Origin of the sequence: Rheinheimera muenzenbergensis, from assembly GCF_036984005.1 — a bacterium.
GTDB lineage: Bacteria > Pseudomonadota > Gammaproteobacteria > Enterobacterales > Alteromonadaceae > Alishewanella > Alishewanella muenzenbergensis.
Window position 1 is genome coordinate 56,767 of sequence record NZ_JALAAR010000015.1, and the last position, 54,138, is coordinate 110,904.

50 protein-coding genes (1 of these 50 only partly in view) are annotated in these 54,138 nt (G+C 50.8%); 28 read left to right on the plus strand and 22 right to left on the minus strand.

The features are described 5' to 3' along the window. Together metL and metB are read right to left on the minus strand one after the other, a co-directional pair. On the minus strand, positions 1-2,312 hold the 5' portion of the coding sequence (metL, locus tag MN202_RS15955) for a bifunctional aspartate kinase/homoserine dehydrogenase II (protein ID WP_335737134.1). The gene continues 64 nt to the left of window position 1, outside the view; 2,312 of the gene's 2,376 nt are visible here — the first part of the coding sequence; its start codon is at positions 2,310-2,312; its stop codon lies off the left edge, out of view. A gap of 6 nt (positions 2,313-2,318) precedes the next feature. Then, on the minus strand, positions 2,319-3,584 hold the full coding sequence (gene metB / locus MN202_RS15960; RefSeq protein WP_335737135.1) for a cystathionine gamma-synthase: 1,266 nt from the start codon (positions 3,582-3,584) through the stop codon (positions 2,319-2,321). A gap of 181 nt (positions 3,585-3,765) precedes the next feature. Here metB and metJ point away from each other — a divergent pair, with 181 nt between their 5' ends. Then, on the plus strand, positions 3,766-4,101 hold the full coding sequence (gene metJ, locus MN202_RS15965) for a met regulon transcriptional regulator MetJ (RefSeq protein ID WP_027670223.1): 336 nt from the start codon (positions 3,766-3,768) through the stop codon (positions 4,099-4,101). 72 nt (positions 4,102-4,173) lie between these two features. Here the strand turns inward: metJ and rpoH are convergent, their stop codons facing one another. The 4 genes from rpoH to ftsY form a co-directional block, all read right to left on the minus strand. Continuing rightward, positions 4,174-5,028: an RNA polymerase sigma factor RpoH gene (rpoH, locus tag MN202_RS15970; RefSeq protein WP_335737136.1), complete on the minus strand. Its 855-nt coding sequence runs from the start codon at positions 5,026-5,028 to the stop codon at positions 4,174-4,176. Between the two features lie 125 nt (positions 5,029-5,153). Beyond that, the gene (gene ftsX / locus MN202_RS15975; RefSeq protein ID WP_335737137.1) at positions 5,154-6,137 is read right to left on the minus strand and encodes a permease-like cell division protein FtsX; all 984 of its coding nucleotides are present in this window, start codon (positions 6,135-6,137) and stop codon (positions 5,154-5,156) included. Continuing rightward, positions 6,134-6,820, minus strand: coding sequence for a cell division ATP-binding protein FtsE (ftsE, locus tag MN202_RS15980; protein WP_335737138.1), 687 nt, complete (start codon positions 6,818-6,820; stop codon positions 6,134-6,136). Before ftsE ends, ftsX begins: the two co-directional genes overlap by 4 nt. 2 nt (positions 6,821-6,822) lie before the next feature. After that, positions 6,823-8,040, minus strand: a complete 1,218-nt coding sequence (gene ftsY / locus MN202_RS15985) for a signal recognition particle-docking protein FtsY (protein WP_335737139.1) — start codon at positions 8,038-8,040, stop codon at positions 6,823-6,825. Between the two features lie 82 nt (positions 8,041-8,122). On the opposite strand from ftsY, the gene rsmD reads away from it, so the two are divergent. Then, complete coding sequence (gene rsmD, locus MN202_RS15990) at positions 8,123-8,743, plus strand: 16S rRNA (guanine(966)-N(2))-methyltransferase RsmD (protein ID WP_335737140.1); 621 nt, start codon at positions 8,123-8,125, stop codon at positions 8,741-8,743. A 16-nt stretch (positions 8,744-8,759) separates the two neighbouring features. On the opposite strand, the gene MN202_RS15995 is transcribed toward rsmD, so the two are convergent. Both MN202_RS15995 and MN202_RS16000 read right to left on the minus strand, forming a co-directional pair. Continuing rightward, on the minus strand, positions 8,760-9,374 hold the full coding sequence (locus MN202_RS15995) for a YjaG family protein (RefSeq protein WP_335737141.1): 615 nt from the start codon (positions 9,372-9,374) through the stop codon (positions 8,760-8,762). An 11-nt stretch (positions 9,375-9,385) separates the two neighbouring features. After that, the gene (locus tag MN202_RS16000; protein ID WP_335737142.1) at positions 9,386-10,693 is read right to left on the minus strand and encodes a coiled-coil domain-containing protein; all 1,308 of its coding nucleotides are present in this window, start codon (positions 10,691-10,693) and stop codon (positions 9,386-9,388) included. A gap of 212 nt (positions 10,694-10,905) precedes the next feature. On the opposite strand from MN202_RS16000, the gene MN202_RS16005 reads away from it, so the two are divergent. Genes MN202_RS16005 through MN202_RS16015 form a run of 3 tightly spaced genes read left to right on the plus strand, consistent with a single transcriptional unit; the run spans position 10,906 to position 13,443 of the window. Continuing rightward, entirely contained in the window at positions 10,906-11,295 is a 390-nt protein-coding gene (locus MN202_RS16005; protein WP_335737143.1) for a DUF2721 domain-containing protein, read from the plus strand. Positions 11,296-11,316: 21 nt separating this feature from the next. Continuing rightward, entirely contained in the window at positions 11,317-12,834 is a 1,518-nt protein-coding gene (locus tag MN202_RS16010) for a DUF3369 domain-containing protein (protein WP_335737144.1), read from the plus strand. Positions 12,835-12,849: 15 nt separating this feature from the next. Continuing rightward, on the plus strand, positions 12,850-13,443 hold the full coding sequence (locus MN202_RS16015) for a DUF4136 domain-containing protein (protein WP_335737145.1): 594 nt from the start codon (positions 12,850-12,852) through the stop codon (positions 13,441-13,443). 16 nt (positions 13,444-13,459) lie between these two features. Here MN202_RS16015 and MN202_RS16020 read toward each other — a convergent pair whose 3' ends face one another. Next, positions 13,460-14,041 carry a DUF3833 domain-containing protein gene (locus tag MN202_RS16020; RefSeq protein ID WP_335737146.1) on the minus strand — a complete coding sequence of 194 codons (582 nt, stop codon included), beginning with the start codon at positions 14,039-14,041 and terminating at the stop codon, positions 13,460-13,462. Between the two features lie 138 nt (positions 14,042-14,179). On the opposite strand from MN202_RS16020, the gene MN202_RS16025 reads away from it, so the two are divergent. The 7 genes from MN202_RS16025 to MN202_RS16055 all read left to right on the plus strand — a co-directional run bounded on the left by MN202_RS16025 (position 14,180) and on the right by MN202_RS16055 (position 21,825). Next, positions 14,180-14,740 carry an RNA polymerase sigma factor gene (locus tag MN202_RS16025; protein ID WP_335737147.1) on the plus strand — a complete coding sequence of 187 codons (561 nt, stop codon included), beginning with the start codon at positions 14,180-14,182 and terminating at the stop codon, positions 14,738-14,740. Beyond that, complete coding sequence (locus MN202_RS16030) at positions 14,715-15,362, plus strand: hypothetical protein (RefSeq protein ID WP_335737148.1); 648 nt, start codon at positions 14,715-14,717, stop codon at positions 15,360-15,362. The genes MN202_RS16025 and MN202_RS16030 overlap by 26 nt, the downstream gene beginning before the upstream one ends. After that, positions 15,359-16,246: a hypothetical protein gene (locus tag MN202_RS16035; RefSeq protein ID WP_335737149.1), complete on the plus strand. Its 888-nt coding sequence runs from the start codon at positions 15,359-15,361 to the stop codon at positions 16,244-16,246. Before MN202_RS16030 ends, MN202_RS16035 begins: the two co-directional genes overlap by 4 nt. 122 nt (positions 16,247-16,368) lie before the next feature. Beyond that, a complete protein-coding gene (locus MN202_RS16040) occupies positions 16,369-17,001 on the plus strand; it encodes a 2OG-Fe(II) oxygenase (protein WP_335737150.1) in 633 nt (210 codons plus the stop codon). Continuing rightward, a complete protein-coding gene (locus MN202_RS16045) occupies positions 16,964-17,401 on the plus strand; it encodes a hypothetical protein (protein WP_335737151.1) in 438 nt (145 codons plus the stop codon). Before MN202_RS16040 ends, MN202_RS16045 begins: the two co-directional genes overlap by 38 nt. A gap of 63 nt (positions 17,402-17,464) precedes the next feature. Beyond that, positions 17,465-18,700: an efflux RND transporter periplasmic adaptor subunit gene (locus MN202_RS16050; protein ID WP_335737152.1), complete on the plus strand. Its 1,236-nt coding sequence runs from the start codon at positions 17,465-17,467 to the stop codon at positions 18,698-18,700. Positions 18,701-18,711: 11 nt separating this feature from the next. Further along, a complete protein-coding gene (locus MN202_RS16055) occupies positions 18,712-21,825 on the plus strand; it encodes an efflux RND transporter permease subunit (RefSeq protein WP_335737153.1) in 3,114 nt (1,037 codons plus the stop codon). A gap of 5 nt (positions 21,826-21,830) precedes the next feature. Here the strand turns inward: MN202_RS16055 and MN202_RS16060 are convergent, their stop codons facing one another. The 3 genes from MN202_RS16060 to MN202_RS16070 are packed head-to-tail and all read right to left on the minus strand — an operon-like array spanning position 21,831 to position 23,725. Continuing rightward, positions 21,831-22,271 (minus strand): DUF192 domain-containing protein, encoded by a 441-nt coding sequence (locus tag MN202_RS16060; protein ID WP_335737154.1) that lies wholly within the window; start codon positions 22,269-22,271, stop codon positions 21,831-21,833. Between the two features lie 3 nt (positions 22,272-22,274). Then, the gene (ubiA, locus tag MN202_RS16065) at positions 22,275-23,147 is read right to left on the minus strand and encodes a 4-hydroxybenzoate octaprenyltransferase (protein WP_335737155.1); all 873 of its coding nucleotides are present in this window, start codon (positions 23,145-23,147) and stop codon (positions 22,275-22,277) included. After that, complete coding sequence (locus MN202_RS16070) at positions 23,144-23,725, minus strand: chorismate--pyruvate lyase family protein (RefSeq protein WP_335737156.1); 582 nt, start codon at positions 23,723-23,725, stop codon at positions 23,144-23,146. Before MN202_RS16070 ends, ubiA begins: the two co-directional genes overlap by 4 nt. A gap of 141 nt (positions 23,726-23,866) precedes the next feature. Here MN202_RS16070 and MN202_RS16075 point away from each other — a divergent pair, with 141 nt between their 5' ends. Beyond that, a complete protein-coding gene (locus tag MN202_RS16075; RefSeq protein WP_335737157.1) occupies positions 23,867-24,262 on the plus strand; it encodes a flagellar basal body-associated FliL family protein in 396 nt (131 codons plus the stop codon). 7 nt (positions 24,263-24,269) lie between these two features. Here MN202_RS16075 and glpG read toward each other — a convergent pair whose 3' ends face one another. Together glpG and glpE are read right to left on the minus strand one after the other, a co-directional pair. Continuing rightward, positions 24,270-25,085 (minus strand): rhomboid family intramembrane serine protease GlpG, encoded by an 816-nt coding sequence (glpG, locus tag MN202_RS16080; protein ID WP_335737158.1) that lies wholly within the window; start codon positions 25,083-25,085, stop codon positions 24,270-24,272. Beyond that, on the minus strand, positions 25,078-25,404 hold the full coding sequence (gene glpE / locus MN202_RS16085) for a thiosulfate sulfurtransferase GlpE (RefSeq protein WP_335737159.1): 327 nt from the start codon (positions 25,402-25,404) through the stop codon (positions 25,078-25,080). The genes glpG and glpE overlap by 8 nt, the downstream gene beginning before the upstream one ends. A gap of 173 nt (positions 25,405-25,577) precedes the next feature. On the opposite strand from glpE, the gene MN202_RS16090 reads away from it, so the two are divergent. The 10 genes from MN202_RS16090 to MN202_RS16135 all read left to right on the plus strand — a co-directional run bounded on the left by MN202_RS16090 (position 25,578) and on the right by MN202_RS16135 (position 36,740). Continuing rightward, complete coding sequence (locus tag MN202_RS16090) at positions 25,578-26,168, plus strand: LemA family protein (RefSeq protein ID WP_335737160.1); 591 nt, start codon at positions 25,578-25,580, stop codon at positions 26,166-26,168. Between the two features lie 18 nt (positions 26,169-26,186). Continuing rightward, entirely contained in the window at positions 26,187-28,040 is a 1,854-nt protein-coding gene (locus MN202_RS16095; protein ID WP_335737161.1) for a M48 family metallopeptidase, read from the plus strand. A 128-nt stretch (positions 28,041-28,168) separates the two neighbouring features. Next, on the plus strand, positions 28,169-28,633 hold the full coding sequence (locus MN202_RS16100; protein WP_335737162.1) for a hypothetical protein: 465 nt from the start codon (positions 28,169-28,171) through the stop codon (positions 28,631-28,633). Positions 28,634-28,727: 94 nt separating this feature from the next. Then, complete coding sequence (locus MN202_RS16105; RefSeq protein ID WP_335737163.1) at positions 28,728-29,600, plus strand: HDOD domain-containing protein; 873 nt, start codon at positions 28,728-28,730, stop codon at positions 29,598-29,600. 2 nt (positions 29,601-29,602) lie between these two features. After that, positions 29,603-29,758, plus strand: coding sequence for a DUF2256 domain-containing protein (locus MN202_RS16110; RefSeq protein WP_335737164.1), 156 nt, complete (start codon positions 29,603-29,605; stop codon positions 29,756-29,758). After that, positions 29,758-30,705 (plus strand): tRNA-dihydrouridine synthase, encoded by a 948-nt coding sequence (locus tag MN202_RS16115; RefSeq protein ID WP_335737165.1) that lies wholly within the window; start codon positions 29,758-29,760, stop codon positions 30,703-30,705. Before MN202_RS16110 ends, MN202_RS16115 begins: the two co-directional genes overlap by 1 nt. A 105-nt stretch (positions 30,706-30,810) precedes the next feature. Then, the gene (locus MN202_RS16120) at positions 30,811-31,941 is read left to right on the plus strand and encodes an NAD(P) transhydrogenase subunit alpha (RefSeq protein WP_335737166.1); all 1,131 of its coding nucleotides are present in this window, start codon (positions 30,811-30,813) and stop codon (positions 31,939-31,941) included. Positions 31,942-31,973: 32 nt separating this feature from the next. Further along, the gene (locus MN202_RS16125) at positions 31,974-32,288 is read left to right on the plus strand and encodes an NAD(P) transhydrogenase subunit alpha part 2 (protein WP_335737167.1); all 315 of its coding nucleotides are present in this window, start codon (positions 31,974-31,976) and stop codon (positions 32,286-32,288) included. A gap of 3 nt (positions 32,289-32,291) precedes the next feature. Beyond that, a complete protein-coding gene (locus MN202_RS16130; RefSeq protein ID WP_335737168.1) occupies positions 32,292-33,710 on the plus strand; it encodes an NAD(P)(+) transhydrogenase (Re/Si-specific) subunit beta in 1,419 nt (472 codons plus the stop codon). Positions 33,711-33,806: 96 nt separating this feature from the next. Further along, positions 33,807-36,740 carry a diguanylate cyclase gene (locus MN202_RS16135; RefSeq protein ID WP_335737169.1) on the plus strand — a complete coding sequence of 978 codons (2,934 nt, stop codon included), beginning with the start codon at positions 33,807-33,809 and terminating at the stop codon, positions 36,738-36,740. Here the strand turns inward: MN202_RS16135 and MN202_RS16140 are convergent. The 4 genes from MN202_RS16140 to MN202_RS16155 all read right to left on the minus strand — a co-directional run bounded on the left by MN202_RS16140 (position 36,737) and on the right by MN202_RS16155 (position 41,458). Next, on the minus strand, positions 36,737-38,185 hold the full coding sequence (locus tag MN202_RS16140; RefSeq protein WP_335737170.1) for an aminotransferase-like domain-containing protein: 1,449 nt from the start codon (positions 38,183-38,185) through the stop codon (positions 36,737-36,739). The genes MN202_RS16135 and MN202_RS16140 overlap by 4 nt on opposite strands. Before the next feature lie 23 nt (positions 38,186-38,208). Continuing rightward, positions 38,209-38,817: a LysE family translocator gene (locus MN202_RS16145; RefSeq protein WP_335737171.1), complete on the minus strand. Its 609-nt coding sequence runs from the start codon at positions 38,815-38,817 to the stop codon at positions 38,209-38,211. A gap of 187 nt (positions 38,818-39,004) precedes the next feature. Then, positions 39,005-39,316, minus strand: coding sequence for a hypothetical protein (locus MN202_RS16150; protein WP_335737172.1), 312 nt, complete (start codon positions 39,314-39,316; stop codon positions 39,005-39,007). A gap of 123 nt (positions 39,317-39,439) precedes the next feature. Beyond that, complete coding sequence (locus tag MN202_RS16155) at positions 39,440-41,458, minus strand: tetratricopeptide repeat protein (protein WP_335737173.1); 2,019 nt, start codon at positions 41,456-41,458, stop codon at positions 39,440-39,442. 344 nt (positions 41,459-41,802) lie between these two features. Here MN202_RS16155 and MN202_RS16160 point away from each other — a divergent pair, with 344 nt between their 5' ends. Then, positions 41,803-42,048: an EF-hand domain-containing protein gene (locus tag MN202_RS16160; RefSeq protein ID WP_335737174.1), complete on the plus strand. Its 246-nt coding sequence runs from the start codon at positions 41,803-41,805 to the stop codon at positions 42,046-42,048. A gap of 24 nt (positions 42,049-42,072) precedes the next feature. Here MN202_RS16160 and MN202_RS16165 read toward each other — a convergent pair whose 3' ends face one another. Further along, positions 42,073-43,275 (minus strand): anhydro-N-acetylmuramic acid kinase, encoded by a 1,203-nt coding sequence (locus MN202_RS16165; RefSeq protein WP_335737175.1) that lies wholly within the window; start codon positions 43,273-43,275, stop codon positions 42,073-42,075. Positions 43,276-43,399: 124 nt separating this feature from the next. Here MN202_RS16165 and MN202_RS16170 point away from each other — a divergent pair, with 124 nt between their 5' ends. Together MN202_RS16170 and xdp1 are read left to right on the plus strand one after the other, a co-directional pair. Next, positions 43,400-44,260, plus strand: a complete 861-nt coding sequence (locus MN202_RS16170; protein WP_335737176.1) for a MurR/RpiR family transcriptional regulator — start codon at positions 43,400-43,402, stop codon at positions 44,258-44,260. A 264-nt stretch (positions 44,261-44,524) separates the two neighbouring features. Further along, complete coding sequence (gene xdp1 / locus MN202_RS16175; protein WP_335737177.1) at positions 44,525-45,271, plus strand: exosortase-dependent surface protein XDP1; 747 nt, start codon at positions 44,525-44,527, stop codon at positions 45,269-45,271. A 282-nt stretch (positions 45,272-45,553) separates the two neighbouring features. On the opposite strand, the gene MN202_RS16180 is transcribed toward xdp1, so the two are convergent. Then, complete coding sequence (locus tag MN202_RS16180) at positions 45,554-46,825, minus strand: ammonium transporter (protein ID WP_335737178.1); 1,272 nt, start codon at positions 46,823-46,825, stop codon at positions 45,554-45,556. Between the two features lie 12 nt (positions 46,826-46,837). After that, complete coding sequence (gene glnK / locus MN202_RS16185) at positions 46,838-47,176, minus strand: P-II family nitrogen regulator (RefSeq protein ID WP_335737179.1); 339 nt, start codon at positions 47,174-47,176, stop codon at positions 46,838-46,840. A gap of 253 nt (positions 47,177-47,429) precedes the next feature. On the opposite strand from glnK, the gene MN202_RS16190 reads away from it, so the two are divergent. Both MN202_RS16190 and MN202_RS16195 read left to right on the plus strand, forming a co-directional pair. Next, positions 47,430-50,807: a sensor histidine kinase gene (locus MN202_RS16190; protein ID WP_335737180.1), complete on the plus strand. Its 3,378-nt coding sequence runs from the start codon at positions 47,430-47,432 to the stop codon at positions 50,805-50,807. Between the two features lie 96 nt (positions 50,808-50,903). After that, positions 50,904-53,585: a DEAD/DEAH box helicase family protein gene (locus MN202_RS16195; RefSeq protein WP_335737181.1), complete on the plus strand. Its 2,682-nt coding sequence runs from the start codon at positions 50,904-50,906 to the stop codon at positions 53,583-53,585. Positions 53,586-53,588: 3 nt separating this feature from the next. Here MN202_RS16195 and MN202_RS16200 read toward each other — a convergent pair whose 3' ends face one another. Beyond that, complete coding sequence (locus MN202_RS16200) at positions 53,589-53,978, minus strand: YacL family protein (RefSeq protein ID WP_335737182.1); 390 nt, start codon at positions 53,976-53,978, stop codon at positions 53,589-53,591. Positions 53,979-54,138: the final 160 nt, after the last annotated feature.

Below are 54,138 nucleotides of genomic sequence, written 5' to 3' on the forward strand. Positions count from 1 at the left end.
GCATGCAGGCCACCGGCCGTCACCACCTTACCCGCACCAGGGCCCTTTAACACCAGCGGGTTAGTGTCATACCAGGCAGATTCGATAACAAATACATTGTCACAAGGTGCTATTGCCGCCAATGCATGCTGCGCTGATACGGCCTCAACTGCTACTTTGGCCACGGGTTTATCATCAGCCAGCGCTAAACTGGCAACGTAGCGCAGCACTTTACCCTCGGCTTGCGCCCTGGCATACAGTTCAGCCATAGCGTTATCAAGCTGTTCCCGCTGTGCCCAGAAATCCTGCCAGCTGCCCTGCTCCAGCCCTGCTGGTAATAATGGCTGCAACGCAATCTGTTCCAGTTCCAGGTTTAACGCCAACTCACGCGCCAATACCAGGAGTTTGCGCTGCACATCCTTGCCGGATAAATCATCACGCGGGTCCGGCTCGGTTAAACCGCCCAGCTGCGCCTCAAGCACAAAGTCAGAAAACGGCTTACTGCCATCATACTTACATAACAACCACGACAGGGTGCCGGAAAAAATACCACTAACCTGCTTAATGCTATCGCCGGCACTGAGTAGCTCCTGCAAAGTACGCTGCACCGGAATGCCCGCGCCACAGGTAGTGTTACTCAGCCATTGCCGCTGATGCTGCACTAGCGCCTGCCTGATCTGCTGATATTCGGTACCTGGCAGCGTTACGCCTTGTTTATTCGCGCTAATCAGATCGCAACCGGCAGCAATAAACTGCGGATAATTGCGGGAAAACTCTGCGCTGGGTGTATTATCAATTAGTACTTTACGGCCTGGCAATGCCGCCAGGTAAGCCGTTAATTCTGTCAGTTGCCATGGCTGCCCCGCAGCCAATGCCTGTTGCCAGTTGCTGATGCTGATATCTTGTTGCAGCACCGCCCGGCGCGAATTTAACACCCCAGACAGCTGGATCTGCAATTTAGGCTGGAAACGCTGCTGTTGGGCTGCCAGCATGCGTAAAAACTCACTACCGACATTTCCACTGCCTGCAACAACCAAATGTAATTGCTGTTGCGGCTGCACCAGTTGCTGATGCACCTGTTGCAGTAAGTCTGCGGCTAACGGCTCTGCAAACAACCAGATGATCTGCTGCGCCGTCTCATAGCGATGCAAGGCTGCGGTTAACAGCTGATCGGCACTCACGGCTGATGCTTTGGTATCTGCCTTTAACCAGGCCAGGGCATGGTAACGCCGGGTATCCCAGACCGCATGCACATTTTTCGCAGCTAACCAGGCCAATGCCTGCTCAGCACAAACCGTCGGCAGTAACCAATTATGATTATCGCCTTGTTGCGGCAGCGCTATAACCGGTTGTTGTAGCTCCAGCGCTAACGCCGCGGCACTGATTTGATTGTCCTGATGCAAAGTCAGCAAGGTGACATCCGCCAGTTCAGTAATAAAATTCTGCGCATTCGCCTCATGTTGTACCACTTTGCACCCCGCTTGATCCGGCTGATAACTGCTGCGTACCAGCAAAGTCGTATCGCGGCCACTTAGTGCTGACAAGGTCCGGGCATGCAATACCGGATTACCCAGTTGTGCCAGCTGACAGGCTTGCGGCCAACTTACCTGCTGATACGGCAGGGCGGCAGCCACTTTGCGTGGATCAGCACTGTAAATTGCTTTTACATCGGTCCAGATGGTCACTTCAGCAGCATTCAGCAAAGCCCCAACTAAGGTCGCCGAGTAATCACTGCCATTACGGCCCAGTGTAATGCTCCGGCCTTTTTCATCGCGGGCAATGTAACCGGTCACCACATGCACTGTATCTGGCTGTGTAAGTTCTGCCAGCAATGCCGCCGATTGTTGCCAATCTGGCTGGTGCTGCTTTAAACGCAAAAAGTCGCGCGCATCTAAGGCCACAGCATTGATGCCGCGTTGTTGCAGCACTTCACTTAACAACAAGGCGGACAGACGCTCGCCAAGCGCCAGCACATCATTGGCTTGCTGTTGTGCTAACCAATCCGGTACCGCAGCCAACCATTGCTGCAATTGCAGACAAACACCTTGTGCTGCGGCTGGCGGTAATGCCTGCTGCACCAGTTCGCTAAGTTGCAGCTGCAGTGCACTAACCGCCCTGTCTCTGGCATTGCTGTCGTTGGCACAGGCAATAATGTGCAACAAAGCATCGGTGGTATCGCCCGGGGCAGACACCACCAGCCACAACGGCGACTGATGTTGTGCTGTAATAATATCGGCCACGGCGGCAAAGCGTGCGGCATTCGCCAGGCTACTACCGCCAAATTTGTGCACCTGCGCAGCGGCGCGGTGTTGTAGCTTCGTTTGAACTAACATACTCAATTACCAAAAAGCGCTTAGTGCCGGATTCAACCGAAACTGCTGCTGTTGTTGATGATCCTGCGTTACCGCACTGTCGGCTTTGCCATGGTTGCCGGCTTGTTGGCCAGCCTGGGCCACTGCATTAAAGGCCTGTTGTAAATCGGCCAGCAAGTCGTCGGCGTTTTCAATTCCTACTGATAAGCGGATCAGCGTAGGGCCTATGCCGGCCGTCTGCTGCGCTTGCGCATCCATCGAAGCATGCGTCATGCTGCCCGGATGACAAATAAGGCTTTCAATACCGCCCAGCGACTGTGCCAGGGTAAATAGGCGCAGCGCCGAGAAAAATACCGGTAATAAGGCAGCGTCAGCCGCCAAATCAAAGCTGCACATTGCGCCAAAGCCACGTTGTTGCGCTTTAGCAATGGCATGGCCCGGGTGATCCGGCAAGCCGGGATAATACACTTTAGCAACCAGCGGCTGCTGGCTGAGAAAAGCCACCACTTTACTGGTATTGTCCTGCTGCAGGCGCAGTCTGGGTTCCAATGTGCGCAAGCCGCGTAACGTCATATAGCAATCAAAAGGCGCGCCGGTAATACCTAAACAGTTGGCCCACCACTTTAACTCATCGCCAAGCTGCTTGCTGTTGCATATCAACACACCACCGACGATGTCACTGTGGCCATTAATATATTTAGTGGTGGAATGCACCACTATGTCTGCACCCAGCGCCAGTGGTTGTTGCAGTATCGGCGATAAAAAGGTGTTATCTACCACCACCAGTGCCTGCAATTGCTTTGCCAGCTGACACACAGCGCGAACATCGGTAATTTGCAACAATGGGTTAGACGGCGTTTCCAGCCAGATCATTTTCGCTTGTGCCGCACTGACTTGCTCTGCCCAGTCAGCTTGCTGAAAATTCACCACTAACAATTTAAAGGCGTTTTTACGCTGCGCTAAGTTAGTAAATAAACGGTAGCTGCCGCCATAGCAATCATGCGGGATCACTAAGGTATCATCCGGCGTTAATAACTGCAGTGCCAGTAAACAGGCCGACATGCCGGTACTGGTCACTATGGCTTTAACGCCACCTTCCAGCTCTGCCAGGGTTTCTGCCAGTAAATCCCGGGTGGGGTTATTCGAGCGAGAATAATCGTACTGCCCGGGTTGCTGAAAAGCTTTTAATTCATAAGTTGAGGTTAAATATAGCGGTGGCGTCACTGCAGCAAAAGCAGTGTCCTGAGCTATGCCGGCACGGGCAGCGATGGTCGCGGCATGACGCTTTGACATGGGGAAACCTCATTTAGATGTTTAGACGTCTAAAAGTATAATGATAGAAATAAAGATGTCAAACCATTTAGCCGTCTATAATGATTATTTGTTGCACACTATTTGACTGAGCGGCATAACAAGATAGAATTTCGCCACTTGCGCGAGCAATACATCATTCAGACTACTACAAGGTAAGCATATGGCTAAGTGGAATGGGGAATACATTCACCCGTACGCGGAACACGGTAAAAAATCAGAACTGGTAAAAAAAATCACCGTATCTATTCCGCTGAACGTATTAAAGGTGCTGACAGACGAGCGCACCCGGCGCCAGGTTAACAATCTGCGTCATGCAACTAACAGCGAATTATTGTGTGAAGCATTTTTACATGCCTTTACCGGCCAGCCGCTGCCAGCCGATGAAGACTTGCGCAAAGATAACCCGCACCAGATCCCGACCGAAGTGCGGCAGATCCTCACCAGCATGGGTAAACCCATACCGGTGATTATTGAAGCTGACAGCGACGAAGAATAACCAGACTGTCAGCCATAAAAAAACCGCCAGTTTAGGCGGTTTTTTTATGCTTGGTGCAAAGCTGCAGCTAACTTAGCTCATCGCAGCTTGCAGCTTTTTCATAGCATTTTTTTCTAACTGCCGTACCCGCTCAGCTGAAACGCTATAGCGGTCTGCCAATTCCTGCAGCGTTAACTTGTTATGATCTAACCAGCGGGCTCGGATAATATCCTGGCTGCGGTCGTCCAGCGTACGCATTGCCGCTTGCAGCCGATCTACCGCTGCGTTGTCCCACTGATCTTCTTCTACCCGTTGGGCTAAGTCGGACGCTTTATCTTGCAGATAGTAAGCCGGTGCGGTGTATGCCGACTCGTCGTCTTCATCCGGTGCATCAAACGGCATATCGTAGTTGCTCATACGTGATTCCATCTCACGCACTTCATGTTCTGCCACACCTAATGACTCAGCAACGTTTCTCACTTCTTCCTGGTTAAACCAGCCTAAGTGCTTTTTCGCTTTACGCAGATTAAAAAACAATTTGCGCTGGGCTTTGGTGGTAGCAATTTTAACAATGCGCCAGTTCTTCAGCACATATTCATGAATTTCCGCTTTAATCCAATGTACCGCAAACGAAACCAGCCGCACACCAACATTAGGATCAAACCGTTTTACCGCTTTCATCAGGCCAATATTGCCTTCCTGAATTAAATCACTAACCGGCAAACCATAACCAGAGTAGCTACGGGCAATATGCACCACAAAGCGTAAATGCGACATAATCAGTTGCCGTGCAGCTTCTAAATCACCATGCTGGTGTAGACGCTCTGCTAAATTGCGCTCTTGCTCTGCGCTAAGCATGGCGATTGAACTGACAGCATGAGTATAAGCTTCCAGACTGCTGCTGGCCGCTACCGGTAATGACATCATTTCTGCTGCTGTATCGCTCATTTCTGTGTCCTGTCCTTAACTAAGTGCATCGATATTAGCACTCTTTGATTGAGAGTGCTAATTTTAGTTTCAGCAATTTTTATATCTGCTTATTCTAAAAATTGTGTACTAATAATTAATGGTTATTAAGGGCCGGTTGGCTCTATAGCACTGATATGCCGGCGTACCGACAGATATGAACCCGCCAGCCCCAGCAATACTGCCAGCAGCATCAAAGCAAAAAATTCTGCCACGCTTAATGACATTAAACGAAATTCACTACCATAGAGTGCAGTTACACTAAGAATGGCGCCTTGCAGCCATACCAGCATGGTTTCTACAATTAAATAGGCCAGCAAACCACCAAAGACACCATACCAGACGCCACTGTATAAAAACGGTCGCTGAATAAAGGCATCGGTAGCACCGACCAGTTTCATTACTTCAATCTCATCCTTTTTGTTCATAATCGACAAACGGATGGTGTTGCCGATAATCAGCACCACAGCCCCCAGCAGAAGCAAGGCGATAACAGCCACAGCCTGCTGTAACAGGCTAACGATGGCGTCAAGCCGGGTTAACCAGTCGATATCCAACTTGCCGTATTCAACGATACGTTCTTTGTTTAACCGGTTTAGCAGCGCGCGGGCTGCCTCTGCCTGGGTATTTTTCGGCAATACCAGCAACACATCCGGCAACGGGTTTTCGCTAAGGTAGTTCAGCGCCGGGCCAAAGCCGGATACTTCAGCAAACTCGGCCAGTGCCTGTTGTTTACTAATATGAGTTACTCTGGCAATAGCTGCATCAGCCTGCAATATCGCTTTTAAGCTGTCGATTTGGGTTTGGCTGCTGTCCTGTTTAATAAACAAACTGATCTCGGCTGCCTGGGTAAAGCTATCGCTGATTTGCTGCATGTTTTTAACCAGCAAATGCAGTGTAACCGGCAAGGTCAGGCTCACGCCCAGCACGCCTATTGTCAGTAACGACGCCGACGGCGTGCGCCACAGCTCGCCCAAACTGGCCAACGCCTGGCGCAGGTGATTAACCCAAAACATAACAAAATGGCGGGCAAAGCCGATTTTATGCGCCGCTGCACCACTGGCAGCGCGGCCAGAAAACAAGATGCTCATAACGGGTCCTCCTGATACTGCAGCAGGCCATCATTAATCATCTTGCCTTGTTTTAAGGTCAGGGTACGGTATTTCATCCTCGCGACCAGACCAAGATCGTGCGTTGCCACCAGCACTGACACGCCAACCTGATTAAAGGCTTCAAAAACCCGCATAATATCTTTGGATAAATCCGGGTCCAGGTTACCGGTGGGCTCATCAGCCAATAACAATGGTGGCTTGTTCACTACGGCCCGGGCAATGCCCACCCGTTGCTGCTCTCCGCCAGATAAGGTTTGTGGCAGACAGCGGGCTTTATCCAATAGCCCCACTTTATCCAGCGCCGCATGTACCCGCTTTACCATGTCTTTGCCACTGAAGCCTTCTATCACCAGCGGCAGAGCAACATTGTCGAACACGGTATGATTCATCAGCAAACGGTGGTTTTGGAAGATAATGCCAATATCACGACGCACAAAAGGAATATGCTTACGGCGGATCCGGCTTAGATCGACATCGTTTATCAGCACCCGACCGACACTGGGGCGTTCTATCAGGCTGATCAGTTTTAACAGCGTACTTTTACCGGCACCTGAGTGGCCGGTTAAAAATGCCATTTCGCCTTTTTCCAGCTTAAAACTTACCCGGTCCAGGGCAACAAAGCCGCCAGCATAACTTTTACTGACTTGATCAAACTCCAGCATGGTTAACTTTCCCGGTTAAACAGCGCGCGAATAAAGTCCTGACTGTTAAACACACGCAAGTCGTCAATCCCTTCACCAACACCGATATAGCGCAGCGGCACTTTAAACTGATCAGCAACAGCAAAAATAACGCCGCCTTTTGCCGTGCCGTCCAGCTTGGTTAAGCTGATTCCGGTCAGCTGAACGGCTTCGTTAAACACCTTGGCCTGGCTTAAAGCGTTCTGACCGGTACCGGCATCCAGTGTCAGCATCACTTCATGTGGTGCGTTTACGTCTATTTTCTGCAGTACCCGAACTATTTTTTTCAGCTCTTCCATCAAATGGGCTTTGTTTTGTAAGCGCCCGGCAGTATCGGCAATCAGTACATCTACCTTGCGGGCTTTAGCGGCCTGATAAGCATCAAAAATTACTGAAGCGCTATCAGCACCTGTGTGCTGGGCCACCACGGCAATCTGGTTGCGTTCGCCCCACACCTGCAATTGCTCTACCGCTGCTGCACGAAACGTATCCCCCGCTGCCAGCATGACGGTTTTTCCCTGCTGTTTAAACTGCTGGGCCATTTTACCGATAGTAGTAGTTTTGCCGACGCCGTTTACGCCAACCATTAAAATAACAAAAGGCCCTTGCGGATTAACCGGTTGCAGCGGTTGCTCAACATCTTGTAGCAATACCGCCATATCCTGCTGCAACTTATCAAATAACAAGCTGGAGTCTTTTAAAGACTTCCTGTCGGCGTGCTGCTCCAGCTGACGGATTAGTTTCTGCGTGGTTTCCACGCCAACATCGGCCAGTAACAGCTGTGTTTCCAGCTCTTCGTATAGCTCTTCATCAATTTTACGGCCACTGAATAAACTGGCCAGGCCTGAACCCAGGTTTTGACTGGTTTTTGCCAGGCCTTGCTTTAAACGGGCAAAAAAGCCGGTTTTTTGCACCACAGCTGCACTGGTCGTGACAGCAGGCGCAGATATCTGAGCAGTCTCTGGCTGCATTGAGTCAGAGCTTAGCGGCGCCCCGGCCGGACTGGCCGGCGCTATATCAGCATCGACAACAATAGGTTCTGTCGTTGACGTGGTTGCTACGGAGTCAGTGGATTCAGCAGCAACCGGCTCTGCTGTAGCCGGTTGTGCAATGTTACTTGCGGTATCGTCAGAAGCCTCAGCCTGCGGTTGTTGCGCTTTGCCAAGGCCAAGCCAGGAAAACAGTTTATTTTTTTTGCTCATAAGCCCAAGTGTATGCTGATAAAAACTAAGGTAAACTTGGCGGTTATACTAACACCTTTGTGTTAAAGGCAAAACGGATTAGATGAAACAGGCAAAAAGCAGCGCAAAACGGCCAACCGGCCGTAATAAACCGGCGGCAGTTGCCGGCGCGCCAGGTGAAGTACGCATTATTAGTGGTAGCTGGCGCGGGCGAAAATTGGCAGTATTAAATGCCGAAGGCTTGCGCCCGACCACAGATCGGGTAAAAGAAACCTTATTTAACTGGCTAATGCTGGATATTGACGGCGCGACTGTGCTGGATTGTTTTGCCGGCAGTGGCAGTCTGGGCTTTGAAGCCTTGTCGCGCCATGCTAAGCATTGCACCTTACTGGAACGCGATAAAGCCGCCGCCGGGCAACTGCTACAAAACCAGCAAAAACTCGGCTGCGGCAATGCCGACATTATTAATACCGACAGCCTGAGCTGGCTAAAACAAGCCGCCAAAAGACAATATGATGTGGTGTTTATCGATCCGCCGTTTCGTAAAGACCTGGCGTTGCCGTGCTGTCAGTTACTGGAACAGCAGCAGTGGCTGGCGACGCCGGCGCTTATTTATCTGGAAACAGAGAAGGAACTCGATGTGGCGGCTTTACCAGCCAATTGGCGTTTAGTGAAAGAAAAAGTCGCCGGCCAACTGGCCTACCGGCTGTACCAGCGCGGCTAATACCGCGCTAAGTGCTCTAGTCGCTGCCAGCCAATTCCATACCTAAATTGGTCAGGCCCTGCTCCGCTACCCAATTTTGCAATAACTGCCGCTCGTCACGGCCAAACTGCTTAATTGGCGTCACTAATTCAATCAGCTCAGCTAAACAGTCCATTTCGTATTGCATTAACGGATGCTCACGGACAATTTTTTTTAGCTCGGCTTCTGTGGTTATATCATCGTCTATGCTGTCATGTTCAATTAAGCGCGCTACGGTAGCCTGCGAGATCTTTGCCACATTAACAAACTCAGCAGCATCCTGCTGCGCAATGCCACTGAGCATCATATCCAGCGCAGTAGCACAGTCCACTGCCGGATAAACACCAAAAATATCAAAGTTAGCAACGTCCGGTGTAATAAGTTCCAGCTCATCTGATAGCTTTTCAAAGTTAATTTTGGCTTTTTTTACCGTTAACCACTCCCACACTAAGGTCAGTATATGGCGTGGTAAAGCGGCATCGCCGCTTTGCGTTACTTCGGCAAATAACTGGTAATTAGGTAACATGCGCTCAAGCAGGGCTGCCGCGATAGCCGCTTGCTGGTAAAAGCCCAGCTCGCGCATCGCTTGAAAATTATTGGCTTTTTGTTTCATTTGGTCCTGGTTTACCCGGTAACTTTAAGCTGCTTTTGCGCATACTCAAACTTCAGTTTAAATTCCATAATACGCTCTTCCAGCGTTTGCACTTGCGTCTGATGTGCTTCCTGCTGTGTCTGCAATTCCGTGCGCAAGGTACGGATCATTTCGCGGCTGCTATCAGCTTCCAGTTGTTGTTTTTGCTCGGCAGCATATTGTCTGTTTTGCGCATGCTCAAGTTGCGCTTCCAATTTCTGCAAGCGGCTCTGGCTTTGCTGATGTTGCTCTGTCAGGTTGACATAATCAGCCTGCAAACGCGTTAACTCAGACCCTAAGCCACCACTTTGCTGTTCAATCTCGCTGAGTTGCTGCTGTGCCTCACTTAATTGCTGCTGAGCCTGTTGCAGTTGCTGTTCAGCATCTTTCTGCTGTTGTGCAAAGACGTCTTGCTGCTCGGTTTGCTGTTGCTGCAACTGCTGAATTTTTTGCTGCTGTAGCTCCTGCGCCTTTTTCCGGTCTTGAATTTCTTGCTGCAAGCGGCCAATAAGTTGCAGTTTTTCTTTCTCTGCTGATTGCATCTGGGCAATCAGTTGCTGATGTTGCTCGGCCGCAGCAAGCTGCTGTTGTTGGCTGTCGATTTGCTGCTGCAGTGCATCCAGTTGCTGTTGATGCTGAGCATGCATTTCATGGTTTTGTTGCAGCTGCTTTTGTTGTTGTTCGGTGGCCAGTTTCAGCTCAGTTTTACTTTGCTGCACTGTCAGCTTCATCTCATGCACTGTCGCTTTGGCCTGTTCAGCTTCAGATTGCGCAGTGGTCAGTTGCTGCTGCAGTTGTTGTAATTGATGTTCAGATTGCTGCAATTGCTGCTGTGCTGCGCTATCGTCACTCCCCTGCTGTTGCAGCTGGGCAATTTGCTGTTGTAATTGCTCCAGTGCGGCCTGTTGGGTGGTGCGCTCTTGCTGCAGCTCAGCCACAGTCTGGCTTGCAACTGCCAGTTCATCTGTAACCTGCTTATGCTGCTGACGCAGATTTGCTAATTCCTGATTATCAGCCGTGGCCAAAGGCACGGCTAAATCAAGTTGCTGCTTGGTTTGCTGCCAGTCTTTAAACAATTTTTGATAGGCTTGCTCTTGCTCTATCAGTCTTTGCTGCCATTGTTTCTGGCTGTCAGCCACCACTGAGGAGGCAAACTGCTGCAGTTGTTGTTGTTGTGATTTCAGCAGTTGCTCGGTAAAGCCCGCCAGACTGGCGGCCAATTGTTGTTGCGCCGCATCCGTTAATCCGGCAATAGCTTGCTGCTCATTTTTTTTATTATTGTTGCTTTTTACTGCATTCATTAATCAGCTCTCGTGCTACTGTGACGGCTATGCATATTCAGCTGCACGCCACTTAGTCTACAAAACCACTCTCCGACCACGATACCTTAACAGTTATTCTTATCAAGGCATATATTGCTGTCGTTTAGTGTAATATGAGTTTTGCACGATAGCTAACGCTATTAGTGTTTTTGCTACAGTACCGTCAACTTTGTTATTACAGGAACTGAATAATGATGGACCTGACAACACCTGCCTTACTATTTCCCGCTATCTCATTGTTATTATTAGCTTATACCAACCGATTTTTAGTCTTAGCGCAACTTATCCGTGAACTTAATCAGCGCGAAGGCGGCCAGGTGCGTGACCTGGCCAAAAGGCAAATCAGCAACCTGCGAAAACGCATCGTCCTGATTAAAACTATGCAGGCTTTTGGCGTACTCAGCTTTGTTTTGTGCACCGCAGCGATGTTTTGCCTGTTTATGCTGTGGCAAACAGCAGGCCAATTACTGTTTGTTATCAGCCTGATTAGCTTATTAATCAGCCTGCTCTATTCTTTATATGAGATCCAAATCTCCTGTGATGCGATAAATATAGAACTGGAATCACTGCAGCAGGGATAGCCCGGCTAAACAGGTAGCACAATGAGCCAAAACGATTTTTTATTCAGCGAAGAAACCAGCACAGCCGAAGAGCCGGCTTTAGCTGCTTCACCCTGGCTGGTACTGGTCGTAGATGACGATGACAGTATTCATCAGATCACCACTTTGGTACTGAGCAATTTCAGCTTTGAACAACGGCCGTTACAGCTGTTGCACGCCCACAGTGCCACTGAGGCTGTGACAATTATTCAACAGCAGCCCGATATCGCTCTGGCAATCATTGATGTGGTAATGGAAACCCAGCACGCCGGGCTGGAGCTGGTAAAAACCATCCGTCAGACGCTTAATAACCGCCGAATGCGTCTGGTATTGCGTACCGGACAACCGGGCGAAGCGCCGGAAGAACATGTTATTCGTGACTACGATATTAACGACTATAAAAATAAGACCGAAGTTACCGCCATCAAGCTGAAAACCCTGCTCTATGCCGGGTTGCGGTCGTACCGCGATATTTGCATTATTGAACACCACAAAGCCGGCCTGGAAAAAATTATTGCCTGTACCACCAGCTTTTTGCAGTGCAGTTCGTTAAAGCAATTCGCTTCGCTGATCCTCGGTCAAGTGGCGTTTTTACTCGGGCTGGAGCGTGAGCAAATCTATTGTTGTGCGGCAATAAACAGTGCGGCAACAGATAGCCTGCAACTGGATGTTATTGCCAGCAATGTAGTAGATAACAACGCGTTACCGCCGGACGTACTGGCTAAAATCCTGCAGGTACAACAGGATAAAACGTCGTACTGTGGCGAAGATTGTTTTATCGGCTATTTTACCACGCACAGAGGCAATGAAAATTTTCTCTATGTCAGCAAAGGCAGCAAGTTAGAGCAAACAGATCATCAACTACTCAGTTATTTTTCGCATAATATTGCTATTGCCTACGAAAACATCCGGCTGCGCGAATTGATGCGCGACAGCCAGCGCGAATTGTCGTACATTTTGGGCGAAGCAGTAGAGAAGCGCTCGAAAGAAACCGGCAGCCATGTTAAACGGGTAGCCAATTACAGCTACCTGCTGGCAATAAAAGCGGGCTTAGCAGAGTACGATGCTGAAGTGATAAAACTGGCGTCACCACTGCATGATCTGGGCAAGATTGCCATACCGGACCATATTCTGAATAAACCAGGTAAACACGATGCTGACGAATGGGCTATTATGCAGCAGCATGCTGAGCTGGGTTACCAGATTTTACAACATTCCTCTAACGAGATCCTGCAAATGGGTGCCATTATAGCCCAGCAGCATCATGAAAAATGGAATGGTAAGGGATACCCGCAGGGGTTGAGCGCTGATACTATTCATATTGCTGGTCGCATTACCGCTCTGGCCGACGTGTTTGATGCCCTGGGTAGTGACCGTTGCTATAAAAAAGCCTGGCCCTTAGCGCAGATTATCGAACTAATACGTACAGAACGAGGTCAACATTTTGACCCGGCTTTAGCAGATATATTATTGAACAATCTGGATGCCTTTCTCGCCATTCGCGATGCCTATCCGGATTAACTACAGGAAAAGCTTATGTTGAGTTTCTCATTTAAACGTTTTGCCGTTGCGATAACCGCCGTAACAGCGTTGTTGATTGCCGGTTGTGCCTCTGGCCCTAAAGTTCGTACCGACGCCGCAGCTAATGTTAACTTCAACAGCTATAAAACCTTTGCTTTTATGCCAGAGCCGGCGACTGACAATCCGGCATATGCCACCTTAGTCACACAACACTTTAAAGATGCGATAACGGCAGAAATGACCGCTTTGGGCTACCAGTACAGCGAGACTGATGCCGATTTACTGGTAAATTTTAATTCTAATGTTGAAGATCGCACTGACGTGCGCTCTACGCCAACAGCAAGTGTGCACTACAATTATTATCACTACCGCCGTGGCTACTATCTGGGCTTTCCGCTTTACACCTCCGAAGTTGATACGATTCGCTACAAATATGGCACGGTAAATATCGACGTAGTCGATGCTGCAAAAAAGCAACTGATCTGGGAAGGTATATCTGAAGGCACATTAAAGCGAGCTGATCTGGAACAACCCAAACCCGCTATTGCCAAAGTTGTCGGCTTGATTTTTCAGCAGTATCCAACCCGCAAGATACCGCTGACACCCTAGTTAAACCGGCTTAATATTAACCGGCGCCGGGTACTTCACGCCGGATTTTGTCCTGTAACGCCGCACAGTCGGCGTTTTTATTTTGCTGCTGAATAGATAACGTCAGCTCGCCTACCGTCAGACCGTACTTGTGTAAGGTAGTGCGGTTAAGCAGGTTTTCGTTATCAATTAAGTACAGCCAGTCTTTTACTTTCACATCCAGAGTGTCGCCGTCATACGGAATACGCAGCGTGTATTCCCAGTACAGACTGTTTCCGGCTAACTGGCCTGTTGCCTGGCCCACCACATCGCCGGCACTGCCGCTGACGCTGCCATCAGCATTTTGTTGCAGTTGCCAGTGCCGCTGTTCAATGCGGCCATCGCTGAAGTAAAACAACTCGTACAAATCACCACGACTGCCCTGCCAGCTGCCACATAGTTCTGCATTAAAACGCAGGCTTTGTTTGCCACTCCAGTCGTGCATTACGCCCCAGGCCCGGCTTTCGCCCTGAAAAAACTGATCCAGCTTTAACATTGGTGTCTCGTTGCTATACTCCGACACCGATTGACTGCAACCAGACAGCACAGCCGCAATGGCTAATAAGGATATTTTTTTCATAACGCCTCCTGAATTACGCTAAGTTACGGCCAATAACTGTGAGCAGCTCAAAAAAAGGCAAAAAAATTTAGCCGGCAGCAAACTAAATTGACGCCAAGCCCGACTTAACAGACAAAACCAGCAGAGAATAACAATATCGTGTTTAAACGCAGTGACGACAGCTTAATAGCCAAAGCGTTAAATGGCGACCAACATGCCTGGCAGCAACTGGTAAACCGCCATCAAAGCGCCCTGTTTTACTTTGGCTTGCGCTTGCTTGGTTCAAAAGAAGACGCTAACGACCTGTTACAGGACGTGCTGATGGTGCTGTGCCGTAACCTCGGGCAATACCGCGGCGACAGCAGCTTTAAAAGCTGGTTATTTGGTATCGCCAATTACCGGGCCATGGACATGCTGCGCAAACGCAAGTACAGCGACAACGATGACGCTTTGGCAGAGCTGCCAGATGAAGCACCGGAGCCGGGCCAACAGTTAGCCAGCGACCGGCAACAACAACAGGTACGTAAGCAATTACTGCTGTTACCGGCCGAGCAACGGCTGGTGATGGAGCTGAAGTTTTATCAGCAGTTTACCTTTGATGAGATTGCCAGCCAGTTGGCCATTTCCAGCAACACCGTGAAATCGCGCTTTTATGCCGCTCTGGATAAATTACGCTTGCAGTTGGAGGACGACCATGTCGAACAATCAGCAAATTTTTGAACACTGGCTTGAAGGTAAAATCAGTGCTGAACACTGTGCACAGCAGCTACAACATGACCCCTTGTGGTATAGCCGGCTGCAAAATGCACTGGCAGTGCAGGCTGATGCCAGAATACCGCAGTTTGACGCCATGCCGGCAGCAGACAGCAGCGCGCTGTTTGCCAGCCAGTGGCAACGGCCGGCCGCCAAGCGCAGCTGGTGGCCACAAGTTAGTCTGGCGTTGTCCTGCGCCGCTATGCTGATCAGTCTGTCACCGGCGCAATTGCGCCTGCAGAATGGCAGCCTGACGCTAAGCTGGCACAACAGCCAGGCCGAAGTTGAAGCAGCGGTAAGTAGTGCCCTGACAGCCTATCAGCAACAGCAACAACAATGGCTGGCACAGCAACTGGACTTTCAGCAACAAAACACCAGCTCGCAGTTAGTACTGTTAAAAGATTACCTACAGGACGAGCTTAAGCGCGACCAACGCAGCGATATGCTGCAACTGGTGGAGTACCTGAACCAGCAACGCCAGTCTGACTGGCAATACTGGCAGGAAAACTATCAACCGATGCAGGCCGGTTACCGCCCTGCTAACAGCTACTATTTAACCCCAACTGACAGCGGAGTGGTAAAACCATGATTGCATTACGTCGTACCTCATTAGTTCTTGCAGCTTGCGCTGCTGTTATCGGCCACAGTTCACTGTTTGCAGCTGAAGCCAGCCCGGCACTGAAGAAAAACGCCGATATCCTGCAAACCATTTTGCACACCGCTTTTAAAGAAGGCGAGTCCAGCCGGTTATCGTCACTGCAGTACAGCTACCTGTCTGGCCAGGGCTTACTGTTTCAGGCCAATGCAGCCCGCAGTGGCCGCCAAGTGTTTCACTTTAGCGGCTCTGGTATCGCGCCAGTAGCGCCTATTCCGCCAATACCCCCGCTACCCGATGGTGATTTTGAGTTTGAATTTGACAGCGAAGAAATTGAACGCCTGACCGAAGCCGCACAAAATATTGCCGAGCAGGTGCAAGATCAGCAGCGCCAAAGCTACCGCGTTGCAGAAAAGCAACGGGCGATAGAACGTGAGCTGCGCGATGTAGAGCGGGAAACCCGTGATATTGAGTTTAATAAATCGATCAGCAAGCTGGATAAAGAACAACAGCAAGAGCTGGAGAAACTGAGGCAAAAAGCTAAAATACTGCAGGAAAAACGCGCAGAAGTGGAAAAAGAAGCATCACTAAGCCGCAAACAATTGGAAGAGCAGCGGGCTAAGCAAATGGCCGAACAACAGCAACAAACAGCCGCCATGGTAAAAGCGGTCGGCGAAAAATTCAGCCAGGTGCTGTGTGATTATGGCGCCAGCCTGCGCGACATGCCGGATAACGAATATGTCACGCTGCAGGTTAATAATCGCAGCAACGAAGGCCGTTATTACTGGGTAGTAAAAAAAGCCGATATAAATCAATGCATGACCGGTAAAATTAAGGCAAAAGATTTACTGGCTAAAACCAATAGCTACCAGTTCTAACCCGCGCCGGTAACAGAAGGCATTCCAGGCTGACGAAAACGCAAAAATCTACTTTGTCAGCCTGTGTTTTTCAGCGACAATAGCGCGGTTCCGCTGCGGAACCCTGCTCTGAGTCATACCCTATGTCAGTTATTGTAAACACCGGCGATGCGCTGAATTTCGATGCCATTATTGATGCTTTTTATCACCACGGCTGGGTTTGGCTGCCAAATTTTCTCAGCCCGCAGCTTAATGCTGCTTTGCTGCATGAAGCGCAGCACGAGGCCGAACTTACCCCTGCCGGTATTGGTCGTCACAATGATCATCAGCTAAATCAGCACATCCGCCGCGATGCCACCCAGTGGTTTGATGGCAAAAGTGCCGCCCAGCAGCAATATCTGGCATTAATGGCCCAGCTCCAGCTGGTATTTAACCGTCGCTGCTTTCTCGGTTTATTCGACTTTGAATGCCACTTTGCCCGCTATAAGCAGGGTGACTATTATCAAAAACACCGTGACGCCTTTAGCGGCCGCTCTAACCGGGTGCTGACGACGGTGAGTTACTTAAACAGCGTAACTCAGGGCGGTGAGCTGGCGTTGTATAACGAAGATGAACAGCTGATAGACAAATTTCTGCCCACGGCAGGCAGCCTGGTATTGTTTGAAAGTGAGCGCTTCCCGCATGCAGTATTGCCGGCAGTAGACAGCCGCTACAGTATCGCCGGCTGGTTTCGTAAAAATGCCAGCATTAACGGCGTGCTGGACCCGGCCAGATAAAACACCTATGATTAGCGCCATGCGCACTCTGCTCAGTTATCTGTTATTTGTTACTCTGGCATTATCCGGCCTGACCGGATCGGTGCAATCTGCGCATGCTTATACCCTGGCCGACGCGCTACACCAGCAAAGTAGCCAGCACGCCGTAGACACTGCAGCTAAAATGCCGTGTCACAGTGCAAAAGTGGACGCTACTGCAACCCCAGAGCACGATTGCTGCGACCAGCCAACGCAGCAATGCAAAGACGATTGCTGTGCCAAACAATGTGCCACCAGTAGCGCTCTGCTGGCGACAGAATTATTTCGCTATATCCGTCCGGATAGCGCCGTTGCACAGCAAAACCTGCGCCTGCCGCAATGGTTATTTGCCGAAGATCCGCCACCACCGATAAACGCCTGAAACCCACTTGTTGTTAACGTCGTGCTTAAGCACGGGGCGTAGTGATTGTTTCAGGAAAATTCGATGAATAAAATCTATATTTTGGCGCTGCTGCTATGGCAGAGCGTATTTACCCTATCCGCTCAGCAAACTGATATTGGCGAGCACAGCACCCATCAGCACGCTGAAAACAGCCTGCAACACAGCGTCTTACCGCAAGCTACTGCACTGTATGCCTGTCCGATGCACCCACATATCAAACGGGATGCAGCTGGCAACTGCCCGATTTGCGGCATGGACTTGCTATTACAACGCCAGCAAACAACTGGCAGCGTGAGTGTCGACGGCGCGATGCAACAGGCGCTGGCGATCCGCACTGAAACTGCGGCAAAGCGCACTTTATGGCGTTTTATTCAGACCTTTGCTCAGGTGACGTATGCAGAAGATGCCATTCACCACAATCATATCCGTGCCGAAGGTTGGATAGAACAGCTGTTTGTCCGCAGTTTGGGCCAACGCGTAAAAGCCGGCGACAAACTGTTTAGCTATTACGCCCCGGATTTACTGGTGGCGCAGGATGACTATCTGCAGGCGCTGTCGGTCAGTACACAAAATGGTGAACGCAGCAGCAGCTTACTTAACCGCGCCGAAACCCGGCTGCGCCTGCTGGGGCTCAGCGATAAAGACATCAATCAGCTCAAGCAAAGCCGGCAAAGCCAGTATCAGATCAGCGTTTATGCCCATCAGGACGGCGTGGTTACCATGCTGAATGTACGCGATGGCATGTATATCAAGCCTGGTGATACGTTGATCGAGATCACCAGTTTAAACCGGGTCTGGCTGCTGGCTGATGTGCCCGAAGTACAGCAAAGCTGGCTGTTTGAAGGCATGAGTGCCGAAGTGGACATACCGTCACAGCAACTCAGCGGCATTGAAACTGAGGTTGATTACATTTACCCGGCCTTAGATGCACAAAGCCGCAGCAGCAAGGTACGGCTAAGTGTAGAAAACAGCAAACAACTGCTTAAACCCAATATGCTGCTGCCGGTAAGGTTGTACGGCGGCGCCCTTAAGGACGTGCTAACCATACCGCGCGATGCGGTTTTACCAGGTGGTAACAGCAACCGGGTAATAGTGCAAACGGGCGATAGTTTTGCTGTGCGGCAGATCAGCACCGGCAGCAGTGCTCAGGGTTATGTGCAGGTGCTATCAGGCTTACACGAAGGTGAGCAGGTGGTGGTATCCGGCCAGTTTTTACTGGATGCAGAAGCCAGCCTGAGTCAGTTGCCGCCGGGCAATGCAAACAGCCATCAGCATTAGGAGCTTAAGCCATGATAAACGCCATTATTCGCTGGTCGGTGCAAAACCCGTTGCTGATACTGCTAAGCACACTGGCGCTGGCATTATTTGGTTATCAGGCCAGCCAACGGCTTAAACTGGATGCGCTGCCAGATTTATCTGATGTTCAGGTGATCATTAAAACCAGCTATCCGGGCCAGACACCGCAAACCATTGAGCAACAGATAAGCTATCCGCTGTCTACTGCCCTGCTGGCAGTACCTAAAACCAAGGCAGTACGCAGCTTTTCAATGCCAAACGACAGCTACCTGTATGTCATTTTTGCCGATGGCACCGATCCATACTGGGCGCGCTCGCGGGTGCTGGAATATCTGCAAACGGTAAGTCTGCCTGCAGGAGCGAAAGCAACACTGGGGCCGGATGCCAGCGGCGTAGGCTGGATTTTCCAGTATGCACTGACCGCAAAAAACGCCCAACTGTCTCTTGAACAACTGAGCAGTCTGCAACAGTTTTACTTAACCCCGGAGCTGCAAAGCGTAACCGGCGTTGCCGAAGTAGCCAGCATTGGCGGTATGGCACTGACCTACCAGCTACAGCTGGATCCACGGCTGATGCGCGCTTACAACGTTAATCTGGCACAGGTAATTGCCGCCATAAACAACCACAATCAGCAGCAGGGTGGCGGTATTATTGAAGTAGCCGAAACCGAATTATTGGTACAGGCCGGCGACTATATTCAGTCACTGCAAGACCTGGCTGCAGTGCCACTTGGCGTGCGCAACAGCGCTGACTATCCGTTAACGCTGGCCGATATCGGCACAGTGCAGCAAGTGCCGGCCGCCCGGCGTGGCATAGCCGAGCTAAATGGTGCAGGCGAAGTCGTGGGCGGAATTATTGTGATGCGCCATGGCGAAAATGCACTTAGCACCATAGCCGCGGTAAAGCGCAAACTGGCCGAACTGAAAAGCGGCCTGCCCGACGGCGTAGAGCTGGTTACTGTGTATGACCGTTCAGTGCTGATTGAAAACACCGTCAGTAATTTAAGCCAGAAGCTGTTAGAAGAAATGGCCGTGGTAGCGTTGGTATGTCTGGTGTTTTTACTGCATGCCCGCTCTGCGCTGGTAGCGGTAATCAGTTTACCACTGGCTTTGCTGGCCAGTATTTTACTGATGCAACTACTGGACATTAATGCCAATGTCATGAGCTTGGGTGGCATTGCCATTGCTATCGGCGCTTTGGTAGACGCGGCTATTGTGATGGTTGAGCATGGCCACAAAAAGCTTGAGCAAGCCAGAGCCGCTGGCAAACAACTGAACAAAGCGGAGTTTCGCCAAACCATAATCGATGCTTGTCTTGATGTTGGCCCGGCGCTGTTTTTCTCTTTGCTGGTGATCACCGTCAGCTTTTTACCGGTATTTATGCTGGAAGCGCAGGAAGGCCGCTTATTTGCGCCGCTGGCCTACACCAAAACCTTTGCCATGGCCGCAGCGGCTATATTGGCTATTACGTTAATTCCGGTACTGATGCTGTATTTATTACGCGGCAAGCTGCCGTCTGAGCACAGCAACCCACTAAGTCGTTTACTGATAGCGCTGTACACACCGCTGTTAATACTGTGCCTGCGTTTTCCCAAAAGCCTGGTGCTGCTAAGTGTGTTAGCACTCAGCTCCAGCCTGTTGCCCTGGCAACGGCTGTCCAGTGAATTTATGCCGGCCTTTGCCGAAGGCGATCTGTTGTATATGCCCACCACGCTGCCCGGTTTAAGCCCGGCGACGGCAGCAAAATTATTGCAGCAAACTGACCGGCTAATAAAAACTGTACCCGAAGTCGACACTGTACTGGGTAAGAGTGGCCGAGCCAATACAGCAACGGATCCGGCGCCACTGACTATGCTGGAAACCAGCATTAAACTCAAACCACCAAGTCAGTGGCGCGAAGGCGTGACGCTTAACGATATTATTGCCCAGCTCGACGCCACGGTGCAGGTTCCCGGATTAACCAATGCCTGGCTACCGCCAATTAAAACCCGCATTGATATGCTATCTACCGGCATTCGCACTGCGGTAGGGGTAAGAGTCAGCGGGCCGGATCTGACTAGCATTTCGCAGGTGACCCAACAGCTTGAAGCCGCGATTAAGCAGCTGCCAGGCAGCCGCTCGGTATTTGCCGAGCGCGCTGAAGATGGCCTCTACCTGCAAATCAGCCCGGATGTACAGCAGCTTGGCCGCTACGGTCTTACGCTGGCTGAACTGCAGCAATATGTGGCATTCGCCATTGGTGGCGCGCCGCTGGCACAAAGTATTCAGGGCCGCGAACGTTACGATATCAGTCTGCGCTTCCCGCGTGATTACCGCAGCCACCCGGATGATATCCGCAAATTGCCGCTGCAAACTACCGATGGCGCCTATCTGTTGCTGGAACAGGTAGCGCAGGTAGAAGTAGTAAAAGGCCCGGTGATGATCCGCGCCGAAAACGCCCGCTTAACCAGTTGGGTATATATCGATTTACCCGCACAAACCCAGCTTGGTGCTTACATCAGCCAGCTGCAACTATTGCTGGCAGAGCAACGTTTTCCGTCTCAGGTCAGTGTTAGCATTGGCGGACAGTATGAATATATGCAACGTGTGACCGAGCGCCTGCAGCAATTAGTCCCCTTTACCCTGCTGTTGATCGTCATTTTACTGTACTTAACTTTCCGCCAGTTCAGCGACGTGCTGCTGGTACTGCTTACCTTGCCATTCGCGCTGAGCGGCAGCCTTTGGCTGCTGTATTTACTCGACTATCAGTTATCGGTGGCGGTAGCGGTTGGTTTAATTGCACTCAGTGGCGTCGCTGCCGAGTTTGCTGTGGTGATGCTGTTGTATTTAAAGCGGGCGGTTGATGATATCAAACCAGAAAATCAGCAGCAGTTATGGCAGGCTATTATGCAAGGTGCAGTGCAGCGGGTACGGCCTAAAGCCATGACGGTACTGACGATAATTGTCAGTTTGTTGCCAATTATGCTCGGCAGTGGTGCCGGTAATGAGGTCATGCAGCGTATTGCCGCGCCAATGCTGGGTGGCATGATAGCCGCACCACTGGTATCGATGCTGCTAATGCCGGTGCTGTATTTTCTGCTGTTGCGACGGGCATTGCCGCAAGTGTAGTAAGCTTAACGGGTGGCGTCCGGTAGTAGCGCTACCTTTTGCCCTATCACCACGCCGTGTTGGGTAAACCAGCCTCGCGGCATTTCCAGTGCAGCTATCACCGGCTGCTGCGATGGCACCGGTGTTTTATCGAACGGCTGCAGCCTGATCAGTTCAGCAATGCGCCAGTCCGGGCCTATATAAGCCACATCCAGCGCCATACTGGTATTGGCCATCCATAGCGATATTGCCGTTGGCTGTGCATAAAGCAGTAACATTCCCGGCTCGGCGCTTTGCTGAAACATCAGCCCCTGCGCGCGCTTCTCCGGTGTATCAGCCAACTGCACGTCAATCAGCTTATCGCCTACCTGCAACGGTACCAGGCTAAAGCTTTCCCGCGGCTGTTCTGCCGCACAGGCCATTAACGGCAGCAGCAACGCCAGCATTACAATCAATCGATTTATCATTATTTATCCCTGCAACAGATAGCTTAAAGCGATGCCGGCAAAAACCAGCATACCTACGTAGTGGTTATGTAAAAACGCGGCGAAACAGCCCTGGCGGCTGGCCGTAGCAAGACGATACTGATAAACAAAACAGCCGGCTGCCAGTAGCAAAAACAGATAATATACCCAGTGCAGTGCCGCCATAGCCCCCACAGCCAGCAACAATGCCAAGGTTACCAGTTGCAGTACGGCAATAACCGGCAAGGCATAATCGCCAAATAAAATGGCTGTCGATTTAATTCCCACTTTAATATCATCCGGCCGGTCGACCAGCGCATAGTATGTATCATACGCCACTGTCCACAGCAGGTTCGCCAGATACAGCAACCACAATAGCGGCGGCAACTGAAGCTGAACCGCCATAAAGGCCATTGGCATACCCCAGCTAAATGCCGCACCAAGCACCACCTGGGGCAAGTGCGTATAGCGCTTCATAAAGGGGTAAACCGCTGCCAGCAGCACCGCCACTACAGATAGCAGCACAGTTTGCCAGTTTAAAAACACCAATAAACCGGCAGACAACGCCAACAGCAGCACGAACAGCTGCAGCGCTTCGCGGCCACTTACCGCACCACTGGCCAGAGGCCGTTGTTTGGTGCGCTCAACTGCACCGTCCCATTTTCGGTCGGCATAATCGTTAATAACGCAGCCGGCAGCACGCATTAACACCACCCCGGCACTGAACACCAGTAACAGATGCAGTGGTGGCACGCCTTCCGCCGCCAGCCACAGCGCCCACCAGGTAGGCCACAGCAGTAAGTAAGTACCAATTGGCTTTTCCAGCCGCATCAGTTGCAAATAATAACGCCAGTTCTTACGCTTTAACGCCGGCATCATGGTGTTGCAACATCCGCTTCGGCCAATTGCAACTCGGTTATTGCCGGCAAAAACACCTCCGCCACTAACAAAGGTAAACCGTTAAGTGAAAAAACCGAGCGCCGGGCATGGCACAAGGCGGCAACGCACTGGGGTAAAGCCAGTTGCAGCTGTGCCGTTTCAATGCTGCCGCGCTGTAAGCCCGGCTGCTGAAAAATGTAATCGCCCAAAGGCCGCTCGCCCAGATCAGCCAACGGCTTTAAGGTTTCGATTGTGTGTGCCGGCAGCCAGCTTTGCGCATAAACGCAGGGCTTATCATCGCACCATAACAGCACTTCGCGCAGCTGCGCAGTAGCGGTACCGGGTAACAATGGCTGTAAAAAAACCGGTAAGGTGCTGCGTTGCTCGTTAAGCAGCTGCACACGAAATTGCCGGCAATAGCGTTTTAACCGTGCCGTCAACGAGGCCGGCTCTAGCAGCCACGGCGCCAGTTGCGACGGCAGGGCTTGCGCTCTGGCAGGTTGCCAATGCACATCGAGAGAAATAGCGGGTGTATTCACAAAAGCACATTCTGTACTGAATAAGTCTGACGGCATCATAGCAAGACCGGGGCAGATTTTCAGCCGCAATAAGCACAGAAAACGGCTTACTGCTGACAAGCTTAACTGGTAAAATGACCGGCTTAACGCTAAGGTTAGTGTCGTTGCTGGCCTATTTTTTATCAACCACAAGTGATACTTATGATCAAAAGCCTGTTGCTTAGCCTGCTACTGTTAGCCGCCCTGCCTACCCAGGCACAAGAACAACCAAAAGAAATTGTGTATTACGGCTTCGACCCGGATATCGTAACAAACTATATTTCCGGCAACCGTCGCAGCCTGGGGTATATCCGCATTACCGTTGAGCTGATGATTGAAGACAAAAGCTTTTTAACGGCTGTAGAGCATCACGAGCCGCTGATCCTGGATATTATTTACGGCACCATCAGCAAGCAGCCGGAAGACAAGATTAAATCATTAACCGGGCGCGAAGAAATACGTCTGGCATTGCTGGATAAATTACAGCAGGCCATGAAAAAAGAAGCCGGCGCCACTATTATCCGTGACCTGCTGTTTACCAAATACCTGTACCAATAAGCCTGAGCTAGTGCCGGGCCTGTTTGCCGCGTAATAACCAGGCCCAGCCGATACCGGCAAGCAAACCGCCCAAATGCGCCCAGTTTGCCATATTGACCCACAACACATCGAAAAAGCCCAATAATAGCCATAACAACATAAAAGCCGCCAGGCCATTGCTGATGTACAGCCCCTGCGTTGCATTTAAGCGGCCAGCCAGCCAAAAATAACCAAACAAGCCATAGACTACACCCGACAACCCACCGAAATTGGCACCAACTAAAAAATACTGCGCCGCATTGGATATTAACGCTATCGACAAACTAACACTGGCTAAGGTTGCAATACCCAGTTGCCGTTCAAACTGCTGCCCCAGATACCACCACCAGGCCAGATTAAATACCAGATGCGTCAGCGAAAAATGTAATAGCACCGGCGTAAACCAGCGCCAGAGTTGTGTCGGGTCGGTCAGTTGCAACAAGGCACTGCTGCTACGCCAGTCAAGTTGTTGCCAGCCATATACCAGCAAGCACAGCGCTAACAGCAACAAGGTAAGCGGCGCCTGCTGCCAAATTTTAACCAGGCTAAAAGCCGGCAGTACCGGGCCTGCCACTGTACCGGGCTGGCTCAGATCCCAGGCCGCCGATTGATAACGTGGATGATCTGGCTGCTGCAAAAACAGTGTCAGCTGCTGTTGTACCTGCTGCTGTTGCTCGGCTGTACCGTACAGCTCGGCAAAATCGGCGCGTTGTACAACGGCATTAACTTCCAACCCCTGCGCAACGCAATACGCCGCAAACAACTGTGCCGCTGCGGCAGAATTTAACTCAGCAAATTTATGCACCGCTGTCACTCACAAAGGGCAACTGACTGCGCCAGCTTTCAAAACCACCGTCCATGCTGTATACCTGCTCAAACCCCTGCTGTGCTAAATACTGCGCCGCACCCTGGCTGGAATTGCCGTGATAACACACCACTACCACCGGCTGCTCAAACTCAAATTGCTGCATAAAACCAACCAAACTGCCATTGGTTAAATGATAAGCGCCATCGATGTGAGCGGCGGCAAAACTTTGCTCATCACGGATATCGGCAATAACCACTTTACCTTCTGCCTGCAATGCCGCAGTTTCTGTTACAGAAATATGTTTAAATTCTTTCATAACTACCTCGTTTTACTCTGCGCTTATCATACCTCAGTGCGCACCTTTTCGCAGTATTCACTGAAAAGCCAACCACTCAACCTACTTTAGTGGTAGTTTGACAATAATTACTGGACACTGATTAAACTATTGTTAACAATACCAACTAAATTGATCGTCATCTCGGAGCCCCTATGTCCAGCCTGATTATTCTGGCTATTTTTGTTGGCCTGCTGTTCTGGGTTATCAGCATTTTTAATACCCTGGTACGGCTGAAAAACCGCTTTCAAAACGCCTTTGCGCAAATTGAAGTGCAGTTAAAGCGCCGGTACGATTTAATTCCTAATTTAGTTGAAACGGCCAAAGCCTATATGGCGCACGAACGCGACACACTGGAGGCCGTTATTGCCGCCCGTAACGCTGCGCTGGCCGGATTAAAAGTAGCCGCCAACAACCCCGGCGACGAAAATGCAATAAACCAGCTGGCCGGAGCCGAAGGCGCGCTGCAGGGCGCGATGAGCCGCCTTAGCGTAGTAATGGAAGCCTACCCTGAGCTGAAAGCTAATCAAAACATGATGCAGCTGACTGAAGAGCTAACCAGCACCGAAAACCGCGTTGCCTTTGCCCGTCAGGCTTTTAATGATGCGGTTACTGAATACAATGCGTATAAGCAGAGTTTTCCGGCACTGCTATTTGCTACCAGTTTTGGCCATGCCACTGATGCAAAATTACTTGAGTTTGCCGACAGCGCCGCAATCCAGGCTGCCCCTAAAGTCAGTTTTTAATCGGGGTCAGGCCGCAACATGAGCAGTAACTTCTTCGCCCAGCAGGATTTGGCGCGGCGCAACACCCGCATTCTGGTGGTGCTGTTTTCACTGGCGGTGCTGTTACTGTTGTTGCTGACCAATATAGTTGCTTTAGTGAGTCTGGGGTTTGTCGACCCGGCCGTTATTAGTGGCATCGAGCACTGGCAAAGCCTACCCTGGCATCTGGTCGCCTGGGTAAGTTTGCTGGTCATTGCCGCTGTCGGTTTAGCGGTGCTGTACAAATGGCAGCAGCTAAAGGCCGGCGGTAAAGTGGTAGCCGTCTCGCTTGGTGGCGTCGTTATTTCTCCCGATAGCGCCGACCCGCTGCAACGTCGTTTACTTAATGTCGTAGAAGAAATGGCACTGGCTGCCGGTACACCGGTGCCGCCGGTGTATTTATTAGCCGAGCCTGGCATTAACGCCTTTGCAGCCGGTTATAGCCCGGCCGATGCCGTTATAGGTGTCACTCAGGGCTGTCTGACACAACTTAACCGTGAGCAATTGCAAGGTGTAATAGCGCATGAGTTCAGCCATATCTTAAACGGCGATATGCGGATGAACATCCGCCTTATTGCCATCTTAAACGGCATTTTGTTTCTCGGCCATATTGGTTACTACATGTTACGTGGCAGCAGAGGCAGCAGCGTGGCCCGAATTGGCTCAGGCCGTTCGTCTAACAATAAAAACAGTGGTGGCGGTATTTTGCTGCTGGCACTGGGGCTGGTAGTTATTGGTTATGTCGGCTCCTTCTTTGGTAATCTGATTAAAGCTGCCGTCAGTCGCCAGCGCGAGTTTCTTGCCGACGCCAGTGCCGTGCAGTTTACCCGCAACCCCGGCGGCATTGCTGGCGCACTAAAGGTTATTGGCAGCCAGAGCAGGCAAAGTAGCATTGCCAACCCTAATGCCGATGAAAGCAGCCATTTATTTTTTGCCGAAGCCATCAGCCGCTGGGCGGCCATTTTTGCCACTCACCCGCCACTGGCACACCGGATAAAACGGCTGGAGCCGCAGTGGAATGGCAAGTTTCCAACACCAGCCAGTGCCAAACCCGACACTGAAACGGCAAACAAAGCCGCCAGCGCCAACACAACCGGCAGCACGAATACCGAACGCCTGCAACAAGCATTGCCGCTATTGCTGCTGCACAGCAGCCGCCAGACTGAGCCGGCACAGGCATTGGTGTGTTGTTTGCTGCTACAACAGGACGACAATAGCCGCAACGAACAATTACGGCTGATTAAACAATTGGGCTCCGTCTCCTTATTGCAACAGGTTGACCAGCTATGTGACACCGTCGCCACGTTAAACGCGCTGCAGCAGGTACAATTGTTGCAACGCCTGATGCCGGCACTTAAAGCGCTACCACAACAGCGCTTTAGTGCGTTCAGCCAGTTAGTACAGGCTTTGTTACATGCCATTGCTGCACCTGGCCTTGGCCCCTGGCTGGTAAGCCAGTTTGTTGAACATAGCCTGGCAACACAGTTTGACCCGTCACAAATCAGCAAGCGTTATAGTACCAAAACGCTGGCACAACTGGCGCCGGCTGTTGCTCAGTTACTGGCGCTGGTTAGTAGCGTTGCCGGCGACAACCAACAACAACAGCAAGCCTGGCAGGCTGCTATCGCGACGCTGGATTTTGGCCTAGACGCAAAGCCAAGCGTAAGCCTGTCAGAACTTAGCCGGCAATTACCTGCCTTACTGACCCTGGCCCCGCTGCAAAAACAACAGTTATGGCAGGCGCTTGAAGCCTGCGTCCAGGCTGATCAGTTGCTACAAACCAATGAGCAAGCCTTGCTGCTGGCGTTGGCACTGCTGCTTGAAATGCCCTACCAAACTGCAACGAAAGCCTGACAACAGCGCTGCAGCCAAAGCCGTTAACGGTAACCTGAGTGTTTATCTGTTGGATTATTGCCCGGCACCCTTTAGCATCGGGCTAATTTCAGGTAGAATTAGCGCCCATTTTTAAGCAGGAAACCGTCATGACCGATAATCGCTTGTTTTTGTTGTACGATACGTCGTTTGACGAGATGGATGCCGAAGGCAGTCCGGGTTTTGGCTATGTCCTGCTATTTAACAGCGCCGACGCCGAGCAATATCAGGCCGGGGAAAATCCCAGCTGTGCTGCCGTATCTATGCTGTTTACCGATCATTCCGACGGCAGTATCAGTGGTGACCTGCTTGGCTGGGCTCATCTGGACGCCGACATTTTTCAGCAATTCCCGCTCGGGCAGTTTTTCTTGTTGATGGAGCAAGCTGCACAAGTGGCGATCAATGCTTACCGTCAGGTCGGCCAGGTGCCAGATCGGCTGGTGGCACAACATCTGGATGATGACGAGCTGATCCAATTCGATGTGCAATTTAACGATTTGCAACTCAATGAACAACAATCAGAGCAGCAGCTGGCACAAACCCTGATGTCAGGCCGGCCTTATCTGGATTCTTAACGGTACTGACTGTAGTATAATTCAGGTTCGCCACAGCCCTACTGCGCAGTTACTATAACGCAGTGTACTTAGACTAGGTTCCGGAGAAAGCGTTATGGCGCAGGCCATTGATATGTCAGCAATTGAACAGGCGTTAACCGGCTTTACCATACCACCACAGCCGGAAATCCTGCAGCATATTCAACAGCAACTGGATATGCCCGAGCCCAACATCAAGCGTATTTCCGCGCTGATTAATCTGGATATCGGCATTGCCGGCTTTACCCTCAAAGTGGTTAACTCGGCGTTCTTTGGTTTGCGGCGTAAAATTACCTCGGTAGAGCATGCCTGTAAGTTTCTCGGCGTTAACCGCGTAATTAAGTTGGTGCGCAGTGTATTGCTACGTTTTACGCTGGCCGAAGGCTGCAACGACAAATTCAGTTTAAAAATGTGGGCAAGTGCGTTGCAAACGGCCAACATTGCCATGACGTTGGCGAAGCATTTTAATTTCAGCCAGGATATTCAGGACGACTGCTACAGTCTGGGCTTGTTTCACAACGCCGGCATTGCCCTTATTCATCAGCAGGTTGATAGCTACGAGCAGACAATGCAGCAAGGCCTGCAGCAAGGCCGTGGTTACAGCGAAATTGAAGAACAGTATTTTCAAACCTGTCACGAGGTGCTGGGCTATCTGATCGCCGAATCCTGGAGCCTAACCCCTGAACTGTGCAATGTAATTGCCTATCACCATAGCCCGGCCTTAATGCTGGAGTCTGACAGTGAGCTGGAAAAACAGTTGTTTGCGCTGTTAAAACTGGCAGAGCATTTTAGCGGCGAAAGCCGGCAATTGTTTAATATCACCTTAGATCCGGAATGGGAGCAGCATAAAAGCGCCATCCTCGATGTTCTGGAGCTTGAACCGTTGCAATTGCCAGAACTGGCTGAACTGCTGCACCGGGCGCAGGTCAGTACCATCTATTCCGTCTGAGCATGGTGCACCACAAGCTGCATTTGCCCGAAAAGCGCTGCCCGCAGTGTGGCCTGACATTTAGCTGGCGCAAAAAATGGCAATTAAACTGGGACAAGGTTATTTACTGCTCTGAGCGTTGCCGCCGCAGCAAAACCCCTGATAAAACCGAAAACTAATGAACATTATTCTGGCTCCGATGGAAGGTGTGGTCGACGCCCTGATGCGCGACATGTTAACGCGGATTGGCGGTTACGATTTATGCATCACCGAATTTATCCGCGTGGTAGATCAACAGCTACCGGCCCGGGTTTTTACCCGTTTATGTCCGGAGCTACTCACCGGCGGTAAAACCTTTGCCGGCACGCCGGTGCGGGTACAATTACTGGGTCAGGAGCCCAACTGGCTGGCCGAAAATGCAGTACGTGCCGTCGAGCTTGGCTCAGCCGGTGTCGATTTAAACTTTGGCTGTCCAGCCAAAACCGTGAACAAAAGCCGCGGTGGTGCGGTATTGTTAAAAGAAACAGAGCAGCTATACCGCATAGTCAAAGCGGTACGCGATGCCGTACCACAACAGTTCCCGGTTAGCGCAAAAATTCGTCTAGGCTACGACGATACCAGCTTAACGCTGGATAATGCCGCTGCGATAGCCGCTGCAGGTGCCAATATGCTTACTGTGCATGCCCGTACTAAAACGGACGGCTACCGGCCACCGGCGTACTGGCCCTGGATTGCTAAAATCAAACAGCACGTTAGCATACCCTTAGTAGCTAATGGCGAGATCTGGAATGCCACCGACGCCGCCTTATGCCGGCAACAGTCAGAATGCACTGACATTATGCTTGGCCGCGGCGCACTGGCGCTGCCTAATTTAGCCCGCACTATCAGCCATGGCGATGCCGTTATGCCCTGGCCACGCGTGCTTGAATTGCTGATGCAGTATTCTGAATTTGAAATCTGTGGTGATAAAAGCCAGTACTACAGTAACCGGATTAAACAATGGTTTAGTTATTTAAAACTGCAATACCCACAGGCTGCGGAGTTATTTGTGCAATTACGCCTGTTGCGAAAAAGCAGCGATATTCTGCATACCCTACAGCAGGCGCGACACAGCGCCCCAGCTTAACCACACTTATAAATTGGCTAAATGTTAGCCATCATTGCTGACAATCCGGTAAAGCATTGAATAAAGACTATACTCCTCAGACAGTTAGTTTAAGGAGAATACTTTATGCCAATACAGGTCGCCGTGCTGCAGGAAAGCCGGCCACAGGAAAAACGCGTTGCCATGGTACCCGCCGTGGCCGACAAACTCAGCAAGCTCGGTTGTAACATCAGTATGCTAAGCGGTGCCGGCCTGGCCAGTAAACTGCCCGACAGCGCCTATAGCAATGTTAACTTTGTTACCAGCGCTGAGCAGCTGCTGGCAGATGCCGACATAGTGCTGGCCGTGCAGCCGCCGACAACCAGCCAAATTGCGCTGTTAAAACCCGGCGCTATCTTAATCAGCTTTGTTTACCAGCACAAAGAAGCGGACCTCACCCGCTTGTTATGTGACAAAAATATCACCAGCTTTGCGATGGAACAGGTACCGCGCATTAGCCGCGCCCAGGCGATGGATGCACTGTCGTCGCAAGCCGCACTGGCCGGTTACTACGCAGCGCTGCTCGGTGCCACACAGCTGGCCCGCATCCTGCCGATGATGACTACAGCGGTAGGCTCTATCCGCCCGGCGCGTTGTCTGGTAATGGGGCTGGGTGTCGCCGGCTTACAAGCCCTGGCTACCGCCCGGCGCCTTGGCGCCATTACCGAAGGCTATGATGTCAGGCCCGAAACCAAAGAGCAGGCCGAATCCCTGGGCGCCAAGTTTGTTGATACCGGTGTCGATGCCCGGGGCGAAGGCGGCTATGCCCGCGAACTGACACAGGATGAGAAAGACAAAATCGCCAGTGTGGTAACACAGCATATTCAACAGGCCGATATTGTCATTACCACCGCTGCGATTCCGGGGCGCCCGTCACCCAAACTGATTAGTAAAGCCCAGGTAGAGGGTATGAAACTGGGTGCCGTGATCATCGACCTGGCCGCCGAAGGCGGTGGTAACTGCGAATACAGCGTACCGGGTGAAACCATACAGCAGGGCCAAATCAGCATAGTCGCACCGCTGAATGTGCCGTCGATGCTGGCCGAACATGCTTCCGAGCTGTATGCCAAAAATCTGCTGAATTTATTGCAGCTGTTTGTCATTGACGGCGAAATTAAACTGGATTGGCAAGATGAAGTGCTGGCAAAAACGGTACTGACACATCAGGGCGAGATTAAACCCGCTGCGGTCAAGGCCGCACTGACACAACAACAATAAGCTGTAATTAATTACTGACTTTGGGGGACAATATGGATTACACCACCACCATCTTAACCGGCTTTGTCGCGCTGTATATTTTTATGCTGGCGGCCTTTACCGGCTTTGAAATCATCGGCCGGGTGCCGGCCATTCTGCACACACCGCTGATGTCCGGCTCTAACTTTATTCACGGTATCGTCGTTGTTGGCGCGCTGTGGGCGCTGTTAAATGCCAGTTCGCTACCACAGCAGATCATTGGCTTTGTTGGCGTGTTATTGGGTGCCGGTAATGCCGCAGGTGGCTATGTGGTTACCGAGCGCATGCTGCAAATGTTTAAACCGTCCAGCAAAACCACTAAGGAGTAAGGCATGAACACAGCTTTACTCATCGACAGCAGCTATTTTATAGCCGCCTTTTTGTTTATTTATGGCTTAAAACGCATGTCATCGCCGCTGACAGCCCGTTCCGGTATTGTCGTTGCCGGTTGGGGCATGGTACTGGCGGTACTGGCCAGCTTTTTGTATACGCTGGATGTAAACGAAGCCGCCAAACCACACCTTAACACCAACATCGTACTGGCGCTGCTTGCATTGGTGCTTGGCCTTGGCTGGGCCTGGCGCAGCGGTAAAAAAGTCGCGATGACCGAGATGCCGCAAATGGTGGCACTGTACAACGGTATGGGGGGTGGCGCTGCCGCTGCTATAGCTGCCATAGAGCTGATTGGTTACAAAACCCATGGCACTGTATCGCTTAGCCTGGCAGTGTTAGGTGGCTTAATTGGTGCTATGGCGTTATCGGGCTCGTTAATTGCCTGGGCCAAACTGGATGGCCGTATTAACGGCACTCTGCGCTTTAGTGCCCTGCAACTGGTTAACGGCAGCCTGTTGTTAGTGCTGTTCGCTATTGGCGCTTACATCGTCTGGTTAGGCGGCGCGGTAGAATGGCCGTTATTCGCGCTGTTTTTTGCCCTGGCACTGCTGTATGGCGTAATGATGACTATGCCCATTGGCGGTGCTGATATGCCGGTGGTGATATCCTTATACAACGCCTTTACCGGCTTAGCCGTCGGCTTTGAAGGCTATGTACTGAACAACCCGGCGCTGATGATTGCCGGTATGGTGGTTGGCTCGGCCGGCTCCTTGCTGACTCTGCTAATGGCAAAAGCGATGAACCGTTCGGTCGCCAATGTGCTGTTTTCTAACTTTGGTGCCGCCAGTGATGAAGACGATGCTGATATCGCCGGCAGCCAGAAGCCGATAGATGCCGCGGACGCCGGTATTAATATGCGTTATGCCAGCAAGGTTATCATAGCGCCCGGTTATGGTCTGGCGGTCGCTCAGGCCCAGCACAAACTGTTTGAACTGGTAAAACTGCTGCAAGACGCCGGAGTTGAGGTTAAGTTTGCTATTCACCCGGTAGCCGGGCGGATGCCGGGCCATATGAATGTGCTGTTAGCTGAAGCGGGTGTGCCGTACGATATTATCTTTGATATGGAAGATATTAACGGCGAGTTTAAAGAAGCTGACGTTGCCATAGTTATTGGTGCCAACGACACGGTCAACCCGGCGGCACGCACTAATAAAAGCTCGCCGATTTACGGCATGCCGGTACTGAATGTTGATATGGCCAAGCAGGTGTATGTGGTAAAACGTGGCCAGGGCAAGGGCTATTCCGGCGTGGAAAACGCGCTGTTTTATGCTGACAATACCCAGATGGTGTATGGCGATGCACAAAAAGTGATGGTCGCAATGATCCAGGCCATTAAATCACTGGCAGGCGGCCATTAGGCCGTTTTTTTGCCGCTAATAGCAGAAGCAGGCTCCACCAGCATTAATATGTGTTATAACAGCTAGTAACACCAAGGTTGGGGGAGCCTGCTATTGATGAGTCCGCAAACTTGCATAAAACTGCTATTACTTCTGGTCTTGTTGCTGAGTTCTGCATACTGCCGCGCTAATCAGCCGCTGTCTTTGCAACACTACAGTATTGAAAGCTGGACGACTCAAGACGGCTTACCCCACTCTTCTATCAATGATATTACCCAAACTGCCGATGGTTATTTGTGGCTGGCCACCTGGGAAGGGCCGGTACGCTACAATGGCGACAATTTTAAAGCCTTTAACCGTAAAGATACCGCCGTGCTGGCCAATGCCGGCATCCGCAACTTTACTTTGGCAGCTGACGGCAGCTTGTATCTGGCCGGTGTCAACGGCGATGTGATCCGCTTTAACCAGCAACAATGGTCGTCCTTTCGGGCGGTAAATAGCATGCTGTTTGATATTCTGCCGCTGGCTGATGCTGACTACTTAATGGCAACTGCCGGCAGCGGTCTGCTACGGCTAACCGGCGCTGAGCAACAACGTATAACCCGGGCCGATGGTTTACCGGCCGATCTTATTTATAAAATTAAACAAAGCCCGGGTGGCGGCATCTGGCTTGCAACGGCTGCAGGTCTGGTCAAATTTAATCCCGACAGTACAGAGCCCGCCGTGCTGCAGCACTATTTTCCGGCGCAACAGGTGTATGATTTGTTGTTTCACGATAATGGTAGCTTTATTGTCGCTACTGACAGCGGCGTTTACCGTGGCTGGCACCATGATGCCAGCCCCCGCTTTGAGCAGCTTACCGATAAGGCGGCTGCAACTTTACTCGTTGATCACTATGGCATGCTATGGTTTGGTGGCGTCAGTGCCGATCTGTACCGGCTAAATACTGCCAATCAGGTAGAGGCATTACGGCTGGATAATGATCTGAGTGCCAACCGCGTGTTGTCATTGTTTCAGGACCGTGAACATAATATCTGGGTTGGCACCAGTAACGGCTTAAAGCGGGTACGCGAAGTGCCGTTTACCAATCTGACAACCTATAACGGTTTACAGGATAACTTTGTCCGTACTGTGCTGGAACATCCGGACGGCAGCTTGTGGATAGGCAGTACCGCCGGGCTGGATCGCTATGCAACCGATGGCAGCATCACGCCGGTACTGCAGCACACCTCGGTACTGAGCCTGGCATTGGGCCAGCACGACAGTATTTGGGTAGGCACCCATAATCAGGGGCTATTACATATTGCCGGGCAACAACTGCTGCGACAATACGGCACGGCCGACGGCCTGGCATCAAACAATATCCGCGCCATTCTTCCGAGTAACAATACCCTTTGGCTGGCCACCGCCAATGGTGTGCACCTGCTGAACAGCGACAGTGGCACTATCAGCCGCATACCGACACCAACTCATAACAGCTACATTTTGTCGTTACAATTGCTACCGGATAACCGGCTAGTAATTGGCACCAACGAAGGTGCCGGCATCTGGTATGACAACACTTATACGCCACTGTCTGTGCAGCCCGAAAATAATGAACGACGGGTACTGGGCCAGTGGTTTGAGCAAAGTAGCGGTGACATCTGGCTGGCAACAGACAAAGGCCTGGGCCGCTTTCGTCAGCAACAACTGCGCTTCATCGGCCTGGAAGCCGGTCTGCTATCTGATACTGTGCTGCAAGTGGTCGCCGACCGGCTGGGTAACTTATGGCTGACTACCAACCGCGGCATAGTGAGGGTTAATCTGGCGGCAGCCAATGCCTATCTGGACAATCCAGCCAGCCCGCTGGCGTTGCAACTGTTTAATGAAAAAGACGGCATGCGCAATGCACAAACTAATGGCGGCTCTTCACCGGCCGCTATTACCCGGGCCGATGGCAGTATCGCCGTTGCCACCGCAGGTGGCGTAGCTATTATTCAGCCACAGCTGCTGCATAGGTTTGAACTGCAAACGCCGCTTATTCAGTTTGAAAGCATCATGGCTGACGGTCAGCAGCAACCACCAGGCGATTTGATCACCTTAAAAGCCGGCACCGAGCGGCTGGCCGTCCGTCTGGCTGGTTTAGGCTTTGTTGCACCGGAACGTTTGCGCTTTCGCAGTAAACTCCAAGGTTTTGATGAAAACTGGATTGAACGTGATGATCTGCGGTTAACCGAATACACTAATCTGTCGCCAGGACTTTACCAGTTTGAGGCGGCTGTATCTTACGCCGGCGGCGACTGGAGCCCGGCAATCAGCCAGCAGTTTTTACTGCAGCCCTATTTCTGGCAACGTAAACTGTTTGGGTTTGTGCTGTTTTGCATCAGCCTGCTGTCGATTACCTTTATCATGCGCTGGCGCATCAGACAAAGCCTGGCGCGCGAACAGCAACTGCAGCAGTTAGTGGCAGAAAAAACCCAAGCACTGCAATTGCAAACTACACACCTGCTTGAAATGGACAAAGAGCGGCAACAGTTGTTAAACAAAATACAGCAACAAGCTGATTTTTTTGCTGCCCAGGCCAGATTGGACAGCCTGACCGGGCTTGGCAACCGCAGGGCATTTGAGGAATCTTGCCGCAATGAATTTATCCGCATTCAGCGCTACCCGCACCCTTTGTGTCTGGCCATTGTTGATATCGACCACTTTAAATCGATCAATGACAACTGGTCACATACTGTTGGCGATTACGTGTTACAACGGGTAGCTAAAGCCTTGCAAGCCGGATGCCGCGAAACCGATATTACCGCGCGCTGGGGCGGCGAAGAATTTGTACTGCTATTGCCAGAAACCACGACAGAGCAAGCCTTAACGATTTGCGAAAAACTGCGCCAGCGCATCAGCGAGCTGGATTTATCCGATATCGCCGGTGATTTGCATGTTACGGCCAGCTTTGGTGTTGCTTTGCGCCAGCAGGAGCCGGCTTTTGAAGCAGTACTAACCAAAGCAGACAAGGCGCTATACGCGGCCAAAGTCGCTGGCCGTAATCGCGTAATGCTGGCAGACGATTAACCCGGCTTGCTGGCAGCGTTTAGCTGGCGATGACACAGCAACCCCAGAGTTTGCAGTGCCCGCTCTAAGCGGGCGTCCGGCGGCACTGCACAGTTTAAGCGGATAAAATTGCTAAACAGCGGCTTTTGCCGCGCTGGCGTTGGCGAAAATATCGTGCCCGGCGCTATGCTGATTTTTTCAGCCAGTGCCTGCTGCGCCAATAAATACCCATCTACACCGGCTGGCAGCTCGACCCAGAGAACAAAGCCGCCCTGCGGTTGGCTAACCCGGGTACCGGCTGGAAACAACCGGCCGATACTGCTGCTGATGCGGCTAATGGCTGCCTGATACTGTGGCCGCACCTGACGTAAATGCCGCTCATACTGGCCATTTTTTAACAGCCTGGCCACCGCCAACTGCGGCAAGGCTGCACTGCTGATATTGCTGATAAATTTAAGGTACTCCAGTTTGGCAGTATGTTTGGGCGCGATTACCCAGCCCAGGCGTAAATCAGGTGACAACGTTTTAGAAAAAGTACTGCAGTAAAAAATATCCTGCTGCGCTGCCAGCGCTAAGCAACTGGCGGGCCTGGTGGCGGCAAAACCTAAATCACCATAGGTATCATCTTCAATTAGTGCGATACCACGCTCGCCCAGCATAGCCGCAATACGTTGTTTATGGCTGGCCGGCATCAGGCTGCCAAGCGGATTACTGTAGTTGGCAATTAACACGCAGGCCTTTACCGGCCACTGCTCTAAAGCCTGCTGCAGCACGTCTGGCGCTATACCGGTTTGTGCATCGGTGGGCAGCGCTAAGGCCTGTAAGCCAGCGGCCTCCAACGCCTGCAGCAAGCCATAAAACGCCGGCGATTCTATCACCACCACATCGCCCGGCTGGGTTACGGCCTTTAAACTCAGCATCAGCGCTTCCTGACAGCCGTTGGTAATAATAACCTGCTCCGGTGATACCACAGCGCCATGCAGCGCCATACGCCGGGCTATTTGCAACCTCAGCTCAGGTGCGCCGCGGCTGGCTTCGTAACGCATTAAACGGGTCGGATCCGTTTTCATTACCTGCTGTAAGGCTTTATGCAGCGCATGCTGTGGTAAAAACGTCAGTGCCGGCACTGCAGCACCCAGTGCCATAAAAGCAGGGTCCGCCGCCGCTTTTGACAAGGTCAGCGCCATTTGCTGGCTGCTAACGATACTGGGAACAACACTTGGTGCTATTACCGTACTGCTAAGTGGCGGCGGTTGATAACGGGCTTTTACCACATAACCGCTGCGGCTATTGGCCTGTAAATAGCCATCTGCTTCCAGCTGGCGGTAACTGGCCACTACGGTAGATACACTAAGCGTGCGCCTTTTAGCCAGCTCACGCACACCAGGCAAGCGGTCACCACAGGCATACTGCCCCTGCTCTATCTGTTGCTGTAGCTCCTGCGCTAATTGCTGGTAACGAAACATCGCAGCTGCACCTTATCCATTGATTAAAAACTGCTGAGCGCCTGCCATAACGGCGGTAGTACCGACAGCGCCAGCAAAGCGCCCATAATGCGGTTAAACCAACGGCGTTGCTGAGGCGCAGTTAGCAATCGTTTTAAGCCGGCACCAAATAACAACCAGCTACCGGTACACGGCAAGCCAACCAGCAAAAACACCAGCGCAATTAAGGCTAGCTGTTGCCAGTACACACCTTGCAAGCTGGTAAACGCCGCTATAGCACCGGTGATCATCACCCAGGATTTTGCATTAACCCATTGAAACAGCAACGCCTGAATAAAACTTAAAGGTTTGCTATTGCCATTATTTATCTGCACAGGCTCTGCGCTGGCAATTTTCCAGGCCAGATACAGCAAATACACCGAGCCAATAAGTTTAATGAACTGATGCAGCAACGGTTGTTGTTGCAGCAGCAACCCTGCCCCTAAACCGACGGCGCACAGCATCAGCAGAAAGCCCAGCTGAATACCGGCCAGGTGCGGCAAACTTTTTTGCACACCGTAATTTACACCAGACGACATGATCATAATATTGTTAGGCCCCGGCGTAATGCTGGTGGCAAAGGCAAAAAATACTAAGGTCCAGAACAGTTCCATCTTGCAAGCTCTACAGTTGTTTACAGTAAAGCCGACAATAGCGCCTGCACTAATCTGAAAATATACACAGTAACCTGGTAAAAAAGCGGCACAGTTTGAACAATACCAGCAAAAAAGCAGTACAGTATTGGCCGGATGCAATACCCGTAATATGAAGCGTCATATTTAAAGATTAAGCGTCTAGTACCTAGCTGTGCAGTAACAGCCTGCCGACCGTACTGAGGATCACCAACAGAACGGCACTGTACAATACCTTTTCAGCCAGCTTTTCCCTGCGGCTTTTGTTTTTTATTTGTAAGGTATGCGACAATTTCAGAAAGAAAAATTCCGGAATTAATGCCATAGATACAATAAACAACACAGCAGCAATTCCTGAAACGGTATCAAATGTCACCGCACCTTGCTGATACAGATTAAGCGCCAGATTAAAAAAAACTGCAGCGGCAAGCGCAAAGCCAACTGCAGAGAAAATTATATGTTTGAGTGTACTACCTAACATCTGCACGCCTTACCTTAAAACTGCACATAGATGCCATAACCACAACCGACAGTAACCACCAGCCAAAGGAAAAGCTTTAGCTCGGCCCACATATCGTCGTAATACTGGCCACGAAACCGGCTGTTATTTGCCACATTTTTGCTGCAACTGTTCGGCCCGTGTTTGTTCTTCAGCATTCGCAAAATGACTCGACAACACCTTCCCCAAGCGGCATGAGGCATCAGCATGCCCTAATTGAATAGCTCTGTCGTACCAGTCTATTGCAAGCCGAATGTCGGGCTCCTGACCGTAGCCCTCAAAAAGCATATTGGCATAACTGAAAGCAGAGTCAGCGTGATCGATATACTCTGCGGCCTGGCGTGTATATGCCAAAGCCTTGTTTTCGTCTGCAGCAACACCTACGCCATAACGATATAATTTGCCCAATTCATAAGCCGCAATACTAATGCCTTGTTCTGCTGCCAGCTCAAGAAAATATTTTGCCTTTATAAGATCTTTCGCTACACCATCACCTGCAAGGTACATCTTACCCAAGTTGAAACGTGCCACGTCATCTGTACTATGCTCGTACGACTGCAGAAAATAGCTAGCCGCTTGCAGTTTGTCTTGTTTGATACCTATACCGTAGTAATACAACTCGCCAATCAGCGAATTCGCATCCCATTCTTGATGCGCGGCCCATTCCCGTGCAACATCAAGCGGATCCAAATAAGGCATATCTGAATAATGTTTTTCTGCTACACACGGCATTACTTCGAGGTAGGCATCATCCTGCAGCCGCTTAAATGCCACTAAAAACCACTTACAAGCTTCAGTTTTGTTATTTTCTGCCTGATAGTGGCTGGCAAGATCATACGCAATTTGCCCGGAAATTTGCGACCTTACAAACCACTCACGTTCTTCTCCGGCAAATTGTTCCGTCAATATTTCTAAGGCGCCTGCAATATCCTGCTCAACCGCCTGATAAAAATACGTTAGGGCAATGGTTTTATCATGCAATGGTAACGACGCATCCAGGTGCAACAAGCCCAAATCCAACAATGCTTGCGGGTAGCCTAACTCTACAGCTTTTAGCAGGTATTCTTCTGCCCGGTAAGCATCAGGCGTAACGCCCTGGCCAAATTGGTACATAATGCCAATATTACGGTGTGCGTTTGCGTTACCCATTTCAGCCGCCTGGGTGTACAGTGACAAGGCTTTTTCAAAATCTATAACCTTACCAATACCATTCCGGTAAAAGCTCGCAAGATTGTTAAATCCCCATACTGAGCCTATAGCGACAGCTTGTTCATAGTAGTATTTTGCCTGTATGACATCAGGCTTGCCAAATTTGCCTGTCTCATACATAAAACCAAGATTGGCATAAGCTGATGGGTGGGATAGTTCTATAGCCTTGAGGTAGTAAGACTTTGCTTTTTCAGCATCAGCTGAAATACCTTTTTGACCAAAGTTATATAAGAGTGCCAAAGTAAATACAGCATCAGCCGAATTTAAGGATGCGCCGAATTCAGCCCAATATAATAACGACTGGCTGTCCTGATGTTGCTCATAATCTTCATACAATAATGTCACAAGTGCATTCAAGCATTGTGTATTTCCCTGTCGAGCCAAAGGCTGGAGTAAAAGCCTGATGTTTTCCGAATTTAACGCCCTGTCCCCACTTAGCATTTCAGCGTATTGACAAATACCCTTCTCATAGCCTTGATTATAAGAAAGCATATAATAATAAAGTGCTTTTTCAGTGTCTTTGCTGCGACCATCGCCCTTTTGGAAGGCATTACCCATATTAAACGAAGAATACATGTTACCCAGATCAGCAGCCTGCTCCCACAGCATCAACGCCATCTGCCGGTTAGGCTGTACACCGTAGCCCCAGTTGTACAACGCGCCCAGATTATGCATAGCCTGCACCGAACCTAAGGTTACCGCCTCTTGATAGTATTGATGAGCAAGCGCATAGTCCTGTGCAACGCCATCGGCTGTGTCATAGCGAAAACCCAGCGAAAACAATTGTTCCGCTTTTGCCGCACGGTCTTGCAGATGTCCTGCAACGGCATCAACCGCCACTACAGATTGTGGTAGTAGCAATAGCTGTAAGGTTAATACCAGCAAAAACGCTTTTATAGAGTGCAGTGGCTTCACAGTTCAACATCCTTATTGATGCTTCATGTTAATAAAGGGCTTGCTTTGTACTTTTTTGTTACATAAAACAGCATATCACACTTAATTAAAAGCCTTTTATTACAAAGCCGGTGAAATAATGCGTACAGTAAGCTTAAAAGCCGATCTTCCAGCCATAAACGCTGTCTGTCTAAGTCAGCAACCTACAATTTAAGTCACCGCCAGTCTGAATGCAGAGCTTTAGATACCAGTCTCAGACCATATTTAGCTTGCCGATAAACAGCAGTTCCGTGCCGACAGATAGACAGCGATTTTTTAGCGCAGTACACTGCCTCCAGAACTGACTTCTAAACAAGGTGATACAAGTGACTAAAGAAACGTTGTCTGCAGAACAAATTGCGGCGATAAAAACCGAATTCGACTTTTTTGACCGCGACGGCAATGGCCGTATCGATTTACCCGAGTTTATTGAGCTGTTAACGGTACTGGCCCCTAAAACCAAAGCCAGCCGGGTTGAAGAAGGTTTTAAACTGGTCGACAGTAACAACAACGGTTATATCGACTTTGCCGAGTTTTTAGACTGGTGGCAGGATTGCTGGTGGGAATATTAATACCTAAAGCAGGCTTTGCCTGCTTTAATCGGCAAAACTAATCTTGCCCATAGTAACGCCCGGTATACCCTCGCGGGTGTTGCTAAACTGCTGTTTCCCCCCGACTAAACATTCATTAGCCAGCACGGCAAACAGCACCGCTTCTTTGGCGTCCGGGTTTATGGCCAACTCGGCGGTGGTTTTAATACTCACTTGTGGCAAAGCTTGCTGAATATGACTTAGCAGCAGTGGGTTATGAATGCCGCCGCCACTGGCGTAAATCACAAAGTTATCCCGCTGTGCCGTGGTGTGCTTAATGGCAGCGATAATCATATCGGCCGAGAAGCGGTTTAAGGTTGCCATAATATCGGCATGGCTTAATGTCTCAGTGCCAGACTGCTGCTGCGCTTTAGCAAGATAGCTAAGGTTAAACACTTCCGGCCCGGTGGTTTTAGGAAAATCCAGTGCAAAAAACGAGTCTTGCTTTAACGCCTGAAGTAAGGCTTCACTTACACTACCCGCTTTGGCCAGCGCTGAATCTTTATCAAAATACTGTCCCGGATAGTACTTTTGAATATAGGCATCCATCATAGTATTGCCTGGGCCTATGTCGGTACTGAACACGGCTTCGGCATCCAGCGTCTGCGGCAGCCAGGTAAAGTTAGCGATACCGCCGATATTCAGCATAATGCGGTTTTCATCTTTGCTGCTAAACAACAGATAATCACCATATACCGCCAATGGCGCGCCTTCTCCACCGGCAGCGATATGCTTCTGGCGAAAATCACTGATGGTGGTAATACCGGTCGCCACCGCTAAATGATCACCATCGCCCAGTTGCAGGGTGGCATTGCCGTAATCGGCTAAACGGTGCTGCCGTTTAGGGCAGTGATATACCGTCTGGCCGTGGCTGGCGATAATATCGATAGTGTTGGCGCTTAACTGCCATGAGGCTAAACACTGGTTAATCATGCGGCCGTGCTCCTGGGCGATCCAGGGGTTTAGCAACGTAATAGCCTGTAGATCAACGTCTCGTTTGGCAAATACCGCCTTTACCCGCTGTTTGTAGTTGCTGTCGTAATCAACGGTAGTAAAGGCCAGAAGCTCAACTTTAGTGTCCAGGCCTGCGCCACTGATACGGCATAACGCTACATCCAGGCCATCCAGCGAAGTACCGCTCATCAGGCCGATAACGGTGCGGCTGGGTTTTGCTGAAATCTGGTATAAATGGGCGATATGGGTATGCATTTTTGATTGCTCTGACCTAACGGGCTGGTAATGAATAATTTATCCGAATAAACTGCAATAGAGTAGCAATAAAATGCCAGCGCGGACGACTTTAATGCCGCCCGGCTGAAGACAGGATCAGCGGATGTCGGTATTAGATAAAATTCACGCCCTACGCGAAAAGTTTCCCCGTGCCGAGCAACAACTGGCCGACTACATACTGGCGAATCCGGATCACATCCGTGATATGCCATCGCAAACGCTGGCGCAGGCGGTTGGTATTAGCCAGGCCAGCGTGGTGCGCTTTACCCAAAAACTGGGCTATAAAGGTTACCCGGATTTTAAATTTGCTATCAGCGACAGCCTGCACCGGCAGCAACCTGCTACCAGTGCCGCTAAATTGCACGGCGAAATTTCATTAAGTGACAGCTTTGCCGACATGAGTCAAAAATTGCTGGCCGGCAAGATTAATGTGCTGCAAAAAACCCATGCCATTAACAACCAGGCCAGTTTTGAACAAGCCGCACTGTGGCTGCGCACTGCTAAGCGTATTTTGCTCTGTGGTAAGGGCGGTTCAGCGCTGGTGGCAAAAGACTTTTCCTACAAGCTGCAAAAGCTAGGTATGGCAGCCTTGGCCGAAACCGACACCCACGTGCAACTGGCTAATATCGCCAACTACAGCCATGACGACGTTTTGGTGTTACTTAGCGAGTCCGGCGAAACAGCCGACAGCGTGAAAATTACCGAGCAGGCTGCGGCTAATCAGGTACAAATCATTAGCATTACCGGATATGGCAATAATAGTGTGGCCCGGCTGGCCGGCGTAAAGCTTTACACCGTCGCCGATGAGAGCTCAGCGCGTTTATCGTCAATACTGGCGCGTAATGCCCAGGAACTGGTAATAGATACGCTGTTTATTCTGCTGACGCAAACCTGCCCACAGGGCCGGCAAAAACTCGCGGCGTCCAATAGTGCCGTAGATAACTTTCTGGCCCGTAAACGCTGAAATACCGGGGCTTTTTTAGCATAAAGCCAAGAAATACCAAAGCTAAGATCCGGGCTTCACGATCGACGACAGATCGTCACGATCTTTTACAACCCTAAGTTAGCAGTCGGCAGCAAGAAATCATATGCTAATGATAATAAACATATAAAATTCATTGGCGCTTTTATTGCATGGCTTTTACTATATAAAGGTATAACATGGCTGGCTGCGTTAAAAATGCAGTGCTGCGCTGTGGATTAACAACACTGGAATTAAGGTATGACTATGGATAAGTTACTTGTTGCCTGCAGTTTACTTGCGCTAAGCGGGGCTTGCCAGGCCGCAACCCAAACCTGGGATTTTGTCGGCAGTGGCGGATCAGGCTCTATTAACCGTAATATCATTCCTAACACCATCAATATATCGGATGACAACAACACTATGTCGGTAAGCATGACGTCCTGGTCTGCTTATAATGACGAAGATATATTCCAGGCTGAACTCTGGCTTAGTGAATGGGGTACGCTGGTATTTAACAGCTCAGGTGATCAACATTGGGTAGATAATTACGGCCGCTACGATTTTGTGCTGTTGTCCTTTAGCGAAGAAGTTGAACTGGCTGGCATCAGCGTGGCTTATGCCAACAGTGACAGCGATATCTCTATCGCCGCTTTTAACAACAATCCGTTTAATGGTGGCTCACCAATGGAGCGCTGGAATGAAATAAGCAGCTATGCTGTGGCTTCATCCAGTTTCTCAAACGTTGGTGCTTCTCCGGCAAACCACTATTATTCGCTTAATACAGGCTCCAACCTGAATAAAAGCACCAGTGGCGTTGCCAGCAAGTATTGGATGATCGGTGCTTACAATCAATACTTCGGTAATGGCTTAACCTCTGGCGACGATTACCTGAAGTTTAGCGGCCTAACCACAACGACTACCAGGCCTAGCACAGAAGTTTCAGAGCCGGTAACCCTGTCATTATTTGCCATGGCACTGGTTATGCTGGCCGGGCGCAGAAAGTTCAGCTGAATCATCCTGCCAATTAAAGCATCCTGCGGGATGCTTTTTTATTTGCCTGATCAGGGCTTGTTGACGTTTCAGGGGTGTTTTTGCAGCAGTCTGGCCGGTTTTTATGCCAGGCAGTGCGCAATAAAAAAACCCCGCGCCATTTGGCACGGGGTGTCAGATAAAAGACAAAGGACAAGGATAGACGTATTGGTGGGGACGTTCAGTTTGCGGGGGCTATGCTTGTTACAGCCTCACCCTCGCTCACTCGCTCCCGGGAAGTTCCACCAACTCTTCCCAGGCTGCTTACTTTACCGACGCGACAAACTCAGGGTAGGCTTCAATACCACACTCTGAGGCGTCTACGCCTTCATACTCTGCTTCTTCACTTACCCGAATACCGATTGTCAGTTTCAGCGCATACCACACCACCAGGCTGGCAATAAACACCCAGAAGAAAATAGCGGCAGCACCAATTAACTGGCCGGCAAAGGTTGCACCCTCTTTGGTCAGTGGTACCAGCAACAGGCCAAACAACCCCACAACACCGTGTACCGAGATAGCACCGACCGGGTCGTCAATTTTCAGTTTGTCCAGGCCGATAATAGACGCGACTACCAGCACACCGCCTACTGCACCAAATAAGGTGGCTTGCAATGCCGTTGGAGTTGATGGCTCAGCTGTGATGGCAACTAAACCGGCCAGAGCGCCGTTTAATGCCATAGTAAGATCTGCTTTACGGAATAGCACCACCGACAGTGCCAGTGCAGCAACAGCACCTGCAGCTGCGGCGGCATTCGTGTTTAAAAATACCATTGCAACTGCGTTGGCATTGCTGATATCACCCAGCTTTAACACCGAACCACCGTTAAAGCCAAACCAGCCCATCCACAGCACCAGGGTGCCCAACGTTGCCAGCGGCATATTGGCACCCGGAATAGCGTTCACTTTACCGTCTTTACTGTATTTACCTTTACGCGCACCCAGCAGTAATACCCCGGCAAGGGCTGCAGCAGCACCGGCCATATGCACTATGCCTGAGCCGGCAAAGTCAGAAAAACCAAACTGATCATCCAGATTGATACCAAACATACCTTCAGCGCCCCAGGTCCAGGAGCCGTGTACCGGATAGATAAAGCCGGTCATCACTACGGCAAAGGCTAAAAAGGCCCATAGCTTCATGCGCTCAGCCACGGCACCAGATACGATAGACATAGCAGTAGCAACAAACACCACCTGAAAGAAAAAATCAGATGCGGTGGAATACACAGCTCCGCCGGTAAAACCATCTTCGCGTTCAGCAAAGCTGCTTAGCGTAGCATCGACATCAACACCGCCAATACCGCTTAAGAAAAACTCGCCGCCATACATAAAGGCATAACCACATACCAGATACATAATGCAGGCAATAGAGTACAGGGCGACGTTTTTAGTTAAAATTTCAGTGGTGTTTTTTGCCCGTACCAGACCAGCTTCCAGCATGGAAAAGCCAGCAGCCATCCACATTACCAGTACTCCACAAATCAGGAAGTAAAAGGTGTCCATGGCATACTGTAAGTGATAAATTTGCTCTTGCATGATAACAGCTCCTTATATGGCTTCAGCGTCTGACTCGCCGGTGCGGATGCGCACAGCCTGTTCCAGATCGTAAACAAAAATTTTGCCGTCACCGATGCGGCCGGTGAAGGCGGCTTTTTGGATCGCTTCAATTAAGCGGTCTACCTGATCATCCAGGGTGGCAATTTCCAGTTTCACCTTTGGCAAAAAATCAACCTGATACTCAGCACCACGGTATAACTCGGTGTGGCCTTTCTGCCGGCCAAAGCCTTTTACTTCTGTTACCGTTAAACCTTCCACCCCAATGTCGGCAATAGCTTCGCGAACATCGTCCAGTTTAAACGGCTTGATGATGGCACATACAAGCTTCATATAGTGTTCCCTTTAGTAGTCGTCTTAGCGATTCGTTATTTACTAAGGAAGCCTTGTGCCAACTTTTTTATATTATTATTTATCAACAGCTTAATAATTATGGGCTGCTATATTTCAGGCGGACCGCACCTAATTGGTGCAGATTTTCCCTTTGGCTGTGCAGCAGAAAATGCTATGGCAGCGCAGTTATTTACGACTATGCTTAGGTCATCAACCGCACAGACTTTTAAGTGCCAGTACCCAAGGTTTTTTTATGTACTTGGTTTTAAACGAACACTCAGCAAAAAGGCGGTTACGGCTGGCCCTGTTTTTTATAGCCCTGCTCATCACACTGCCAGAGCCTGGTTATGCTGCTTTAGCCTCGGTGTCCCGCTTTGCCCGATTGGATATTCAACAGGGTTTATCGCAAGCCACCGTCACGGCTCTGGCGCAAGATAGTGCTGGTAATATCTGGATTGGCACACAAAATGGTCTGAACCGTTATGATGGCTTTGCCGTAACGGTATTTCGGCCCGATCCTGAGCTAAACCATTCATTAAGTGATAACTTTGTCACCGCACTGCAGGTCGATCAGCACGGCGTTATTTGGGTAGGTACCCTGAACGGCTTAAACCGTTTTGATCCCAGACTCGGCTACTTCGAAAGTATTCAGGCGCAAACACCTGACAATACTGAAACAGTGGTGTTGTCGTTACATTTAGATGCACAGCAACAACTTTGGGTTGGCACCAATATCGGCCTGGCGCTGTGGCATGCGCCAACCCAGGCTTTGCAATGGCCGTTACCAGATAACGCTGGCAACATCGAGCTGCAAAACAACAATATCAGCGCTATCTCCACTGATGCTGACGGCCAGCTATGGCTGGGTACACCGCGTGGCTTAGTGCGCTTTAACCCGGATAGCGGCAAACTTAGCAAGGTAGCAGATTTTCCTTTTCCTACTGCCTCGGTGATGGCGTTACACCATGATACCGCTGGACGTTTGTGGGTTGGCCTGGAGCACGAAGGCTTAGTGCTACTCGACCCGGTCAGCGGGGGCTGGACAAAAATCACGTTAACGAGTTACAGCAGTGGCGTCAACAGTAGTGAGATCCGCAGCATCAAAATGACGCGGGATGGCCAGCTCTGGGTTGGCAGCCAGTACGGCCTGAGTTCGTTACGTCTGATTGAAGGCCTGTGGCAACAACACGCCAGTTATTATCATCAGCGTCATAACCCTGCCAGCCTTGGCAATGGTAAAGTGGTGTCATTACTGGAAGATCGTGATGGCAGCATCTGGGTTGGCACCTGGAATGGCGGTGTATCGCGGTTAAATCAGGCTAATAATCTGTTTAGCAGTATTACGCCAGATCTGCCGTTAATGGCCGCTGTCCGCAACCCTGCCACTATCAGCCTGATCAGCGATGACGAGCGTTTATGGGCCGGCACTGCCGATGGCCTGTTTCAACTTAACATCCGCGATAACCGCCTTGATGCTGTTGCCGCCGAAAGCCACCGCTTAACTTTTTACTGCGCCATAGCGCATAACAACCAGCTCTGGTTTGGTCATGCCCAGGGCATAAGCACACTGGATATACAAAGCGGCGACTACCGGGATCAACCGTTGCCTGCGGCAGTCAGTACCGGCCCGGTGCGCCGGCTGTGGGCCAGTGACACCCAGCTGTGGCTGGCCATCGAGCAGTTTGGCATTGTCATTCTGGACCACACAGCTCAGCAACTGATAGCGCAATATCCGTTTAACCGCGCCATAACCTTTATCCGGCCGCTGGGCCAGCGCTACGTGCTGGTAGGCTCGTACAGTGGATTATCCTGGTTTGACCGGCAAAGCGGAGAATTAATATTTGAACATCAGCTAAAGGCCAACGCCGCCTCCACCGCGACAAGCCTGCCGTCGGCACCGATGGCCTACCTTAGCGACGCTAACGGCCAACATTGGCTGGCCACTAATGGTACCGGCCTGCTGCAACTTCTGCCTCAGGGTTACGACATCACGCCGGCCAGCGTCAGTTTTAAGCAATATGCCGAGCCGCAGGGCCTGGCCAATGGCCAGTTAAAAGCGGCTGAGCTGGATCTACAGGGCAACATCTGGCTTAGCAGCGCCTTTGGTATCTCGGTGTTTGAGCCGGCAACGACCCGCTTTCGCAATTTTGGTTTTCGCCACGGCACCCTGCGCCGGGATTATATCAATGCTTCCAGTACCCGCTTTGCCGACGGCAGCATCGCTTTTGGCGGCATGGACGGCTTTACCCTGTTCCAGCCGCAACAAGTGCTGGCTTACACCCCCCAGCCAATAGCTGCGCCAACTTTAGTTAGTCTGACAGTCAATGGCGCGGCCGCCCGGCTCAACAACGACAGCCGTGAAGCGAGCCTGGCCCGCATAGTACACCAGCTAAAAAAGCTGACTATTCCGGCTACCGGTTCACGCAGTTTCAGTGCCAGCTATTCCAGCCGTGAATTTATTGAAACTGAACTGGTGCAGTTTCAATACCGGCTGGACCCGGTGTCTACCGATTGGATCACTCAGGATGCCAGCAACCGCAATGCCCGTTTCGAACGTTTACCGCCCGGGCAATATAAGTTGCGCCTGCGGGCGGGCTTGCCACAGCTCGGCTGGAGCGAGGAAACCGTGCTTGAGGTTGAAGTACTGCCACTATGGTGGGAAACCTGGTGGGCCAGGTTACTGCTGTTTAGCATCTTGCCGTCAATACTACTGGGCTTACATCTAACCCGGCTAAAACGCTTGAAAAAGCAGCAGGAAGAACTGGCCTGGCTGGTAGAAGCGCGCACAGAGCAGCTCAGCGACAGAACCCGAGCATTACAAGAATCGAAAAATAAAGCCGAGCAAACGCTGCAACAATTAGAATCGACGATGAAAGAATTGGTACGCACCGAAAAAATGGCCGCGCTGGGCCAGTTAGTCGCCGGCGTTGCCCACGAGGTAAATACACCGCTGGGTGTGGCATTAACAGCCAACAGTGTTGTCACCGAGGAAAGCTTACTGCTGCAGCAAAAACTGGCCAGCGGTAATATTCGGCGCCAGGAACTGACAGACTATCTGTATAAATTAACTCAGGCCGGTCGCTTGCTGGATCATAATCTGCAGCGCGCTGCCCAGTTAGTGGCCAATTTTAAACAGGTTTCGGTCGATCGCACCGCGGATAACCAGCGGCAGTTTAAATTGGCGCTGTATTTAGATGAATTGCTGGAAAGCTTAAGTTTAATGTGGCGTAGCCGGCAGATTATCTTCATAGTGAACTGCCCGGATGATATCGAGATGGACAGCTACCCCGGTACTATTGGTCAGATCATTACCAATCTTACACAAAATGCCATAGTGCATGGTTTTAAAGACCGCAGCAGTGGCCAAATCAGTTTAAGCTGCTTAAACAAAGCAAACACTATTGAAATTATTTTTGCCGATAATGGTTCCGGCATCAGCAGTGAAAACCTGGAGCGTATTTTCGATCCTTTTTTTACCACTAACCGTCATCAGGGCGGCACAGGGTTGGGCTTACATATCGTCTTTAACCTGATCACGCAAAAACTGGGCGGCACTATCACGGTCGCCAGTACACCAGGCGCAGGCACCTGCTTTACCTTACTTTTGCCACGCCGGGTAACGCCGCGCTAACCCTTTACCGCAACGTTGTCTGGCCACACTGAGGTTGCAATTTCGTAACCATACTATGTACTATCTGCAGCCAGATATTTTGCAGGATGCACCACTTTGCCTTTTAGCCAATTGTCATTTCGCTACAGCTGGCGACCATACCAGCAACGTGTATTGGACGCCGTTCACAGCCATTTAGCCGATAAGCGCTTACATATTGTTGCCGCACCCGGTGCCGGTAAAACCAGCCTGGGGCTGGAAGTTTTTCGTCTGCTACAACAAAAAACGCTGGTGATGTCGCCCACCCGGGTTATTCGTGATCAATGGCTTCTGCGTCTGGCAGATTTTTTCGACACGACTACCCAAGGTCCGCCTGACTGGGTGAGCAGCGATATACGTGCCCCCGGAATTTTAACATCCGTGACCTATCAGGCACTGCACTGGCAATTGGCTGGCAAGCTGTCGGAGGATACTACAGCAGATATCACTGACGAAGATGCCACTGAAACTGAAGTACTCGACAGTACTGAAATTCATTGTTTAATCTCTGCATTACAACAGCATCAGATTGGCGTAGTTATTCTGGACGAGGCCCATCACTTAACCAAGGAGTGGTGGCGGGTATTAGATGCCTTATGCACTGCCATGCCAGAGCTGGTGCTGGTGTCGCTTACGGCAACACCACCTTATGATGCGCAAAGCCACAACTGGCAGCGCTATGAGCAGCTCTGCGGCCCGGTGGATGAAGAAATTTCAATTCCTGAGTTAGTCAAAGCCGGTACCCTCTGTCCGCACCAGGATTACGTCTGGACCGAAGCCATCAGCGAAAGCCAGCAACAACAGTTTGCTGCGCATGACGATAAGGTTGTCGCCCTGTGCGACAGCCTGTTTGTTCAACCTGAATTTAACCGCTTACTGGCGCAGCACAAATGGCTGAACCACCCTATTAGCGCCCGTGATATTTTAGCCGCGCCAGAGCTGGCTGCGGCCCTGCTGGCATTTTTAGCCGCGCGCCAGCAGCATCTACCACTGGGTTTGCTGCAAATACTGGATTTTCAACCACGTGACATCCCCAAACTGGACAGACGAAACTGGCAAATACTGCTGCAGGCGGTGCTGTTTTCTGCTGATTTTGCCGCCGACAAACAACAGCAAGAGTATATAGTCGGATTAAGACGCCAACTTAGTGCCAGTCAACTGCTGTATAAACGCGAGCTGTTGTTAAAGACGAACCCGCAATTGCAGCGGGCGTTGGCACTTAACCCGGTCAAGATAGCTGCCTGCGTAAAAATTCACCAACTGGAGTACCGACTGCGCCAGTCTGGTTTGCGTCAGGTCATTTTAACCGATTATATCCGCGACGAGCAGCTCGCTACCGGTACCAATAGCGGCGAACCTTCACTGGGTGCCTGGCCGGTATTTCAGGCACTGTCTCAGGCAACCGAAACAGTACCAGCAATGGCGTTACTGACAGGCCGGCTTAGCCTGTTACCTACGGCTTTAGCAACAGAGCTCGCCGCTGAACTGCAACAGCTAAAACTGACCGCCAGCGCCTTTCCCGCCGCAGCGCAGTACAGCAAGCTCAGCGGTGCTTTAAATCAGCAGACCAGTTTATTTACGCTGTTGTTAAACCGTGGCCAAATTCAACTGTTGATAGGTACCCGGGCATTATTAGGTGAGGGGTGGGACGCACCGGTAGTCAATTCACTGATCCTGGCAACCTCGGTTGGCTCTTTCATGCTGACCAACCAAATGCGCGGCCGGGCTATCCGGCTGGATAACACAGTGCCCGACAAGGCCAGCAGTATCTGGCATCTGCTGGCTGTCGATACCCGTTCGTTTTATGGCCTGCAGGACTTACAGGATCTGGCGCGCCGCTTTGACACCTTCGTCGGCTTGTCCGAGCATAAAAACAGTATAGAAAGCGGTTTTACCCGACTTAAAGCCACTGAGCTGGAAAAACTGCCAGACAGTAAGCGGCAGGTCGAACTGATCCGTGCCAGTAATCAAACCATGCGCAGCCGGCTACAACAGTTTAGCCAACTGCAGCAGCGCTGGCAGCAAGCGCTAACCCTGGACCATCAGGCACAGGTTGCCCCCGGCGTAAGCAGCAAAACCCTGCCAGCCATTCGCTGGTACCATTCCGCAAAAACCTTTAAGTATCTGCTGGCGCAACTTATGCTGTTGGTTGTTATGGGGTCGGCGTTATCTCTGCACATGGCGCGGGCCGGGTTGTCAATTATGCTGGCCGCTTTTATGCTCTGTGTCGTCGGCGGTATGCTGTACTTACTGCCAACTACGGTGCGCACCGTTAAAATAATGCTGCGGCATTTACCGATAGACGGTAGCTTAAAACAAATTGGCATGGCACTGACTGAGGCGCTGTGTCAAACCGGTCATGTCAGTACTCCTTTTAGACGGTTAACGGTAAGCACAGTTGAATTAGAATGCGGCAACGTCTTTCTTGCTCTGCAAGGCAGTACCTTTTACGAGTCCTCTTTGTTTGCTGATTGCCTGCACGAAATCCTTGCGCCAATCGATAACCCCAGATACCTGGTGATCCGGGCCGGTAGTTTTTGGGGCATGGCGCGTGACGATTATCATGCCGTCCCCCTGCGCCTGGCGGTAACGAAAGAGCAAGCCACTATTTTTTACCGTTGCTGGAGCAAATATGTCGGGCCGGGCGATTTAATTTACTGCCGCAGTGATAGCGGCAGAGACAGTTTGCTAAAGGCCCGCATGCAGGCGTTCTCGTCAGTGTTTAAGCCAGTAAGCAAACGTCAGGACCGCTGGTTATAGCGGTTAGTCTGCCAAAAACTGCTGCCATTCGCGCAGCAGTTTTAGTAAATCTTCCAAGCCGCACTGGCTGTGCATACCCTGCTCGTCCAGCTGTAAGTCGTCATCGGCTAATTTATGCTGCTGCCGCTCAGGTAATGGCTGTTCCACATTGAAAAACAAGGTGTTATGGCTAAGCGTTACCTCGCCGTTATCTACTTCCAGCAAAAATTCCTTACCCTGATACTGCATGCTCTGATGCGGTTTAAGTTCGCTTAACTGTTGCAGTAATGGCGAATACGCCTCGGCGTTCTGACCAAACTCATCCAGTAAAAAGCGGCCTAATACTTCATGCTCTGCAGCCAGCTTAATGCTGAACTGCAGAGTATTGCGGTCATAAATAAAATCGTATTCCACGCTAGTGCTCCGTTAGCGTTATATAACTGAAAGTGTAGCTGCTGCGCCTGTATTCGCGAGCAGAAAAAAGGCCTGCAGTTGCATAATGCCGGTCAGTTAAGCTGACCGGCATTTTTCTTTTTAACGGGATACTTAAGTTTGCTCGATTTAACACTTCTTG

Coding starts and splice junctions, on each gene's coding strand:
- MN202_RS16005 (WP_335737143.1), top strand. CDS start 10,906: ATGATGGACCTGACAACACCTGCCTTACTATTTCCCGCTATCTCATTG.
- MN202_RS16140 (WP_335737170.1), bottom strand. CDS start 38,185: ATGTTTCGTTACCAGCAATTAGCGCAGGAGCTACAGCAACAGATAGAG.
- MN202_RS16075 (WP_335737157.1), top strand. CDS start 23,867: ATGATCAAAAGCCTGTTGCTTAGCCTGCTACTGTTAGCCGCCCTGCCT.
- MN202_RS16050 (WP_335737152.1), top strand. CDS start 17,465: ATGAATAAAATCTATATTTTGGCGCTGCTGCTATGGCAGAGCGTATTT.
- ubiA (WP_335737155.1), bottom strand. CDS start 23,147: ATGATGCCGGCGTTAAAGCGTAAGAACTGGCGTTATTATTTGCAACTG.
- MN202_RS16045 (WP_335737151.1), top strand. CDS start 16,964: ATGCCAGCATTAACGGCGTGCTGGACCCGGCCAGATAAAACACCTATG.
- MN202_RS16030 (WP_335737148.1), top strand. CDS start 14,715: ATGTCGAACAATCAGCAAATTTTTGAACACTGGCTTGAAGGTAAAATC.
- ftsX (WP_335737137.1), bottom strand. CDS start 6,137: ATGAGCATCTTGTTTTCTGGCCGCGCTGCCAGTGGTGCAGCGGCGCAT.
- MN202_RS16180 (WP_335737178.1), bottom strand. CDS start 46,825: ATGCAAGAGCAAATTTATCACTTACAGTATGCCATGGACACCTTTTAC.
- rpoH (WP_335737136.1), bottom strand. CDS start 5,028: ATGAGCGATACAGCAGCAGAAATGATGTCATTACCGGTAGCGGCCAGC.
- MN202_RS16170 (WP_335737176.1), top strand. CDS start 43,400: ATGTCGGTATTAGATAAAATTCACGCCCTACGCGAAAAGTTTCCCCGT.
- metB (WP_335737135.1), bottom strand. CDS start 3,584: ATGTCAAAGCGTCATGCCGCGACCATCGCTGCCCGTGCCGGCATAGCT.
- MN202_RS16020 (WP_335737146.1), bottom strand. CDS start 14,041: ATGAAAAAAATATCCTTATTAGCCATTGCGGCTGTGCTGTCTGGTTGC.
- MN202_RS16150 (WP_335737172.1), bottom strand. CDS start 39,316: ATGTTAGGTAGTACACTCAAACATATAATTTTCTCTGCAGTTGGCTTT.
- MN202_RS16165 (WP_335737175.1), bottom strand. CDS start 43,275: ATGCATACCCATATCGCCCATTTATACCAGATTTCAGCAAAACCCAGC.
- MN202_RS16095 (WP_335737161.1), top strand. CDS start 26,187: ATGAGCAGTAACTTCTTCGCCCAGCAGGATTTGGCGCGGCGCAACACC.
- MN202_RS16130 (WP_335737168.1), top strand. CDS start 32,292: ATGAACACAGCTTTACTCATCGACAGCAGCTATTTTATAGCCGCCTTT.
- MN202_RS16105 (WP_335737163.1), top strand. CDS start 28,728: ATGGCGCAGGCCATTGATATGTCAGCAATTGAACAGGCGTTAACCGGC.
- MN202_RS16110 (WP_335737164.1), top strand. CDS start 29,603: ATGGTGCACCACAAGCTGCATTTGCCCGAAAAGCGCTGCCCGCAGTGT.
- MN202_RS16035 (WP_335737149.1), top strand. CDS start 15,359: ATGATTGCATTACGTCGTACCTCATTAGTTCTTGCAGCTTGCGCTGCT.
- xdp1 (WP_335737177.1), top strand. CDS start 44,525: ATGGATAAGTTACTTGTTGCCTGCAGTTTACTTGCGCTAAGCGGGGCT.
- ftsE (WP_335737138.1), bottom strand. CDS start 6,820: ATGCTGGAGTTTGATCAAGTCAGTAAAAGTTATGCTGGCGGCTTTGTT.
- MN202_RS16120 (WP_335737166.1), top strand. CDS start 30,811: ATGCCAATACAGGTCGCCGTGCTGCAGGAAAGCCGGCCACAGGAAAAA.
- MN202_RS16070 (WP_335737156.1), bottom strand. CDS start 23,725: ATGATGCCGTCAGACTTATTCAGTACAGAATGTGCTTTTGTGAATACA.
- MN202_RS16100 (WP_335737162.1), top strand. CDS start 28,169: ATGACCGATAATCGCTTGTTTTTGTTGTACGATACGTCGTTTGACGAG.
- MN202_RS15995 (WP_335737141.1), bottom strand. CDS start 9,374: ATGAAACAAAAAGCCAATAATTTTCAAGCGATGCGCGAGCTGGGCTTT.
- MN202_RS16055 (WP_335737153.1), top strand. CDS start 18,712: ATGATAAACGCCATTATTCGCTGGTCGGTGCAAAACCCGTTGCTGATA.
- MN202_RS16090 (WP_335737160.1), top strand. CDS start 25,578: ATGTCCAGCCTGATTATTCTGGCTATTTTTGTTGGCCTGCTGTTCTGG.
- MN202_RS16060 (WP_335737154.1), bottom strand. CDS start 22,271: ATGATAAATCGATTGATTGTAATGCTGGCGTTGCTGCTGCCGTTAATG.
- MN202_RS16135 (WP_335737169.1), top strand. CDS start 33,807: ATGAGTCCGCAAACTTGCATAAAACTGCTATTACTTCTGGTCTTGTTG.
- MN202_RS16190 (WP_335737180.1), top strand. CDS start 47,430: ATGTACTTGGTTTTAAACGAACACTCAGCAAAAAGGCGGTTACGGCTG.
- MN202_RS16040 (WP_335737150.1), top strand. CDS start 16,369: ATGTCAGTTATTGTAAACACCGGCGATGCGCTGAATTTCGATGCCATT.
- glpE (WP_335737159.1), bottom strand. CDS start 25,404: ATGAAAGAATTTAAACATATTTCTGTAACAGAAACTGCGGCATTGCAG.
- MN202_RS16115 (WP_335737165.1), top strand. CDS start 29,758: ATGAACATTATTCTGGCTCCGATGGAAGGTGTGGTCGACGCCCTGATG.
- MN202_RS16015 (WP_335737145.1), top strand. CDS start 12,850: ATGTTGAGTTTCTCATTTAAACGTTTTGCCGTTGCGATAACCGCCGTA.
- MN202_RS16010 (WP_335737144.1), top strand. CDS start 11,317: ATGAGCCAAAACGATTTTTTATTCAGCGAAGAAACCAGCACAGCCGAA.
- glnK (WP_335737179.1), bottom strand. CDS start 47,176: ATGAAGCTTGTATGTGCCATCATCAAGCCGTTTAAACTGGACGATGTT.
- MN202_RS16145 (WP_335737171.1), bottom strand. CDS start 38,817: ATGGAACTGTTCTGGACCTTAGTATTTTTTGCCTTTGCCACCAGCATT.
- MN202_RS16125 (WP_335737167.1), top strand. CDS start 31,974: ATGGATTACACCACCACCATCTTAACCGGCTTTGTCGCGCTGTATATT.
- metJ (WP_027670223.1), top strand. CDS start 3,766: ATGGCTAAGTGGAATGGGGAATACATTCACCCGTACGCGGAACACGGT.
- rsmD (WP_335737140.1), top strand. CDS start 8,123: ATGAAACAGGCAAAAAGCAGCGCAAAACGGCCAACCGGCCGTAATAAA.
- MN202_RS16000 (WP_335737142.1), bottom strand. CDS start 10,693: ATGAATGCAGTAAAAAGCAACAATAATAAAAAAAATGAGCAGCAAGCT.
- ftsY (WP_335737139.1), bottom strand. CDS start 8,040: ATGAGCAAAAAAAATAAACTGTTTTCCTGGCTTGGCCTTGGCAAAGCG.